Consider the following 57,671-nt stretch of genomic DNA (forward strand, 5'->3'; position numbering starts at 1 on the left):
TGATTTCCGGCTTGGCCGCTTCAACCGGTGCCGCAGCAACAGGCGCAACCGCCGTCGCCAGGCCAGGCTGCTGCATCATTGGTGCAGCGTAAGCCTGTTGCATCATCGGGTAGCCAACATTAGTCGGTGAACGGCTGATACGAACGGACTCTTCGCCCTCAGAGATTTCCAGCTCGGAGATGCCAGACTCTTCAACCAGTTCGATCAGTTTCTTAATTTTACGAATATCCATGACCCACTTTTCCTACGCGTTATCAACTCGCAGCAGTTATAGCAGAGGGGATTCTTGAGCAGGACATAGGGAGTTCAGTTGGGGTTATAAGGAAAAGGTGGCGGAGTGGATCGTTGGTCATCTGAATTTTATCCCCACCTGAGGATAATGGATGCTTTATCCCCAGAGGGGGATATTGTGGATAATATTGCAGTCATAGAGGTAAACGACATATTAGGGAGGCGTAATCTTATTACGCCTCTTATGAATAATCGCTACTTCTTCAGACTAATTTTCTGCAGGGCTTCCCACAGCCGCGTTTTATCACCCTGTTCCAGATTCGCTTGATCAAGCGCGTGCAGAAAGGCGGCTTTATCGATGAAGGGTTTTCCCTGGGCTAACTGCGCACGGATACCGCTTAGAATACTGGCGCTCAGCACATTAATTTTGCTTCTGACCTGATCCAGCGGCAAAGGCTGCCAACCTTGTTCAGGTGAGGAGAGCCAATCTGCGCGATAGCGATATTGAATCGCTTTGGCTGCATCCATCTGAGCCTGTACGAAGGGTTTCACGGACTCGCCTGCTAAGCCCAGCTTTTCGGCTTGTTGCACAGCACTGGCCAGCACTTTTTCTTCTTGCGGCAGATCTTCAATCGCAAGATGATTGGCGGCTTTGTAACCGGCCACATCCTTCATATAGGACAAACGTTGGTTGATCAGTGTTGCGACATCACTGTTTGTCACCGGCGCTGCCAATGCGGTAACCGAGCAAGATAATCCGATTAACAAAATGATTTTACTGAAATAATTCCGATTCATTTCTCTTTTCCTCTTTTTCCTTGAGTCACATTGCGCCGTTAATTTAACTTTTTTTGCCTGGCACCGAAACCTTTCCGCATCCTCCAGCGAACTGATGTATTGAGACACAAAAACCGGACCTCCCATACATCGCAGGAGCAGATAATGAAATCGTTCAAAACCCTCGTTTGTACTCTGAGCATCACCGCCGCACTGGGCCTCTCTGCCACCGCCTTCACCGCCAACGCCGCATTACCGGTGGGCGCGAAAGCACCTGATTTTGAACTGCAAGCCGCCCTCGCCGGTAAGCCGATGACCTTCTCACTGCAAAAAGCACTGCAGAAAGGGCCTGTCGTACTGTATTTCTTCCCGGCTGCGTTCAGCAAAGGCTGTACCCTGGAAGCCCATGATTTCGCTGAAGCTACCGATAACTTCACCAAAATGCACGCGACGGTGATTGGCGTTACCGCCGGTAATACCGAACAGGTTAGTGATTTCTCTAAACTGGAATGTCGTGACAAATTTGCCGTTGCTGCCGATCCGGGTGCCAAGATCGCTGAGCAGTATCAGACCACCATGCAGATGAAAGGCAAAACCCTCTCCGATCGTACTTCTTATGTGATTGCGCCGAATGGCAACATTCTGCTGAGTTACACTGATAGAAACCCGGATACGCATATTGAGAAAGCGCTCGCCGCCGTGAAACAGTACGACGCCGCACATCCGCAAACTAACTAAGCACAGAGGCCAGCGATGTTAACCGCCATGCTGGCCGCCTTTATTGGCGGCATCATTCTTAACTTAATGCCTTGCGTTTTTCCGGTGATTTCACTGAAAGCGCTCGGCCTGTTGCGCCACACCGACAATGCCGCCCACGCGCGACGTGAAGGTTTGGGATTCTTATTGGGTGTGATCGTCACCATGATGGCGCTGGCGGGCATTCTGCTGGCAGCACGCGCAGGCGGTGCTGCTGTAGGCTGGGGATTCCAGTTGCAATCACCGTTGGTCATCGCCCTGCTGTCGCTGGTTATCCTGGCGGCGGCGCTCAATTTACTCGGCGTATTTGAAGTCGGCCTGTCGGTGCAACGCGTCGGCTCGGTGGAAATCAATCGTGGTGCCTTTTTACGCTCTGCATTAACCGGTGTACTGGCGATTTTAGTGGCAACACCGTGTGCCGCGCCGTTTATGGCGAGTGCAATTGGATATGCGCTGGTGCAACCGCCGGCGGTAGCATTAGTGATCTTCTTTGCTTTGGCACTCGGCTTCGCCGCACCCTTTACGCTGATATCCTTGTTTCCGCGCCTGGCTGGGTTTTTGCCCCGTCCGGGAGCGTGGATGGATGTACTGAAACGCGGTTTGGCTTTCCCGATGTTTGGTGCTTATGCCTGGCTGGTGTGGGTATTGGCGCAGCAGGCAGGAAGTGCGGCGCTGGCCGCGCTATTAGCCGCATCGGTGGTGGTAGCCTTTGCTGGCTGGCTGTACGGGATGGCACAGCATCGTCGTTTTGCGGGTAAAGGACACAAAGTGTTGTTTGCCGTGACGGCAGTGTTAGTGATCGCCGTGCTTGCGCCGTTGCCACAGCTGGTTCAACCGGGTGCAGCGCTGGCGGGCGATCAGGTCGCTCAGCTCAGCAAAGAGAAATGGACGCCGCAAGCGGTTGCCGCTCAGCGCGGGCATGGCAAAGCCATCTTTGTCGATTTCACTGCCTCGTGGTGCATCACCTGCCAGGTGAATGAAAAACCTCACTCTCGACCCAGGCCGTTAAAGAGGCGTTGGCAAAACCGGTACGCTGTATATGGTGGCGGATTCAACCAAGTTTAACCCCGACGTCGATGACGCCATGAGCGAGTTTGGCCAAGGCGGATTGCCGATGTATCTGGTTTACCCCGCCGACGGCGGGCCACCCAAAGTGCTACCGCAGGTGCTGACGCCCAGCATTGTGGTGAATGCACTGCAAGCGGCCAGCAGCAAGGCGTAAACGTATCAAGGCGGATTATGCAATCAGACGATAGCGCGCGTGAAAGTTGGCCCGCGCTAATGCAGCAGGCGCAGGCAGGCGATCAGCTTGCCTATACCCGACTGCTGAAAGCACTGGTGCCGGTGATTCGTGGGCAAATACGCAAACAACTCACCGAAGAAGCATTAGTCGAAGATGTGATTCAGGATGTGCTGCTTACCGTACATCGGGTGCGTCACACCTATGATCCTGCCTATCCGTTTTTGCCGTGGCTGATGGCGATTATTTCGGCCCGTGCCATTGATGCACTGCGTCGACGTGGTCGCTATCAGCAATGGGAAGTCCACGAAGAGACACTCACCCAGTCAGCGGTCGCGCCCGATGTTCACCCGTTGGACAACCAGAATGAACTGGCGGGCTATTTGAACCAACTGCCGTCACGGCAACGCGAGATCGTTGAGCATGTTCATCTGCGTGAGATGAGCCTGACCGAAGCGGCCGCCCATAACAATCTGAGTGTGGCAGCGGTGAAGTCGCTACTGCACCGCGCGCTGAGCAATCTGCGACGCTTTGGAGCACACCATGAGTGATCACGAACTACTGATTGAGAAGCTTGGCCGCGAGATGCGGCCGGTCAAACCACCCCTTTCAACCCACTGGCGCGTGCTGATGTGGTTACTGCTGGCGCTGCCCTGTGGCATCGCGGCCAGTTTGCTGGTGCAGCGTACCCTGACCGACTGGGATCAGCCTGGCGCAACTCGCGCAGCAATACAGTTGATGTTGGCGTTCGTGCTCGGCCTGTTGGCCGTTCGTAGCGCGTTTAATATGAGCATCGCCGGACGCCGCAGCATCAGCTGGAAAGCCCTGTTACCCTTGGGTTTGCTGTGGCTAGGCCTGAGCCTGAGCAGCATTCCGCATGCGGTGACGGAAGCTCATGATAACGATAGCGCTCGCTGTTTTACTTTCCTGCTAGTGGTAAGCACACCGATGATGGTGCTGATGATCGCCAGTCTGCGACGGACTCGCGCCCTGCACCCGATACGCAGCCTTGCGATGGCCGGATTAGGCGTGGCCTGTATGGCCGTCACCCTGCTGGCGTTCTGCCATCCTGTGCATCTGCATCCCATGGATTTTGTCATGCACCTGGCGGGGATTGCCGTGATTGTGGTGATGACAGTCGTGTTAGGCCTGCGCTGGGTGAAGCTAAGTTGATTTCTATGATGATCACAATACACATCATCTGATTGATATTTAGCGTCATTAATTCGACGCTTAATAATCAAACTTCTGTCACCATTTTCTTATCTTCAGTCCGGGCAAGATCATATGCGGCCTGCGCCTGTTCCATCTCAGGACCATACTCCATTGCCCAATGTGCCAGCGCCACAAAGGGCTGCTGCAGCGATTGCGCCAGCGGCGTAATACTGTATTCCACACTTACCGGCGAAGTCGGTAACACTTTACGGTTCACCAGGCCATTGCGCTCCAACCGTTTTAGCGCATCCGCCAGCGCTTTATGAGTGATCCCATCGAGTCTTCGACGTATTTCATTGAACCGGGAAGGCTGGGTGCAAAGTACAGTGAGAATTAATATCGACCATTTGTTGGTGATATTTTCCAGTACAGGTCGAGTTTTACCGATATCAATCAGAGGCTTGTCATTAATTTTCGTCATGGCGATATACCCGTTTATATCTGATATAGAGTAAGTGCGTAATTGATATCAAGTATAGTTTTTATATCATCTGGGTTCCACTCTTATAGGAGCATGCAGATGAGCAGATTAGAAAACAAAGTTGCCTTGGTACTGGGCGGCGCAAAAGGTATCGGTTTGGCGATCAGTCAGCGTTTCGCCAGTGAAGGGGCTATCACCTGGTTTACTTCCCGGCGTGAGGAAGAATTAGCGAATGCCGTGCGGCAGATATCGGGCCGCGCTAAGCCATTGCAGGCTGATGTCAGCCAAACGGCCGAACTGGTCGGTATCATGGACACCTTAAAACAAGCTTCCGAACAGATCGATGTATTGGTCATCAATGCGGGCATGTCGGAGTACGCCAGATTAAACGAGATCACTGAATCTCATTACGAACAGATTTTCGGGCTTAACGTGCGCTCACCGATATTCGCCTTGCAAGCGGCATTGCCCCTGCTCAAACCTGGCGCAAGCGTGGTGTTGATTGGCTCGATTGCGGATGTGATTGGCACGGAAGGTTATGGTGTTTACTCTGCCAGCAAAGCCGCTCTGCGCTCCTTTGCCCGCACCTGGACCCGTGAACTCGCCGCTCGCGGTATTCGCGTCAATGTGGTCGCACCCGGCCCTGTGGATACTGAAATGATGGCAGCAGCTTCAGAGGATGTCAGGAAAGGTTTAACCAGCGCCATCCCACTCGGCAGAATGGCAAAACCAGAAGAAGTCGCGAATGCGGCGTTATTCCTCGCCAGCGATGAGAGCAGCTATATCGCCGGAGCAGAGATCTGTGTTGATGGTGGGTTAACGCAGGTTTAGGACGCTCAAAATCAGCCATCGCAGCACGAGGCAGGAGTTATTGGTTTGCACTCCTGGCTTGCTTTTCCACCCTAATGCTAAAGGAGCATTAGGGTGGTCCCACTTCAGAAATTATTAGCGAGAAATTACTGCGGAATGACTTTTTCGGCTTTCAACTTATCGAACAGCGTGGTGAAGGAATCCAGCGTTGAACGATAGCCGGTAAATCCTGCTTTACGGCTTTTGCTCATATCCGTGAACGCTTCCATTGGACGGCCCAAGTCTGCATCGGTATGCCACCACGAAGCCAGCTTATTGATATCCGCCTCGTGCAACTGGTCACGGGTCGCAATTTCGCGCCAGGCGTCAGCGGCTTCCTGCATGCGTCCTTCTAATGGCATCATTTGCGCCGGGAACGCGGCGGCTTCGATGCCGAAGTAAGCAGCCAGACGCGGCCACAGCCAGTTCCAGCGGAACACATCGCCGTTGACCGCGTTGAAATCCTGATTCGCCGCTTCATCCGCCGTGGCAGCCCACAATAACTGCTCCGCCAGCAAACCAGCTTCGGTTACATCCGCGATACCGTTCCACTGCTCAGGCGAGCCAGGGAAAATAAAAGGCCAGCCCTTTTCACGACACAGTGTGGCATAGACCGCCAGCGTCTGGCCCATATTCATGGCATTACCTACGGCATAACCGATGATGGTGTGCGGACGGTGCACACTCCAGCGATAGCCATACTGCTTGGCACCGGCAAACACCTCATCTTCTTGCGCATAGTAAAAATTATCGACCGGCTGGCGTCCCTGCTCCTCGCGGAATGGCGTCACCGGCACCGCACCTTTGCCATACGCCTCAAATGGACCCAGATAGTGTTTAAGCCCGGTTACCAGCGCCACATGCGCACCGTTCAGGCGCTCACCTAGTGCTTCGATCACATTGCGCACCATGCCGCCATTCACGCGGATATTCTCTTTTTCATTTTCCTGACGCGACCAGACGCTAAAGAACAGTGCATCTGGCTTCTCTTGTGACAATGCGTCACGTACAGCGTCAGCATCAGTGAGATCCGCCGTCAAACTGCGGCACCCTGCTGGCACCGCGCCGCGCCCACGGGAAAGCCCCGTGACCTGCCAACCTTCACGCTGCAATTTCTCCGCCAGTGCCCGTCCGATCACGCCGCTAATACCGACAATCAACGCCTGCTTTTGCATATCAATTCTCCTCGATTTCAGTAATGATTAGCCTAATAGAGAATTCAATTCCTATCTCTGGCATAAATTCACATCATTCCCAACCTGGATTCACGAATACATGCACGACCAGCGCCTGAAAGATATCGTCCCCTTTGTTGCCAGCGTTGAAAGCGGCAGTTTTGCTGCGGCGGCAGAGCGATTGCACCTGACCGGATCGGCAGTGAGCAAGAGTGTGACCCGGCTGGAAACGCGCCTCGGTTCACGTCTGCTGGAGCGAACAACCCGCAGCCTGAAATTAACTGATGCCGGTAACGCTTATTACCAAACCTGTCTGCGCATCATGGAGGAACTGGCCGAAGCCGAAGCGGTGCTGGCGGCACAGCGCAGTATCCCTTCGGGCCGACTGCGTGTGGCGGTGCCCAATACCTATGGCCGACTGGGCGTTATGCCGCTGCTGATTCCATTTTGTCAGCAGCACCCGGATCTGGAATTGAACATTACTTTCTCCGACCGTTTCATCGATCTTTTTGATGAGGGCATTGATGTGGCGGTGCGAATTGGCGGATCGCCGGATGTGCCCGCATCGCTCGGCTGCCGTCATATGGGACGCGAGCGCATGGTATTTTGCGCCGCGCCAGATTATCTGGCGCGCAATGGACGTCCTCGTAATGAAAGCGAACTGCTGCAACATCAGGCCATCATGTATGAACGGGTGGATGGCAGCACTAAACCCTGGTTGTTCACCACCGAGGATGGGCATCCGCATTGGCGCACCATGCCGCACCGGATGGCACTCGGCGACGTGGATGCGCAGGTGCAGGCGGTGTGTGGCGGATTGGGCGTGGCGCAGATGCCATCCTGGCTGGTGCGCGAGCCGCTCAAGCGCGGAGATTTGGAGATCATCTTGCCGGAGCAGCAACCAGATGGATTGGCTTTGACGCTGATCTGGCCGCGCCGCAAGCAGTTGTTGCCGAAAGTCGATGCGCTATTGACCGCGCTGGCAGAATTACAGATTCGCTGATGTGGGCGTCCTGAAGGTCGCCCATACCGCGAGGGTCTGCAAATCATTACTACATGCACGTTTTGCAGCGCGGCCATCGCTAAGTGCCCGTTTCGCATCCGCGCGAGAACCACGGGCAAGTTATGCAGCAGCGACGATGTTGGTCTGTATGATTTGTAGCGTCGCTACCGTTGTGGAAATATTTAGCGCGACGCAATATGCTGTCCCTCGTTCTTAGATGAGCTGAGATTCAACGGCTCAGCGGTGGTTTAACCGCCGCGACAACCGGTCGCCACAGAACTGCAGTACTGTGACCAACGCCACCAGCACCACAATCACCGTCACCATCACCTGCATATCAAAGCGCTGATAACCGTAGCGATAGGCGAGATCGCCCAACCCTCCGGCACCGATGGCGCCCGCCATGGCGGAAGCGTTAATCATCGTCACCAGCGTAATGGTAAACCCACTGACAATGCCGGGACGCGCTTCCGGTAACAGCACATGCCAGACAATGTGCCAGCGGTGAAATCCCATCGCCTGTGCCGCTTCCGTTAACCCTTTATCGACTTCACGCAGGCTCACTTCAGCAATGCGGGCAAAAAACGGCGTGGCCGCCAGCGTCAAGGGCACCACAGCCGCCCACACGCCATAAGTGGTGCCGACAATCCAGCGGGTAAACGGGATCAGCGCCACCATCAGAATCAAAAACGGAATTGAGCGGAACAGGTTTACCACCCAGCCCAGCACACGATTAAGCAAAGGGCTGGGGAACAGATCGCCACGCCCGGTGACCACTAAAATCACCGCCATCGGCAAGCCAATCGCCAGTGCTAATATTGATGAAACACCGACCATCAGCAATGTATCCAGCAGGCCGGTCCATAAACGATCAATAGCCAGTGACATAACCTGAAACCTCCAGTTGATCGGCCAGTTTTGCCAGCAGGTCATGTGCCTGCGATGCATCGTGTTGCGCATCCAGCAACAACAGTAATTGTCCGGTGGGCTTACGCTCCACCCACTCCACCGCACTGTAGATCAGCGTCAGTTCGCCCGGCGCACGCGCACTGATTGCCGCCAGATCCGGCTGCGCACCCTGCCCGCTGTAACGAAGCCGCACTAACAAGCGCGAATCGGTGTGCTGACGCGTGGCGGTGAGCAGGGGCTGCAGCGCCTCCGGCAGCGTACTAAACTGCGGGTTCAGTAGTTGACGCGTGGTCTCCTGTTGCGGATCGCTGTACACCTGCCACACCGGACCGCGCTCAATAATTTCCCCCTGATCGATCACCGCTACCTGATGGCAGAGATCGTGCACCACATCCATTTCATGGGTGATCAGCACAATGGTGATGCGGCGCTGCTGGTTGATTTTCTTCAACAGCGCCAGAATCGAACGGGTGGTTTCTGGATCGAGCGCCGATGTCGCTTCATCACATAGCAACAGCTCTGGATCATGTACCAGCGCGCGGGCAATACCTACCCGCTGCTTTTGCCCACCCGAAAGTTGTGCCGGCCACGCATGCTGGCGCGCTTCCAGCCCCACCAGCGCCAACAGTTCATCCACTTTTTGCCGCCGCTGCTGCGCGGGCACGCCCGCCACTTTCAACGGCAGCTCAATGTTTTCTCTTACCGTTTTAGCCGACAGCAAATTGAAGTGCTGAAAAATCATCCCGGTGCGGCGACGCCACTCCACCAGTTGGCGATCCTTTAAGGTACCGAGATCCACACCATCGATCACCACCTGTCCCTCGGTGGGATTTTCCAGACGATTGAGGCAGCGGATCAGGGTGGATTTACCCGCACCGCTGCGGCCAATAATGCCAAAGATCTCACCGCGCTTAACCTGCAAATCGATGCCCTTCAGCGCCTCCTGCGTCTGTCCGGGATAACGTTTGCTCAGTGCGCGAATCTGTACGTGCACCTTGCCGTGCGTTTCTGCCGTGGGCGTCAGCAGCGCCTCGCGCTCGCCGGGGATCGTCAGGCTTGCCATGGTTACTGACTCCAGCCCGGCTGATACAGCTTGCCGTAGAACGCATCCAATTTGGCACGCACCACCGGCGAATGCTGGTAAATATCGACAAACTTCTTCAGGCGCGGATCGTCCTGATGTCCTTCGCGCACCACAAACTGAATCACATACTCGGGATGTTCGAGGCCATCAAACAGCAGCGCATTGTTCGGATCGATGGTTTTGACAACCGCAGATAGTGCGGATAACCCTGTGCCAAATCGACTTCATCCAGCGAACGCGACAGCTGTACCGCTTCCACTTCGATAATCTTCAAATGTTTGGGGTTGCTGGCGATATCATCCACGGTAGATTTGAGGCCCGCGCCCGGTTTTAAGGTGATTAATTTCGCTTTCTGCAGCAGCAACAAACCGCGAGCACCGTTTATAGGATCGTTAGCGATCGCCACCGTACCGCCATCGGGAATCTGGTCAATGGCAGTGTGCTTTTTCGAATACAACCCAACGTTATTGATGATCGCTGGCGCATACGGCACCAGATGGAAACCGCCCTGCTGATTGGCGTTTTCCAGGAAAGGCTTGTGCTGGAACAGATTGACATCAATGTCACCGTTCTCAACGCTGACATTGGGCGCGGTCCAGTCGGTGAACTCCACCAGCTGCACTTCAAGCCCCTGTTTTTCGCTTCGGCCACGGCGGTTTCCAGCGGTGGTGCGAAGGCAGCAGTGGTGCCGACTTTGAGCGGGCCGCTGTAATCAGCGGCGGCAAAGGCGCTGAAGGTCAAAATGGATGCGCTGAGCGCCAGTACATGTGCAATCTTCATGTCAGATCCCTGAGGTTAAATTATCGAAGGTGATGAGCCGACCGCCAGCGTGCCGCCGGGTGGCGGTCAGGCAAACGGTCCTGCTGTTGAAAGAGTTTTTGTCGCAAGCTGCCGGGCTGATAAGCGGTTTTATAGCGGCCGCGCTGTTGTAATTCCGGCACCACCAGATCGATAAAATCTTGGTAGCTCTGCGGATTAAGAATGCGCGTCAGGTTGAAGCCGTCGATGCCGCCTTCGTCGATCCATTCAATCAACGCGTCTGCCACCTGCGACGGATTGCCAACTATCAGCGGATAACGGCTGCCCATCGCGTGCTGCTCCAGCAGGCGACGTCTTGTCCAGCCACTGAACGCCTTGCTCACCGATTCGATGGCGCGGGTATCGCCGCTTTGAATCGGTTCGTCGAGGCCAAAAGCTGCAAGGTCGAGGCCAATCGAACTGGAGAAGTGTGCAATACCGGCTTCTGGACTGGCGTATTCAAGGTAGCTGCAGTGTTTTTCCTGCGCTTCACGTTCGCCGGGTGCCACAATCACGCTGACCCCCATGAAAATGCGCAAATCGTCAGCCTGGCGCCCGGCCGCGACCGCCGCCTGGCGCAATCGAGTTGACTGCTCACGCATCGCGGCCGGTGAGGCCGCATTAACGAACGAGCATTCGGCATGGCGCGCAGCAAACTGCACGCCTCGGGCCGACGATCCGGCCTGGAATAGCAGTGGCGTGCGTTGCGGTGAAGGGCTACTCAGGTGATAGCCTTGCACCTGATAGAACTCGCCCTGATGGTTAATCGCATGGATCTTGCTGGCATCGGCGTAAATACGCTGGGTTTTATCGGCGCGTAACGCGTCATCCTGCCAACTGCCTTCCCACAGTTGATATGCCACGTCGAGAAACTCATCCGCCTGATCGTAACGACGGTCGTGGGCCAGTAACTGCTGTTGCCCCATGGCGCGCGCGGCGCTGTCGAGATACCCGGTGACAATATTCCAGCCGATACGCCCTTGCGTAAGATGATCGAGGGTGGAAAAGCGACGGGCAAACGGATACGGCGCTTCATAGCTGAGGTTGGCGGTGACGCCGAAACCGAGATGCTGCGTCACACTCGCCATACCGGAAATCAGCATCAGCGGATCGTTCACCGGTAGCTGAATCGACTCACTCGCCGTCAGGCCAATCCCCTGCTGATACACATCGTAAACCCCGAGAATGTCAGCAATAAACAGGCCGTCAAACAGACCGCGTTCCAGCAGACGCGCCAGATCCAGCCAGTAGCTCAGAGAGTTAAAATCCACCGAACGATCCTGCGGGTGTGTCCACATACCGTGATGAATGTGCCCAACGCAATTCATGTTGAAAGCATTGAGTAAAATCTGTTTCTGACTCATATCGTCCCCCGGCGTGGTGGAAGTACATCGTTAAGCAGGAAGTTCCCAATCGCCGGGTATTTCCAGCGCACCGGATCGTGCAACGTGTGGGTGCGCGCATTGCGCCAGTGGCGATCGAAATGATGTTCACGCAGGCTGGCGCGCGATCCGCCCAGCTCGAACAGCAGATTGCTGGCTTCCAGCGACACTTCCGTGGTCCAGGCACGCGCTTTCGCCACTTCGATTGAAGCACGGGCAACGTTTTCCGCGCTCGTTTCACGCTGCGCGATATCTACCGCCTCTCCAGCCACTGCGAGCAACGCATCCCCGGCGCTGAGCCTTGCCGCCAATCGGCCAATGCGATCCAGCGTGAGCGGATCTTCGCTGGCCTTTGTCACGCCGCTGTCAGGCCACGGCCGTGCACGCTCACGCACAAAGTTCAGCAGGTCGTTAAACGCCTCACGCGCGATCCCCTGATCCACTGCGGCATGCATAATCTGCGCAAAGGGGCCAACGGTAGTGGGTCGTTCAAACGCGGTCTGGAAGGGCACCACATCTTCTGCGGCAATCGCCACGTCTCGGAACTGCACGCTGCCGCTGCCGGTGGTGCGCTGTCCAAAACCGCTCCAGTCGTCAATCACCGTCACGCCCGCTTGATGGCGCGGCACAAACACCAACTGTTCCTTGCCGTCATCCGCCAGCGCCAAAGTGGGAATACGGTCGGCGAACAGCGCACCGGTGGCATAAAACTTGTCGCCCGTCAGGCGCAGTCCCTCCAGTTGTTGCGTGATGGCCGTGGACCGCTGATGCGCGGCGGGCGAACTGAACTCTGCTAACGCATTGCCCAGATGCACCCCGGCGAGTACTTCAGCGTACAGTCGCTGCTGCTGCGCCTCGCTCCCATTAATCCGCAGCACTTCCAAGGCATAAAAATGGTTCTGCGGCACCTGACCCACCGATCCGTCAGCGGCACTCAGTATCACAAAAATCTCAGCCAGCTCGGCGGAGGAGATAGCGATCCCGCCATGGGCACGCGGCACCGTAATGCCACCGAGCCCAGACTGGAAATAGAGCTGCAACTCTGCAAACGGCAATTCGCGCGCGTGGTCACGCTGGGCTGAACCACTGCGAAAACGCGTAGCCAGATCCTGGGCAACGTCCAGCGCCTGTGCGGCACTGCTGATACGCAGCGCGGGCTGTTTTGGGGAAACCTGCGTCATGGCGACTCCTTAAATCCAGGCATGACGCGCAGGCAGCACGTCGTTGAGGTAGTAATTGCCGATGGCATGATTTTTCCAGCGAACAGGATCGTGCAGCGTATGGGTGCGGGCGTTGCGCCAGTGGCGATCCAGCCCGTGACGCAGCAGCGTGGCGCGACTGCCGCCCCACTCCAGCAATTTTTCACTGGCGCGCAGCGCAATCTCGGTGGTCAGCACTTTAGCTTCTGCCACCGCAATCGAGGCGCGAGCGCAGTTTTCTGCGGTTAACGATTGAGGATCAATGTTGTCGAGCACGCGAGCGGCGCGTGCCAGCAGCGCATTCGCCGCGCTCAGCTCGGTGCTGATGCGACCGACATCCGCCAAAATATAAGGGTCGTCTGCATTGCGACTGACCCCGGCATCGACCCACGGGCGAGAGCTGCTGCGCACGAAGACCAGCGCTTCATCCAGCGCGCCTTGTGCAATGCCCGCATCAATCGCAGCCTGAATCAGTTGAGACACCGCGCCGCGCAACGTGGGTTTATCGGCTGCGGGTAACGGCATGGTGAGGTCAGCAGGCACGATAACCTGCTGCAATTTCACCGTGCCGCTGGCGGTGGTGCGTTGTCCGATGCCTGACCAGTCATCCACAATTTCCACGCCATCGGCAGGCAAGGGAATAAACGCCATCACTGGCTGTTCAGCGTGAAACGCTGTAGTGGCGAGGATGTCCGCAAACAGCGCGCCGGTGGAGTAGAACTTTTCGCCCGTCAGTTGCAAACCCTGTGACGTTGTCACCAGTTGTGCCTGTACATCCCGCGTGTGTTGGGTGTTTTTTTCCGGCCCGCCATTACCCAGACGTTGACCTTTTACTACTTCGCTCAATAAAAACTGCTGCTGTTCAGCGCTGCCTTCGCCCAAAATAAATTGGATCAACCCAAAATGATTTTGCGGAATTTGTCCCAGCGAAGGATCGCTGGCCGAGATCACACGAAAGACTTCCGCCACAGTCTGGAATGACAATCCGCCACCGCCAAACTCTCGCGGCACACTAATACTGCCGAGCCCCAGCAGGGTGAACTGATTGAGCAGTTCTCGCGGATAAATACGCTGCTGGTCGCGTTCTACCGCGCCCGCTAACGCCTGTTCTGCCAGATGGCGTGCGGCGGCGAGGGCTTCTGCATCCGTGGTTATCACCGCAGCGCGTGGCGTTAATGAATAACTGTTTTGCGTCATGATTGATTTCACTTTTTTATCGCGCAGTGAACAACAGTCCCGCATTTGAGTAAGCACGGGCCGTAGAATAAATAACGAATTGATTGGGATAATAATCAGCGGGAATAAAACAAGTAAATAGCGAGGTTATGCTATATCCGGCAATCAGTTTTCACTAATCAGATATACGATGAAGAAGCCTTGTGAGAATAAGAAAGACGCGGAGAGCGGCAGGCATGCCGCATAAAAATACCGAGGTAATTCTTAATAGCAATTAACACTCATTATAGTTAAAAAACGCATTAACCAATAAATGCCCGGTACCGAATTCACGGTACCAGGCATCGTGTTTAATTTTCGGGGTCAAACAGTGCGCGAGCGTAGTTCTGTGCAGAGACTTTATTCTCGCTGTGCGGGATCTCCACGCTATCGATGAGCTTTGCCTGCTGATAGCTTTTCACCGTCTCATGCTGAGTGAGTTGCTGCGTGGTCTGCGCGGCCAGCTCACCTTTTTTGTTCTGCGAAACCACGGTCTGGCTACGATCTTCATCATCAATCAGATGATAGCGGTAATTTTGAGATGACTTGAGTGCCGTCAGTTTCGCTGCCCCATCAGAATCCAACGCGGTGTGGAAACTGGCTTTAAGTTTAAACAGCGTATCCTGGGTCAAATCCTGGGTATCAGTGTGCTGCTGCGAGCGAGTTTGCTGCGCGACGTCTAACGAGAAAGTGTCCTGTTCCTCCGGTTTATAAGGATTATCAGAACGTGGCGTCTGCTGATAGCTGGCGGAGAAATCGGCCAGGCCGCTAATGGCACCGTTTTTAGCGGCGTTAGCATCAATGGAGATGACTCGCTGCGTGTTCACGCTGTGACTTGCCTGTCCTTGCGTAGTGTTCAGCGCCCGGAAGCTGGCTTTGAATAGGTTCAGCATGTCGCGATCGCCGTGCCCCCGCGCTGCAGCCTGATCAAATTTGGCAGACCACTGATCGAGTGCAGTGGCCTGCTGTTCGGCGCTGCCTGCCTGAGTCAGCTTTGACACATCAGTATCGAGCTTGATACTGACATCCCCGTTGTGAAAACCGAGCCAGCGCTCTTTATCATCCGCGTGAAGGTTGAGGGACTGTGTCACATTGTTGCCATTGCGCAGATCGGTCTTCAAATCGACGCTTTTCAACTGTGCACTATCAAACTTCATCAGGTCGCTGATATCCAGTTGGGTCGTGCCTGCATCCAAACCGTCCAGCGTTTTTTGCAAGCCATCGGAGAGCTGACTGATGGCTGTGGCCTCATCACTGTTGAGTTGACCCCCACTGGTCTTCAGCTCCACCACCAGCCCGCCCTGTTGGCGCGTCATTTGCAGATTCACCTCAATCCCAGATTGGGTGGTTACGGTGAGTGCCACCGCACTTTGGCTGCTGCTGGTGCCGTTGGCTGCAGTCGTTGCAGGCACGCTTAGCGTGACGTTGTCACCACCTTGCATTAGGCCCTTAAGCAAACTGCTGCCGACACCGCTCATGCCAACGCCGCCCGATTGTGCCGCTGCGTTGAGTTGAGCCTGTAAATTGCGGCTGATCGTGCCGCTGCTCTGAACCTGTGCTGGCACAATTTTATAGATGGCCGCAATGGCCTCGCTTGCTTCACTGAAGGTCACTTTAGTGGACGCTTCAGCCTGTAAGTGACTTTGTGCAGCCTTGCTGTTTATGGTGGTATTTACGCTTGAACCCGCAGAAATCAGGTTACGTAACACACTGTTGCCAATCCCATTTAGCATCAAAATAATCCTTCTTGTGAACTATTCCTGAAGGTTATCGGCATTATGTCGCCATGCTTTAATGCTGCCCCTCCGGTTAAAGCCTGCGCCTGAATAGGCCAATGACATTTCTGGCACAGTATCTGTCTGCTTAAACACAGCCGAGGTGGCGCGTCTGATTTAGGTTGGTGATCAACAGATTGTCTGCTCATTCAGCAGCACTCATTTCCCCCCGGAGGAAGGTCGCGATGAACAACCTGCATTATAAGAGCTTGCTGGAAATTGGACGCCTGATTCAGTCTGGCGAGATGACCTCAGTGGCGGTCACCGAAGCGATGTTGACGCGCATCGACAAGCTCGACAGCGACCTGCACAGTTTTTTCTATGTGATGCGTGACAGCGCATTAAAACAAGCGGCAGAGGCGGATCAGGAGATTGCAGCAGGCAAATTGCGTGGTCCACTGCACGGGGTGCCGATTGCGTTAAAAGATCTGATCTGGACCAAAGACGCCCCCACCAGTCACGGCATGATTATCCATAAAGATCGCTATCCCGATGAAGACTCAACGGTGGTTGAGCGTTTCCGTGCGGCCGGTGCGGTGATCCTCGGTAAACTCACGCAAACTGAAAGTGCCTTTGCCGATCACCATCCTGAAATCGCTCGCCCAAATAATCCCTGGGGCAGCGCACTGTGGACCGGTGTCTCCTCCAGCGGTTCTGGCGTGGCGACTGCTGCGGGGCTGTGCTTTGGATCGATCGGCACTGATACCGGCGGTTCGATTCGTTTCCCGTCCAACGCCAATGGCCTTACCGGCATTAAACCGACCTGGGGACGCGTCACGCGTCACGGTGCCTGTGAACTGGCCGCATCCCTCGACCATATTGGACCGATGGCCCGTTCCGCCGCCGATGCCGCGGCCATGCTGCAAGCGATAGCCGGACGCGATGATAAAGATCCGACCTCCAGCAGCGAACCGGTGCCGGACTATCTGGCATTGATGACGCGCGGCATCAGCAAAATGCGCATCGGTGTAGATAAAAGCTGGGCACTGGAAAAAGTCGATGCTGAAACACGCGCTGCGCTGCAGTCTGCCCTCTCGACGTTAACCACTTTGGGGGCGACGCTGGTTGACATCACCGTACCCGATACCGAAAAAGCCGCAGCAGAATGGAGCGCGCTCTGTGCAGTGGAAACCGCTTTGGCGCACGAGGAAACCTACCCTGCACAGAAAGATCAATACGGTCCGGGATTGGCGGGTTTGCTGGATTTAGGACATCAGGTCACTGCATTGGAATATCAGCGCCTGCTACTGAGCCGAGCGGCTCTGAAAGGCGATATCGCCGCGTTATTTAGCCATGTTGACCTGATCCTCGCTCCCGCTACCGCCTACGCCGGATTAACCTGGGATACCATGACCCGTTTTGGTACCGATCAGGCACTGTTTAACGGCGTGTTGCGCTATACCAGTGCATTTGACGCCAGCGGACACCCTACTATCACCCTGCCATGTGGCATGACCGCTGCCGGGGCGCCCATTGGATTCCAGTTAGTGGCCGCGCATTTCGATGAGACCGCCATGATTCAGGGTGCATGGGCTTATCAGCAGGTGACTGATTGGCATAAAAAACATCCTGCTCTGTAACTCTCCCCCTCGCCAGCCGCGTGGGATCACCCGCGCGGCTTTTTTACGCCGTTATGGCCTGAAACTTGCTTAATTTGTTGTGATTTCGCCCTTTTTCGCCAGGTTAGGGGACGTTGCTATGAGAGAAACTTTCACCACGGATCACCTCGATAATCGTCATCGTTTTGATGCCTGGCGCGATGCAGTCTGTTCGCGCCTGATCAAAGCGGAAGCCCGCCAGGTCAATTCCGGCGCTTTTTCCGGCAGCTTCAGCTATTCGATGCTCGGCCATGTGGACATCGCCCATCATGTGTCTCACACCGCGCTAATGTGGCAACGCACACCAGAGTGCATTCGCCGTCATCCCAATCACGACTTCTATCTCGGCTATGTGCGGTCTGGCATTGGCACGCTGCGCCAGAACGACAACCAGTCTCGTGTGAGTGCCGGCGATGTGGTGATTTACGATGCCGCAACGCCGTTCGATTTTGCCATGGACAATGTGGCGATCAATATTGTTCATCTGCCCCGTCAGATGATCGAAAAAGAGGCCCCGGCGATCGCCCGACTGGCGGGTAAAACGCTGGATCTGAGCCGTCCCGGCATGACCTCACTGAAGCAGCTATTACAGGAAGCATTTAGCTTCAACGCCGAGTGTGAGAACGGTTATCTCGCCGAACAGTTCGCTAATACGCTAATTAATATGATTTCAGTAAGCGTTAATTTGCAAAAAGGTGAGGATGCGCTGAAGCCGGATTTATACTCACGCGTGGTGAGCTATCTGCGGCAGAACCTGCAGGAAGCGGATTTATCGATGGCGCAGATTGCCAATGCGCACCATGTTTCCCCGCGCACCATTAGCCGGGTATTTGCTGCGCACGGCACTACGCCGATGAATTTTGTCTGGCATGAACGTTTGCTGGCCTGTCGCAAAGCGCTCGCAGAGGGTAAAGCGCGCAATATTACCCAGGTCGCGCTCGATCATGGTTTTAGTGATATGTCGCACTTCAGCCTGGCGTTCCGCAAAGCCTTTGGATATACCCCCAGCAGCTTGCTGCGCCAAACCGAAGATTCACGCTAGTCTTCAGGCCGCCCTACAATTTCTGCAGCTGGTTAATCACCCGCTCAGCCGTAAACTCCAGGCTGCTGCGGGTATTCATCGCCTCGGTGCGCATAAAACGATACGCGCCCGACTCATCCAGGCCAAAGGTCTGCATCAGCACCCCTTTCGCCTGCGCCAGTTGTTCATTTTTCGCTTTGCGCTGCTGACGCGCCTGCAGTTCAGCACGCAAACGCGTACGCTGCTGCGCGGACTGCCACGTGCCGATAATCTGCACAATCAAGGCAAACGGGTTGAGTTCGCGTTCGGCAATCGCCGTGGGTTGCAGCTTCAATAACAGCGGGAACAACCGTGCATCATGGCAGTTCGCCAGTGCAATCATTGGCGTATCAGAGTCTTGCAGGCGGCTAAACAGGCGCGACAGCAGCGCCTCATGATGATTTTCAATCGCCACCAGCAGCAGTTGGGTATCTGATGGCAATTCTGCCACCGGCGGCCAACTGTGCTGCGCATGGCAACCGAGTTGCGTCAGCGAAGCGCAAAACGCCCGCACGCTCTGGGAATCAGGATGGAAAATATGCAGCCGAACGCCCGCAAGCGTGTTTAGCAGTGATGGCTCGTTCATGTTTTACCTGTATGCATCCTGAAGAGGGAAGCATCACGTTAGATGAGTCGGGCAATCTACGCTGTGTTGTTGCTGCCGGGTGCTGTGTCAGGCGAGACAAGGCGTTTGCCCTGTCCCGCGACCGCTGCTTTGAATTAAGCGTGGAACCCTAAAAACTGCTCCGCTACGCTGGCACTGGGCTGCGTGCGCGGATCGATGCGCTGCACAATCTGCCCCTTTTCAATTACGTGAATCTGATCGGAAAGCGCATACAGAAACTCAATATCCTGCTCCACCAGGATGATGGAGATATCCATTTCGTGGCGCAGTCGTTGCAGCGTCTCAATGATCTCCTCGCAAATATTGGGCTGAATGCCTTCAGTCGGCTCATCCAGCAACACCAACTGCGGCTGCCCGCATAAACAGCGCGCCAGTGCCAGCAACTGCTGTTCACCCCCAGAAAGCGAACCCCCGGGTTGTGCCAGCAAGCGTTTCAGACGCGGGAAAATCTCCAGCATCTGCTCAATGATCTGCCCGGCCTTAGAGAAGTGTTTCACGCAGCCCATGCGCAGATTCTCCTCGACCGTCAGTAAGGGGAAAATCTGCCGTCCCTGCGGTACAAAACCAATCCCAGCTGCTGCCCGCTGGTGAGCCTGATAGCGCGTAATATCAATGCCGTTTAGTGCAATGGTACCTTGCCACGCCGGCAGTTCTCCCATGATGGTACGCAGCAACGTGGTTTTGCCCATGCCGTTACGGCCCAGCACGCCCGTAAACGATTTCGCCCCAACGAACAGTTCAGACAGGTTCAACACCGGGACTTTGTTGTAGCCTGAGACCATCTCTTTTATTTCAAGCATGTTTAATCTCCAGATTGCCGAGATACGCCTCTTTCACCAACGGATTCTGCGTCACCTCACGGAAGCTGCCTTCCGCCAGCACCGCACCCTGATTAAACACCGTGACCTGCTGCGCGATCATGCTGATGAATTCCATGTCATGTTCCACCACCACCACCGTGCTTTGCTGGTTGATGGCTTTAATCAACTGCGCTGTTTTACGCACTTCCTGATGGGTCATCCCCGCAGCAGGTTCGTCCAGCAGTACCAATTGAGGGCGTGAAATCAGAATCATTCCCAGTTCAACCCACTGACGCTGCCCATGTGCCAGTTCGGAGAGCACGGCATCCTGATGGTCCGCCAGCCCAATATTTTGCAGCACCTGATCAATAGCGGTGGGCAGTGTGGCTTTTGCCAGCTTGTTCGCCGCCGCCTGCCAGAGATTTTCACGGACGCTCAAGCCTTCAAACACGCTCGGCACCTGGGTTTTGATACCAATACCCAGCCGCGCGATATCCCAGGGTCGTTTACCGGAAATCACCTGATTACGGTAGCGGCACTCCCCGCGCGTGGGTGAGACCTGGCCACTGAGCATTTTAAAAAAGGTACTTTTGCCCGCGCCGTTGGGGCCGATCAAACAGCGCAACTCGCCTTCATGCAGGGTAAAATCCACTTCTTTCACCGCATGCACTCCGCCAAAGCTGACGCCCATTTTGCGCGTTTCCAATAGGATGGTGGCTGTCATTGCTTCACCTCACTCACCTGTGCACGACGCGTTGCAGCCGTTGACGGACGCTTACGCCGCCACAGACGCTGCAATGTTGGCAGAATGCCGCCGGGGATCAGCAGCACAAACACCGCCAGAATCACACCGAGCACCAAATTAACGTCAACGGTTTGCTGCGCGCCCAGCCGGGTCACCATCCATTGCAACAGCACACAGCTGATCACCGGCCCGACCAACGTGCCGCGCCCGCCAACGATGACCCAGATAATAATCTGTGCCGACTGGCTGATACTGAATACGCCGGGGCTGACAAAGGCTCCCCAGTTGACGTAAAGGCAACCGGCCAATCCGGCAATCGCCGCGCCTATCGCAAAGGTCGCCAGCTTATGCGCCGGCACGTTATAGCCCAGCAGGCCTGCACGCTGTTCGTTTTCCCGAATCGCCACCACCGTTTTGCCAAAGCGGCTGAGCAGCACGAACTTCAGCAGGGCATAGCACAGGGCTAGCGCGCCTGCGGTCACGATAAAGATCGCTTCCGGAGACAGAATGGCATCGGGTTGGAACGGCATATTCAGCGTCGGCACCGACGGTATGCCATTGAACCCGCCCAGCAGCGCCTGGCCGATGTGGTATTCACTGCCCGAGGTGGAATTGACCCAGTTAAACAGCACCAAACTGACCGCTAAAGTGATCGCGCCGAGATAGACATCGCTGACGCCGCCGTAAAAGATGACGTAGCCGAGTAACAGCGAGAACAGCGTCGGCAGAATAATCGCCATCACCAGCGCCCAGGTTGAATCGCCCCAGTTGATGGCACAGATCGCATAGGTGTAGGCACCCAAACCGAAAAACGCCGCCTGACCAAAACACAGAATGCCGCCGTAGCCCCAGATGAACGCCAGACTGAGTGACAGCAATCCCATCACCAGAAACACAGTGATGGAGAGCAAGGTATAGAGTTCGATAGCGCCAGAGAGCCAGCACGCTAGCAAAATCATCACCAGCGCACTGAGCACAATGCGCACCTTTTCCGAGAACAGTTTCATTACAACGATCTCCTGAAGAAGCGCCCGGTAATGCCCTGCGGCAGCAGACGCAGCAGCACAATCGCACTGAGCAGCAGCGCGACGGCGCCAAACACTGGCGTGGAGAGATAGGTGACCAGCTGTGAGATAGTGCCAAACAGCGCAGAAGATGAGAGCGTCCCCGCGATGATCGCGCTGCCACCGCCAATCACCGTGATAAACGCTTTGGCGATAAAGCTCACACCAATCGTCGGGATCACCCCGGTGATCGGGGCCAGCAACGCACCGCCCAGCCCAGAAAGCGCCGCGCCCAGGCCAAACGTCAGGCTGTAGATCTTTCCGGGATTGCTCCCCAGTGCCGCCGCCATGCGCGCATTTTGCATGGTCGCTCGGGCACACAATCCTAGCGTGGTGAAACGCAGCAGCAGCCACAGTGCCGTGACCAGGCACATTGCGAACACGATCAAAAATAATGAGTAGCCGCTGGTGCTGTAGCTGCCGACATTGACGCTGGGCAGCGGTGAACTGATGCCCAGCGTGGTGTTGCCAAACAGCATGGTGGCCGCACCAATCAACGCCAGACTCAATCCCCAGGTCGCCAGCATGGTGTCGATCATCCGGCCGTAAAGATGGCGAATGATCACGCGTTCAATCACCATGCCAAATACGCCGACGCACAGCGGTGCCACCACCAGCATCGAAATCCAGATGGGCACGCCAAAGTGATTGGTGGCCATGATCGCGCTATAGCCGCCCAGCATCATAAACTCGCCGTGCGCCATATTGACGATCTTCATCATGCCGAACACCACCGCGAGGCCCAGGCTCATGATCACCAGCACCGCAATGGCATTGAGCACTTCAATACCGTAGATTATCGACAGATCCATGCAGCGCTCCCGTTACAGCTCAATCTGATACTGTTTGGTATCACGAGGGTTTTTCTTCAGATCGCACACCATCGCAGTATCGACTGGCGCCTGGTTGGAGAAGGTTTCCAGAATCTTCATCTGGTGGTTCTCCACTTCGGCAATGTGCACATCCAGCGAACAGTGATGTGTGGTTGGGTCTACGGTGAGCTGGCCGCTGGGCGACGTCAGCGTGACGCCCGATTCCAGCGCTTCGATCACTTTCATACGATCGATATCCCCTGCCTTTCGTACCCCCTCCGCCCAGATCAGCATGCCCTGATAAGCACCCATCGCCAGATCGCTGATGTACATGTCGCCATAGCGCGCGTGGAATTTATCGACAAACGCTTTGTTCTCCGCTGAGGGGATCTCTTGCATATAGTTCGCGGCGACCAGAATGCCGTTGCTCTCTTCCGGTGACAGAATGATGTGCTCATTGCCGCCACCAAACACCGTGGAGGCGATGGGGATCTTGCCGCTCATGCCGGCAGCATGCCACTGTCGATAGAAGGAGATATGCGCCCCACCGACCAGTGCCGACCACACCATGTCTGGTTTGGCGCTCTGGATTTTCGAGATTGCGGCACCAAAATCGGTGACATCCAGCGGGAAGAACTCCACCGTGATCACTTCACCGCCATTGTCGCGCACCGATTTCTTCACCCATGACGAGACGATCTGGCCGTAGTTATAATCAGCCGCCAGCACGTAGATTTTTTTGCCCCACTTCTTCATCGCATAGGGCACCAGTTTTTCCACGGTTTGCGCCGGGGTGGAGCCAGAGGAGAAGTAGTTGCGGTCACAGACGCCGCCTTCATACTGCGCAGGATAGAAATAGAGGGAGCGGAAACGATCCAATACCGGCCGGATCACCTCACGCGAGGCAGACGTGATACCCCCGTGCACCACCGCCACTTTGTCTTTGAGCGCAGCCTGCTGCGCATATTGCGCGTAAAGCTGCATGTTGGATTGCGCATCGTAATTGATGATTTGCAGCGGTCGGCCTAACAATCCCCCGCGGCATTAATCTCATCCGCAGCCAAATTAATGGCGTTGGACATCGGCTTGCCGTAAATATCCAGGCCGCCCGACAGATCAAGAATACTCGCCACTTTGATGGCGTCTTTGCTGTCTGCGGCGAAGGTGAATTTCGGTGCCACGCCCGCTGCCAGACCTAATGCCGAGACGGCCGATCCCTGAATAAATGAACGACGACTAATAGCCATAGCACCCTCGCAATGATGTGAGTGAAATTTATAGAATGGGTATGTTCCGGGAGTCGGAAAGAATTAAACATGAGCGGCAGACTGCACTGTCCACCTGAATGCGAGAAAAGGGCCACAACGTTGGGCGCGTATTTTAGATTAGCAATAAGTGGGCCAGAATTTGAATTCTGCCACGCATAACGCTTAATTGAGCAGATTGACAGGGACGACGCGGCCTGTAGGCGTGCGCGCTGGGCAGCTAAGGGGATATATTCCTTCTTCGACCTGATTAACTGCACTTAAACAAAGCAAGAGGCACCCATTTAGTGCAGACGCGTCATTCGAACCTGATTATCGGTTAACACTCTCGTTTTAGGCTTGCCCTGCACGTCGCTGCAAATTAGGCGTTAAGATCTAAAGAAATAAACTAACGCTGTAATAACAACGCACACAGCACAAATAACCGCAGTGCCAGAAAACTCGCTTAATGCATCTAAATAGCTGGCATTGGCGGCATTAAAATTAATAATCGCCTGGCTCTCATTTTCAGCTTCAACCTCTGCATGATGTTTTCGATAACCCTGCTTCTTCATCTCACGAGAAACCGCTTGGGTGACGCTGTCCTTTGCGATGACTTTAGAGTGACCGCGTTTAAGGTAAATAACATATTTAGGCATCATGCCTCCCTATTTTAATCAATGATGACGTCCCATGTTCATCCTGAATAATAAAGTAACCCCCGGTGATTAACCAAATACCGGTTATGGAATCTCGCACCGTTTCGCTAATATTTTGTCATCATGTAACAAAGATCACAGGATCTGCTGACAGAATAATCACATTGCAGACAAGAATGTGCTGCTGAGCGAGGTATTTCCCAAAGATGCTGCCAAAAGCCAACATCATCATTGAAATTAAGAATCATTCTCACTAAGGTGTTTCCACTTTTTTTTCTCTACAAGGAAGTGGTTGAATACCATGGTAAAGCATCACTGTGCGCGCTCACTGCTGAGCGTACTTATTGCAGCAGCCTTACATGTTCAGGCCGTTCAGGCCGATGACAGCGCAATCAATAACGCCCCAGACGGCAAAACCGAGCAGCAGAAACCCCTGTCAATTTCCGATAAGAAAAGCCATGCGGATAACACGCTGGTAGTGACAGCCCGAGAACAAACGCTCCAGGCGCCGGGCGTCTCCACGATTGACATTGACGCTATAAAAAAACACCCGATTCAACGTGATGTAGCTGAAATTATTCGCACGCAGCCGGGCGTTAATCTCACCGGCAACTCCAACAGCGGTCAACGCGGCAATAACCGCCAAATTGATATTCGCGGTATGGGCCCGGAAAATACATTGATCATGATTGATGGTATGCCGGTGAGCAGTCGAAATTCCGTGCGCTATGGCTGGAGCGATGAGCGTGACACACGCGGCGATACCAATTGGGTGCCGCCAGAAATGATCGATCGCATCGAAGTCATTCGTGGTCCAGCCGCCGCTTTATACGGCAACGGAGCCATGGGCGGCGTGGTGAATATTATTACCAAACCCGCCACGAATGAATGGCACGGTGACTTCAATACTTATTACAACGTGCCTGAACATAAAGCAGAAGGCGCGACCAAGCGTTATAACGCCAGCCTAAGCGGCGCATTGGCTGATAACCTCACGCTGCGTTTATACGGCAACTGGAATAAAACACAGGCCGATGCGCAGGATATCAACGAAAGCCACACCACCACGCGCATTGGCTCTTATGCCGGAAGTTACCCTTCTGGTCGTGAAGGCTTTATTAATAAGGATATCCATTCTGCCCTGCGCTGGGAATTTATGCCACGCCAGGCATTGGAATTGGACACCCGCTTTAGTCGCCAGGGCAATCTGTATGCTGGCGATACGCAAAATACCAATACCAACGCGCTCGTCCAAAAGTATTATGGTAAAGAAACTAACGTGCTTTATCGCCAGTCTTTAAGCCTGAAATATACTGGCGCGTGGGATAACGGTGTCACCACCAATAACTACGTGCAGTTTGAGAAAACCCGTAATACCCGTCTCAATGAAGGTTTATCCGGTGGCATCGCGGGTATCTTCAGCCCGACGAATGAAGGTTTCTCGACCATCACCCTGTATGACACCAACCTGCATTCCGAGGTCAATATCCCGCTGGATGCTTGGGTAAGCCAGACACTGACGCTCGGTGCCGAATTTAATCATCAGGCGATGAAGGATCCGGCATCCAATACCGAAACCACCACGGCAGGTGGCACCGTCAGTGGCATCTCCAGCGATGGGCGCAATCTGTACAGCTCGGCTGATATTTATGGGCTGTACGCCGAAGACAACATAGAACTCACCGATTCAACCCGTCTGACACCGGGCATTCGCTTTAATCATCAAAGCATCAGCGGCAGTAACTGGAGCCCAGCACTGAATCTTTCACAAGATCTCGGCGATGACTTCACGCTGAAGTTAGGTATTGCGCGTGCCTGGAAAGCACCGAACCTGTATCAAACTAACCCGAATTACCTGCTGTTCAGCAAAGGTCAGGGCTGCTACGCCAGTGCCGGTTACTGTTATTTGCAGGGTAACAGCGATTTGAAAGCGGAAACCAGCGTCAATAAGGAGATCGGCATTGAGTATCACCACGAGGATATTCAAGCGGGACTGACCTGGTATCGCAATGATTATCACGACAAAATCGAAGGCGGATATAACCCGGAGTACAACAACGGCACTTCCGATGTGTACAAGTGGGAAAACGTGCCGAAAGCGGTGGTACAGGGGCTGGAAGGAACGTTGAACTTCCCGATCAGCACATCATTGATGATGAAGAACAACTTCACCTACATCATCGATAATGAAAACAAATCCACCGGCGACTACTTGTCGGTTATTCCAAAATACACCATTAACTCTACGTTGGATTGGCAGGCCACCAACGATCTCTCCGTACAAGGCACGCTGACCTGGTACGGCCGTCAGAAACCCAAGAAGCTGAACTATAAAGGTGAGGCGACATCGGGAAGTGAAACGCGTCAGGTATCCCCCTATGTGTTGGTTGGCATGAGCGCCACCTACACCGTGACAAAATATATGGATGTCACCACCGGGATTGATAACCTGTTCGACAAACGCCACTTCCGCGAGGGCAACGCCCAGAGTACCGGCAATGCCACCACCGGCGCGTATTTGTGGGGCGCAGGTGCCAACACCTATAACGAGCCAGGACGCACTTACTATATGGAGTTGGGTCTGCATTTCTGAGAATAAACCTGTCGGGCGGCCCAGGTCGCCCGAACCCATCGATACAGTTAGTGAGAGTTAAATGATTTGTAGGTTACCCAACATTCAACGTTCACCAGCCTTGTTGCTGTTGTTGCTCATTGGCGTGAGCGGCAGTGTTTTCGCGCGCCCCAATATGACGCCACTCGGACCCAATATCGCGGATAAAGGCTCGGCGTTTTACCACTTTACCCTTAATGAATTCGATTCTGCGGATGGTCAGCGGCACTACAAAGTGTGGACTGGCGTACCTGATAAAGCACCGCCGTCCTCGGGTTATCGCGTGGTGTACCTGCTGGATGGCAATGCGGTGATGGATAAACTTGAGGAACCGCTGCTGCAAAAATATCGGCGGTCAATCCACCTGTGCTAGTCGTCGTGGGTTATCAAACGGCATTACCGTTCGACGTTAATGCCCGCACTTATGATTACACCCCGCCTGATGCAGAACATGGTGAGGCGGGTTACACCTTCAGCCGTGGCAGAAAAGGGGGCGGTAGCACCGCGTTTCGCTCGTTGCTAGAGCAGCGTATTGCGCCTGTGGCGGAAAAAGGCCTGCACATCAATCGTCAACAACGTGCGTTGTGGGGCCACTCCTACGGCGGATTGTTTGTGCTCGACAGTTATCTGCACTCCGCGTTTTTCACTCGCTATTACGCCACCAGCCTTCGATCGGTCAGGGATTTTTTTCACTGCTTAACGAGATGAAGGTGCAGGAATCACGTCATGGCGGTGGAATCCAGCTTACGCTGATGGAAGGCAATGGCGATCGACGTAGCGATCGTAATACCGCTGAACCAGAGGTGTTAAGCGCCGTGCACAGCACGGTCAATACCATGGCTGAACATGGGCTTGATGCGCGTTATCAACTTTTCCCCGGTCTGACACACGGGCAAATGTTTGGCGCATCATTAGCCGACGCATTAACCCAAATTTCCATTACTCCGTAGGATGCGGGCGTGCTAAGTGAAGCACGCCCCTGTAGCGGCTTAATTGAAAAATTTTATATCGGTGGGTGTGGCGATTTTCGCCGCATCACCGGCAGCTTTCAACATGCCGTGACTTTCATCAAAATGGAACAGGGAAATATTATTAGTGAACACGTTGGCCACATAAAGGAACTTGCCGCTGGCATCAAATGAGAATGCACGCGGTTCAATTCCGCCCGCGCTAACGCTCGTCGGTTTTCCTAAGCTGCCGTCTGACGCAATTTTGAACACCAGCAGTTTATTATCTGAACCGCGGTTAGCTGCAATAATATATTTACCGTTTGGACTGAGAATTATTCCCCCGCCGCTGCGATATTCCGCGCTGCTATTTTCACTATTCAGCTTGATGCTCGCCGCAGGTTCCAGTCGATCGTCTTTAACCGAGAAGACTTTAATTTCACCGGCCATCTCAGTAATGACATAGGCATGTTTGCCATCGGGTGAGAACACCATATGGCGCGGTCCGGTGCCGTCGGTGAAGGTTACATCACGCGTGGTGTCGGCTGCTAACGGCTGTGCTTTCCCGGCATGATAGCGGTAAGCGTGAAGTTTATCGCCGCCGAGGTCAGCCGCGAACAGGTATTTGCCATCGTGGGTGAACGTCGTGGAGTGCGCATGCCCACCATCCTGACGATCCTTCACTGCGCCCGTGCCGTGATCAAACGGGAAGTGCTGAACCTGCTCGCCCAGCGTGCCGTCAGAGTGAATCGGGAATACTGAGACCCCCGCTCCGCCTTTGGCCACGGAATAGTTAGCCACAAACAAGAACTTACCGTCTGGGCTGAGGGTCGCGTGGGTCGGCTGTTCACCGTGACTGTCCACCACATTTAACACCCGGACTTTACCGCTGTGGTCGATGGCCAACGCTGTCACTGCACCGGCATTTTCTTCATTAGTGGTGTAGGCAAAACGTCCATCACGGGATTTAGCAATCCACGACGGACTCTTCATCTTAATCACGTCGAGTGGCGTTAGCGTACCATCGCTGTTCACCTGCAAGCGATATAACCCTTCACTGGGATGTGAGGGTTTTTGTTCTAATGGTGCATCTGGAATTGACGTCCAGGTCCCCACTAATGCGATTTGATGATGTTCCGTGGCATTAGCCATAACGCTCCCCGCCAGTGAAAAAACAGCCAACGATAATGCCACGGTTAAGTTTGTTGCTAAACCGTTGAACACGGCTTTTTTATTGCTATTCATTTTTGTACCCCACCATAATCGGAATGTTTAACGACTATAGTGGGATTAAATTAGAGAGCGTCCGGACGGGGTGATCGGGTTCACAATACGGTCGATAAGTTTTTAGGAAATCGTGCCATACACTTCCGGCTCATTCCGATTCAGTCCAAAAACCTGCCAATTAACCTGTGTGGCGCTCAGGCTAAATATCGCGGTCGCCAGGGTATTTTCCTCATCAGGATCGTGCGGCGAGAGACGGTATATCGGCAACGCAGCGTCGTGCTGATCCGAAAGAATATGTTTGGCCGCAACGCTATCGCAGGGGGATGACGTTTCCAGCCACACATTTAACCGCTGCTGGCGTGAGTCTGAGCTGTCAGTCATGACCTGCTCCACCGAGGCCAATCGGGGATGGATAAGATGATTGGCATGGCCAAACCGCGTTGTCAGCGGCATGACGGAACAACCTGAACCCGTGGCTTCCACACTGACCACACGGCTATCGCCCATTTGCCCCAGCGTATGATGGAAAGCGCCTGCTCGCGGTGTCGTGGTCAAAATCTCTATGGCCTCATCCAGCGTGGCCGCGTTGAGCGCCGCGCGTGCCAGAATCTGGCGCGGCAGGCCTGAAGGACGGTGCAGCGCGCGAATATTATTCACCGTATTGACCACGCCCTTCTCGTTTACGGCAAAAGTGTGCCCACAGATCGATCCCGGATAGGCGAAGCTGGTGAAGGCCAGGCCATGATCCGGGCTGATGTTCACGATGGCACAATCCTCACGCAGCTGCGGGAATCCATCCTCATTGTGCGCGATGACCCATTCACCCTCAGCGTTTTGCCCCGCCACCGTGGTACAGCCATCCGATGTTGAACGCACCAGGTCGCCACGACAGTTCCACGCAAACACTTCGTCAACGGATGCATTAAGCCCCAACGCCAGCCCTTCCAGTTCCTGCCAAATCTGCGGAAACTGTTGCTCAACTAAGTGGCGCATGGCCTGTGTTTGTTCTGCCTGCTTCAGAGCCGTCACCGTTTGCCACAGCGTCGTTTGCACGAGCTTTTGATGCCAGGCATCGCGGCCAAACGCACCCAGTTGCTGGCCCACGGCAAATGCGGAACCCCTGATTTGGTATTTTTTCATATTGTTATCATTCACTTCTGGTCAGGATACGTGCTGCAAAAATTCGTTTAGACGCGGATTGCGACTGGCGGTAAGCAGCATATCAGGTGGACCATCTTCGGCAATGGTACCGCCATCAATAAAGATAAGACGTGAAGCCACATCGCGAGCAAAACCGATTTCATGTGTCACGATGACCATCGTCATGCCTTCTTCGGCTAACGAGCGCATCACCTTCAACACCTCATGACGCAGTTCCGGATCCAGGGCTGATGTCGGTTCATCAAACAGCATCATTTTCGGCTTAACCGCCAGCGCGCGCGCAATCGCCACACGTTGCTGCTGACCCCCTGAAAGTTCAGCAGGATAATGGTGAGCGCGTTCGCTAAGGCCGACACGATCCAACAGCGCCAATGCCTGTTCGCGTGCCTTTGCTTTGCTTTGCTTGCGCACGCGCACCGGCCCGAACATCACGTTCTCCAATGCAGTCAGGTGCGGGAATAAATGAAACTGTTGAAACACCATGCCTGCTTCACGGCGAATATCACATTCATTGGCGTGAGGATCGGTAATGTGCATGCCTGCCACCAGCAATGTACCCGAAGAGATCTCCTCAAGTTTGTTAATGCAGCGCAGTAGCGTTGATTTACCGGAACCCGATGGGCCGATAATCACCACCACTTCGCCCGTTTCAATTTTTAAATTGATGTCATGCAGTACCTGAGTGGTGCCGAAACTTTTCGACACGGCGCTAAATTCAACCATGCTCATAAAATATGGATCCTCTTCTCCAGTTGCTTCAGCAGGAAGCTCAGGCACAACGTCACCAGCAGATAAATCAACGCGACTGCTGTCCACACTTCAAGCGCACGGAAATTGCCGGCAATAATCTCCTGCCCTTGACGAGTGAGTTCCGCTACGCCAATAACAATAAACAGTGATGTATCTTTAATACTGATAATCCACTGATTGCCTAAGGCGGGGATCATACGTCGTAATGCCAGCGGCAGAATAACGTGCCACACGGTGCTGCGTTGCGATAAACCCATCGCCAGACTGGCTTCTTTAAACCCTTTGTTGATTGAAAGAATCGCACCACGGGTTATCTCTGCAATATAAGCACCCGAGTTGATCACAATTGTCACAATCGCGGCGGTAACCGGATCAATACGGATCGGCATCACCATAGGAAGTGCAAAGTAAATAAACATCACCTGCACCATAATCGGTGTTCCGCGGATTAATTCGACAAACACCAGTGAAAGGGTTCTGGATATCCCCCACCTAATGCACGACAAATCCCCGCCAACAGCCCGATAATAAAGCCACCCAGCAAACCTGATAATGAAATAATCAGCGTTAGCTGCAGTCCCTGTAACAGCAGTGGCAGGGACTCCCATATATATTTACTTTCAAAATTCATTATTTGACCCGGTGAAATAAACGAGGTCGGATGACTCCGACCTGGCGGGATTATTTTGGTTGCTTGGCAAACCACTTCACATAAATTTTGCTATAGGTACCGTCAGCACGCAGGGCTTGCAGCGCCGCGTTGATTTTTGGCGTCAGGCTGCTATTTTTCTGCATCGCAAAGCCATACTGCTGCGGCAGGATGCTGTCGGTTTCGCCTGTGGCCTTCACTTTGCCATCACCCGCTGTTTTAACGTAATAGAGGACGTTGGGTGAGTCATGCACCACGGCATCGAGATTACCTGCTTGCAGATCCAGGTAAGCGTTGTCGATATTAGGAAACTCAACGTAGTCTGCTTTATATTTGCTTTTCATAAAGCTCGCCGCCGCTGTGCCCTGCTTCAGGCCCACTTTCTTTCCGGCCAGGTCGCTGAATTTAGTTATCGAATTGTCGCTGCCTTTCACCGCCATCAACAAATCCGCATCGTAATAGCCTTCGCTGAAATCGACGACCTGCTTACGGGCATCAGTGATCGTGATTCCCGCCATGGCAACATCCAGATTACGTGATTGTAAGCCTGGAATTAAACCGCCAAAATCCATCGGGCGTAATTCGTAGCTAACATTCATTTTTTTCGCGATGGCATCCCACAAATCAATATCGAAGCCAACGTATTTATCGCCCTGCTTAAATTCAAACGGAACAAATGCCGTATCAACGCCAACGGTTAATTTATCCTGGGCCGCAGCAATGAAACTGGCTGAACAGGCAACCAGCGCCAACGTAACTTTTAATTTGGAGAAAAATGCAGACATAATAATCCTCAGCGTCAGTGTAATAGCGTGCAGTAAAGGTCACCCAGCGAATAAAATCGGCGGGAGTGAGAAAATAATTTCTGAATATGCGGGTGAATCAGCATTCGCCCGCATGGAGACTACGACTTATGCAGGGATAATATGATCCCGTGAATCGGGTACTGGTGTCTGCGCACCGTTCATTATCATGGAAAGAAAACTGTAATAACCGTTAATACCTATCAAATCCACCACGCCTTTTTCGCCCCATAAATCGATGGCTTGTTGCCAGGTGGCATCACTCACTTTTTGCTGTTGATGCAGCTGTTGGCAGAAGTGGTAAATCACCCACTCATCCGGCTGTAAATCCTCTGGCAGCCGTTTTTCATTAATGGCCTGCACGGCGGCGGCCGCAATTCCCTTTTCACGGGCGATGGGCGCATGAATTGCCCATTCTACGGGTTGCGACCAGTGCCGGGCCGTCATCAAAATCGCCAGCTCTGATAAGCGCTGACCGAGCGCACTGCGGTAACGCAGATATTCACCCATGCGTTGCGCGTGTGCCATCAGTTCGGGGCTGCGCAGCAGAGGCTCAAAAGGTGGCAATAGCGCACCGCGTGGACCGTTAATGATCTCTTCAGCTAATGGACGCTGCTGTTCGTCCCACTCATGCTGCGCCAGCGGGGGTAAACGATTAATCATATTTTTCCGGTCTCTTCACGAATAACGGTTGCCAGCGTATCAACCACAAAATCGAGTTGGCTCGGTGTGATGATAAATGGCGGAGCAATGAGAATGTGATCGCCAAACTGCCCGTCAATCGTTCCACCCATTGGATAGACCATCAGGCCTCGCGCCATACAGTTGGCTTTGATGGCGGCATGCAGTTTGAGCGACGGATCGAACGGAGTTTTATGCTGTTTATCGCGCACCAGCTCAACCCCAGCGAATAAACCGCGTCCACGCGTGTCACCCACGTGCGGTAATTCGCCTAACACCTCGCGTAGTGCGTGATGCAGGTAAGCGCCCTGCTGTTTAACGGCCTCTAGCAAGTTGTCACGCTCAATCACCTTCTGAACCGCCAGTGCCGCTGAGGCGGCGGTGGCGTGGCAAATGTAAGTATGACCATGCTGGAACAGACCGCTGCCTGCTTGCAACGCGGTGACGATTTTTTCACTCGCCAGCACCGCACCAATAGGTTGATAACCGCCGCCCAAACCTTTGGCAATCGTCACCAGATCCGGCACCACGTCATCCTGTTCAAACGCATACAAAGTACCGGTGCGTCCCATGCCGCACATCACTTCATCGGCGATATACAGGATGCCGTATTTATCGCAAAGGGCGCGTACCCCTTTGAAATAACCCGGCGTCGGCGGTGTTGCGCCAGTGGTGGCACCGACCACGGTTTCCGCACAAAAACCAATGATGGTGGCAGGATCGGCATCCACGATCGCCTGCTCCAGTTCGTTGAGCAGACGCTGCGTATATTGCTGCTGCGTTTCGTCTGTACGGCGATCGCGGTATTCGTTGCAGGCGGAGACGCGAATAACGTCGATCAGCAACGGCGCGAACTGGCGGCGGCGCCATTCATTGCCGCCCACGGCCAATGCTCCCAGGGTGTTGCCGTGATAGCTCTGCTGGCGTGCAATGAATTTGGTGCGCTGTGGCTGACCGATTTCCACGCAGTACTGGCGTGCCAGTTTCAATGCGGTTTCCACCGCTTCAGAGCCGCCAGAAACAAAGTAGGCATAATTCAGGTCGCCCGGCGCAGTGCGCGCCAGCTGTTCGGCGAGTTGCTCAACGGTATCACTGGTGAAGAAACTGGTATGGGCGTAAGCAAGCTGATCGATCTGGCGATGCATAGCGGCCAGTACGTCAGGGTGAGCGTGACCTAAACAGGAAACGGCAGCGCCACCGCAGGCATCAAGATACTTTTTTCCCTGTGCATCGAAGATGTACGCCCCTTGTGCGCCGCTGGCCACGGCGGGCGTACTGCGCAAACTGCGGTGAATAATGTGGCTCATGTGCGATCCTGCTCCTGAATACGCTTGCTAAATTAAGCGCATCTTGCAGGATCCATTTGAATCACGTCAATGTAATTATGATTCATATGCATTCCATTTTCTTATGACAGATGCAAATGAATCATTTGTCAGAATTTGCCTGGCACCACATAGGCACCGGAATCGATCAGGTAGCGCTCAGCATTTTCAATCTTACTCACGGCGTCGCGGCCATGGCGCGCCACTAACATCGCCAGCAAACACTCAGCCAGCCCCATCCCGGAAACGACAGACGGGAAGAAGGAGGGGCTATCGGTTGAGAATAACAGCGTACAGTCAGCAGCCTGTGCCAGGGGTGAAACCGGCGAATCCGTCACCGCGATGATGCGTGCGCCCGCTCGCTGCGCGGCGTGCAGTACATCAAGTGATTCGCGTGAGTAAGGGGCAAAACTGGTGAGCAGCACGCAATCCTGCGCGGTGATTTCACGGGTAAACACTTCGATGTTGCTTGCCAGGCCATCAATAAGTGAGACCTGACGATGGAAAAGCCGATAAACATAAAACAGTGACCATGCGATCGGGAAACTGGCGCGGAAGCCACAGAGATAAACGTGTTCAGCGCCATCCAGCAGCGTTACTGCCCGTTCCATTGCCTGATAATTTTCGTTTTGTGTAAACGCAAGATTGGCCTGATGTGCCTGAAACACCTCTTCATACAGCAGCGGTTCGGTGCCTTTGGCTATCAGCTTTTCGGCTTTAGATACGTATGTATCATTGCGCAGACCGATATCATCAATAAAAGCATCCTTGAGTTCACCCCAGCCGTTATAGCCCAGCCGTTGCGCCAGACGCAGCAGCGTAGCGGCTTGACGCCGGCTTCAGCAGCAAAGGTACGCATGGATTGCACCACTAGCTGATTGGCATTTTGCAGTGAGAATTCGGCGGCACGTTGCAGTTCAGGTGACAGTAAACTGAACTGGCTAACAATTTTTTCCCGAAGATTCATGGCGTTTGGTCGTGAGTTGCAGATGGATGCATATAAACATAATTGTGACGACGAGGAAATGCTCGCAAGGTTGATGGCGCAAACTACTCACCTTCCAGTCATGGCGCAATTATTTCCAATACAGTGAACGCGAGCCGTGTTCTACTGCCGCCAGGATAAGAAATGTATCGACGGGATAGTGGTTATGTTGCAGTTTTCAAATGGTTTTCTTTTAAGTCTCTCGCTGTGTCTCGATATCGGGCTGGCCAACATCGCCATGATCACCCTGGCCATGCAGCGCGGTTACTTTCACGGCTTTTGGTTAGGGATTGGCACCTGTATTGGCGATCTGATTTATGCGCTGCTGGCACTGGCGGGCATGGCCGTGATATTGCAGTTCACTGCGGTTCGCTGGGTGCTGTGGATTGGGGGTGGATTACTGCTGCTGTGGTTCGCGGGTAAAATGCTGATTGCTGCACTGCGCAAAGACGCATCACTGCCTCAAACGTCTCAACAGCCCTACCGCTCGTTGATGAAAGAGTTCCGGCGTGGCGTGGTGCTGGCGATGTCATCCCCAACCGCTATCCTGTGGTTCGCCAGCGTGGGCGGTGCATTGATTGCCCGCATGGGCCACGGCAGCGTCACTGCCACCTCTGCTTTTCTCAGTGGATTCTTTATCGCTGGCGTCATCTGGACCTGTGTCTTGTGCCTGGTCGGCAGCATGGGCGGTAAGCTGTTGGGGCAACGGCTGCTGAAGTATTCCTACCTCGCCTCGGCGCTGATCTTCTGCTATTTCGCCGTTTATGTCATGGTTTCAGGCTATCGGGAATTTGTGCTGAGCTGAGGCGATTTGCTGTGCGTAGTGATGGGGTGTCGTGCCCATCACTTTGCGAAACGCATTGATGAAGTGACTTTGATCGTAGAAGCCCAGCTGTAATGCCGCTTCATGGGGATGCACCTGCTGACGCAGCAGATCGCGGGCCTGATGCAGCCGCAACTGCATGTGATATTGCAACGGCGGTAATCCGGTAAGTTGCGTAAAGCGACGTACCAGATGGTATTTACTCAACCCAGCCCACTGCGCCAATACCTCCAGTTGCGGTTTCTCATGCAGATGCTCACGCAGATACTGTTTCACCTGCTGGATAATCTGCGCCTCACCTTGCTGCACGCTGGCTTCATCGGCCAGCAGTTCGCCGCACAGCCACAATAACTGCTGCTCCAGCAACGCTTCATCTTCGGTGCGCGCGGCTTCATCAAAGCGGCAAATCGCCTCGAATAACCGAGCATCATTGATCACGCCTTCACGCAGTACCGGAGCATGTGCGCTGCCGAGCAGGGCTTTTAAGGTCGATTGTGGCAAATGGATGCTGACAAAACTCACCGCCTGTTCGCTAAACAACGAAGACTGAATCGAACTGGGGTTATACAGGGTGACCTGCCCGGCAAACGCATCGGTGACTTTGCCATCAAGCCAAATCTCTTCCCGTCCGCTGAGGTTGGCGCATATCACGTATTCATCATGCAGATGACGCGGAAAGCGGCTGCCACTCGCACTCACGCGCGAGCATTCAATACCGTTACGGCTAAACCAGTCAGAAGCAGACAGCGACACGTTATTACCCATGGCAGGACGAAGAGCGGTTATATCAGCATCAGTTTTAATGATTTGCAATCACCCTTGAGGGCGATCGCTGCGCGCCCTATTGCCACGCGCGGAGATGTGCGGCCTCATGGCCGCACACTTCGTTGATAGCTACGGATTGATCGAACAGCGTTAAATCCCGGCAATGCGCTTCAAATCGGCTTCTGCCCCGGGTGCCACGGCCAATACCTGCGCGCCTTTCAACAGGCGCTCGCCTTCGGTGTTGAACGGGTGATACCAGCCGCCCGCTTCTTTCACCAGGCAATATCCGGCCAGACAATCCCAAGCGTGCATATAGGGTTCGTAATAGCCGACCACGCGGCCAGCAGCGACCCACGCCAGCATCAGTGCGCCCGAACCGATGCGGATAAAGTTTCCGCCCGCCGCCAGCAGTGAAGCCAGAATCTTACCCACTTCATCGGGGCTGACGTGACTGTTGGCACCGAAGCCGGTGACATGGTTTTGCAGCGTGCGCGCCGGGTCCACCTGTAAACGACGCCCGTTCAGGGTCGCGCCCTGACCCAGGGCCGCCACGTAACACTCCTGATAGGTCGGCGCGTATATCACACCAATGACCGGCACGCCGTCATGCAAAACCGCCACGGAGACACACCAGTTCGGCATGCCATTCAGGAACGGGCTGGTGCCGTCAATGGGATCGACCACCCAGGTGTAGCCGGATGTACCGGTTTGCAAACCATATTCTTCGCCGAGAAAACCGTCGTCGGCAAACTGCGCGCGAATTTGCTGATCGATCATCTGTTCGACTTCCCGGTCAGCGCGCGACACCACGTCCTGCAGGTCATATTTGGTTTCCACCACCAGCGTGTCACGGTGATGGAAATACTCCAGCGCTTTTTCTCCGCCGGCACGTGCCACTTTCTCTGCCAGAATCAATCGTGATAGCAGTGCTTCATTTACGGTGTCACTCATCATCCATCCTTAATTTATCCGGCAATCAGGGCTAATCCCTGAGGTTTAAAATCAATCGCCACCGCTGAAGCCAGCGGCAGAGCCTGTTCCATTTGCGCATCGATGATGAACAGCGAGCCAAGCTCGGTCGCAACTTCATACTCAATATGGTCGCCCAGCCAGGTGCTATGAGTCACTTCACCCTGCAGCGCGCCCACACCCTCGCCGCGTAGCGTAATAAACTGCGGCCGCACCGACAGCTGCGCCGTGCCGGTTTGCACGCCGTTGCCACGCACGCGATAACGCTGGTTACCCAGTCGCACCAGTGCCTCATTGCCGTCCAGCTGTTCCACTTCGCAGGTCAGGATATTGGCTTCGCCCATGAAATCGGCGATGAACACCGAATTCGGCGCGTGATACAGGCTTTCCGGCGCGCCCTGCTGGGCAATATCCCCCTCTTTCATGACAATAATTTTATCAGACACCGCCAATGCTTCTTCCTGATCGTGGGTAACATACACCGCCGTGAACCCAAGTCTTTGTTGTAACTCGCGAATATCAGTGCGCACGCGACGGCGCAGACGCTCATCCAGATTGGATAAAGGCTCATCCAGCAGCAGCACCTGCGGTTCCAACACCAGCGCGCGCGCCACCGCAATGCGCTGCTGTTGGCCGCCGGAAAGCTCTGAAGGCAAACGCTGCCCCTGGTTTTCGAGGCCAACCAGCTTTAATCCTTCACGCGCGCGGTCCTGCGCCTCGCGCTTCTTCATGCCCGATGACTGGAGGCCATACATGATGTTGTCGAGTGCGTTCATGTGGGGAAACAGCGCATAGGACTGGAACACCATTGCGACATCGCGCTCATTCGCGGGCAAATGGGTGACATCTTTGCCACCAATCATAATCCGTCCCGAGGTGGGATGTTCGAGCCCCGCCAACAAACGCAGCGTGGTGGTTTTGCCACAGCCCGAAGGCCCCAGCAGCGTAACCAGCGTGCCGGGCTCGACCGTTAGCGACAGGTCTGGCAGGGCGTTGAATCCAGCAAAACGTTTGGTGACATGCTCAAACACCACAGAACCCGCATTGATACTGGTCATACGGCACTCTCCTGGGTTAACGAAGGGGAAGTGGGTGGCACAGTGACTTCCACTGGACCGGCGGCACGGCGCAATCGGCGTTCGCCCACTAGCCATTGAAATACGCCAATAATCAGTAACATCACCACAATCAGAACCGTGGAATAGGCAATGGCTACGCCGTATTCGCCGTTCTCCACCAGCCCGACAATGTAGGATGTCGCCATGTTGTACTGCGCGCTGACGAGGAAAATCACCGCACTAATGGAGGTAATGGCACGCACGAAGGCATACACCAGCGCGGCGCTGATCGCCGGTTTGAGCAGCGGAAGCACCACTTTACGCAGCGTGCGGAAGCTGTTGGCACCCAGCGTTAAAGAAGCTTCATCCAGACTTTTATCTAACTGGCTCATCGCCGCGATACCCCCGCGCACCCCCACCGGCATGTTGCGGAACACAAAACAGGCGATCAAAATTAATGCCGTGCCGGTAATCTCCAACGGTGGCAGGTTGTAAGCCATGACATAGCTCACGCCGATCACCGTGCCGGGAATAGCAAAGCTCAGCATCAGTAGAAATTCGAAGGTCTGACGTCCGGCAAACTTCTGCCGCACGATCAGCCACGCGGTGAGAAGACCGACAATGGCAGTGAGCGGTGCGGCAATCAGCGCAATCTCCAGCGTGGTCCAGAAGGAGTTCCACGCCACCCCGCTCCACAGCAGATGTCCTTCACTGAAGCTGATGCGGAAAGCGCGCACGTAATGTTCCAGCGTCAGCGCATTGTTCAGCCCCCACGATTGCACGAAGCCGCCGACAACGATCATGCCGTAGATCACCAGCGTGAACAGGCCCCACGGAATCACCATGCCGTAGACGCCATAGCGCATCGCACGCGGCAGCTGGCTGTGTTTACCGCCGTCACCTTTGCCGGTCACGGTGGCAAAGTTTTTGCCCCCCAGCCACCAGCGCTGCAGTACAAATGCAGCCAACGTAAAGCTCAGCAAAATCATTGCCAGCACCGCTGCACGGCTGGGATCGTTCTGTGCACCTACCACCGAGAAGAAGATTTCGGTAGAGAGCACGCCGTGACTGCCGCCTAAAACCATCGGATTACCAAAATCGGCCATGCTTTCAATAAAGCTAATAAGAAATGCGTTGGCCAGGCCGGGTGCCATCAGGGGTAGCGAAATACGGCTAAAGGTGCGCCAGCGATTGGCTCGCAGCGTTTGTGAAGCCTCTTCCAGCGATGGACTGACGCCTTCGACCACACCAATCAACACTAAAAAAGCGATGGGTGTGAATGACAGCACCTGGGCAATCCAGATACCGGTCATCCCATACAGCCAGCGGCCGGGTTCAATGCCAAACAGCGTTGCCAGCGACTCGGTGACCACACCAGAACGGCCAAACAGCAGGATCAGCGCCAGACCAATGACAAACGGCGGTGTGATAATGGGCAGAATGGTGAGCATGCGCAGTGCTTTTTTGTACGGCAGCGGCGTGCGCGTTGCGGCGAGGGCAAAAGCCAGGCCGAGCAGCGTCGATCCAGAGGCCGTCATCAGCGCCAGCCACAACGTGCGCCACGCAGTGCCGCAACTGCCGCCGTCAAGACAGGCCAGGCTCCAGATAGCAGGATCCTGGAGATTGCCGATCAGCCCATCGGGTTTAAAGCTGCCGTCCACGTCCTGCACTGATACCACAAACATGCTCAGCACTGGATAAAGCACGAAAATCGTGACTAAAGCGGTGAGCAATACCAGTGAGGCCACCACAAAAGCATCGCCTTTAAGTACTCCACGCTCGGCCAGTGCAAACGAGAACAGCAACAGAAATGCCGTCAGCAGCAACAGCGCGCCCGCCCCCATTGCCGGTTGCCCTTGCTCCAGCGCACCAAAGCGGTTTTCCAGCCATAGCCAACTCCAGCCGCTGTAGCCGATCGCATGGCCTTCAATCACCAGGAAAATCACGCCGAGCGCGCTGAACAACAGTAAACCACGGCTACGCATATTGGCGGGTAACAGCCCACTCACGGCGCAGAGCGCGAACAGCGCTATAGCAATGCACAGCCAGGGATGTTGGCCGACTTGCCACAAAGCCGGTGCATTAGCGGCATCGCCCCACAGGTTTAACAACCACCCGCCATCAAAAAACCGGCTTCGAGGCTGTACCACGGCAGGAGGAGTAACGCTCCTAAGCCGATAAGCAGTGCGCCGCTGAGACGACGATTATTTGCATTCATGAAACACCTCAATAAGGAGACTGTTCAGCGCCCACGCACACTGTTGGCGAGTTTTGGGCGGCCCAGGGACCGCGCTCTGCATCGTGGGCATTTCCTGGGTCAGCACCTTACTGTGCGCTGGCGCCAATCTCTTTATCCCAGCGGCTCAGCAGCGCTTTGCGCTTAGCGGAATCACCGTAGGTTTTGAAGTCGTAATCGATCAACTTAATGTTCTCGAAGCGCGGTGCATACGGCGAGATTTCTGCGTTGCGGTTTGACGGCAGCTGGAACGATTTCGCCTCTTTCATGTGCGACTGCGCTTCGGCGCTCAACGCCCAGTCGTACCAGACTTTGGCATTCGCCAGGTTACGCGCGCCCTTCACAATCGACATGGAGCCGATTTCATAGCCCGTGCCTTCACAAGGCGCAACGGTCTTGATGGGGAATCCATCGACTTCCATCGCCACTGCGTCATGCATAAAGACAATACCCACCGTGGCCTCACCACGCGCCGCCGCTTTGACCGGTGCAGAACCGGACTTGGTGTATTGCGAAATATTGGCATTGAGTTTTTTCAGGTAATCGAACGCCTGATCCTCACCCATAATTTGCACCAGCGTTGCCAGCGTGTTGTAAGCGGTACCGGAAGAGTTAGGATTGGCAATCTGGATTTCGCCTTTAAAACCCGCATCCAACAAATCTTTCCAGCAGGTGGGCTCTTTCAACTTTTTACTGGCCAACAGTTTGGTGTTGTAACCCCAGCCGAGCGCACCGGCATAGATACCCACCGTGCGATAGCCCGAGTTTTCCGCCTGCTTTTGTGCCCAGTCCTGCTGCTGATCAAGCAGCGGCGATTTATACACCTGCGTTAATCCCTCGTCTGCGGCCTGCATATGTGGATCGCCGGTACCGGCCCACCAGATATCGGTACGCGGATTGCGTGCTTCGCTGCGCAAGCGGGCATAAGCCTCACCTGCCGACAGACGTACCATGCTGACTTTGATATCGGGATGGCTCTGGCTGAAGATGCGCGTCATGTGTTCGCACACCACAACGTCAGCGGAACAAACCATATTGAGATTGCCTGCGGCAGAAGCGGCAAACGGCAAAGCAGTACAACAAAGGGATAGCGCTACAGCGATAGAGGTGGCTCGCATGGTGTTCTCCTTGGGGTGTAGGGTCGATGCTTCATTGGCACCGTATTTTGCACGTGTGTGCAAAGTAGTAATGAACAATAAATCGCCTGTCAAATGGCTTGCTGCGCAATTGATAGCCTATGTCACAAATTTGCAACAAATTAGATCCTGGACGGTTTGCACAGCTTTGCAATTTAGGGCAGACTCTTTTTCAAGCGAAGTTTGCACAGGAGTTGAGCATGCAAGGTGAGAAAACCGTGGTGAGTGCGCAGGATGTGGCAGAGCGCGCGGGTGTATCGCGTTCAGCAGTGTCACGCGTGTTCACGCCAGGGGCTAGCGTGTCATCTGCCATGCGCATCCGCGTGATGAAGGCGGCGGAAGAACTCGGGTATCACGTCAATCATCTGGCGCGCGGACTGGTACGAAATCGCAGTGGGATCGTGTGTTTAATTGTCTCAGAGATCGCCACCCCCTACCGCGCCAGCCTGGTGCGTTGGCTGACACAATCGCTGCAGGAAGCGGGCAAGATTGCCATGCTAATTAACACCGATCGTTCTGACAACAGCGTCTCAGCCGCTTTACAGCAGGCCATCAACTTCCGTGCGGATGCCTCGATCATCCTTTCCGGCATGCCGGATCGCACCATCACTCGCCAGTGTTATCAGCATGGACAGCGCATCATTTTGATCAACCGTGATGAAGCGCTGCCCGGCTCGCTCAGCATTAATCTCGATGCGCAACGCGCCGCCGAGACGGCGGTGATGGCGTTTCAGCGCGCGGGTTGTCGACATCTGGTTTTCGCCAATTCTCTGGCGGGCACGCCCAGCCTGATGAAACGTGAAACGGCCTTTGTGGCTGAAGCGGCGCGTGTGGGCTTAACGGTGACGGTTGAACGCTTTGGTTCGACTTCCTATGAAAGCGGCCAGATTCTGGCGCATCGGCTACTGACTCAACCCCAGCGCCCGGACGCAATATTTTGCGTGACCGATTTGGTCGCCTGCGGATTGATGGACGAAGCCCGCCACCGCTTTGCGCTGCGAGTCCCTGAAGATCTCTGTTTGATCGGCTATGACAGCATTCCTCAAGCTGGCTGGTCTTCCTACAATCTGACCACCTTTGCCCAACCGGTAGAACAGTTTGCGCGTGACGCCGTGGACTGGCTGATGCAAACCGAAGCGGATGAAACCGGCTTTACCCCGCAAAACGAACAGCAGCACGACAGTTTGCTGTATCAGGCTGATGTGGTGTGGCGCGGTTCGGTACGCGGCGGTTAAGCAAACCAGACACCACGATAAGCCGTAAACCTACCAATAAGGAATGTGATGAACCCACGCAGAAACCAGATCGCTGCTCGCCTGTTTATCGCTGGCGCCCTGTGGCTTAGCACTTCGCCGGTACAGGCAGAAGCCCAGTATCAGCTGGAAAAAGTGGTAGAACTGAGCCGCCACGGCATTCGCCCGCCGACGCCGGGCAACCGCAAAGAGATGGAAGCCGCAACCCAGCGTCCATGGACGACCTGGACCACTCATGATGGTGAGCTAACCGGACACGGGTATAGCGCCGTAGTGAATAAAGGCCGCTGGGAAGGTGAACATTATCGTCAGCTAGGATTACTCACTTCAGGCTGCCCACTCGCGCAGGATGTGTATGTGCGCGCCAGCCCGTTGCAGCGCACCCGTGCCACCGCGCAGGCGCTGGTGGATAGTGCGTTTCCGGGCTGTGGCGTTACGGTACATCGCGTTGAGGGAGAAAACGATCCCCTGTTCCAGACCGACGCGTTTCCCGCCACGGATACCGATCCCGCTCAACAGCTGGCGGCGGTAACCGCCGCAACCGGCGATTTGGCCGCACGTCAGCAGGCGTTACAACCCGCCGTTCAGGCGTTGAAAAGCGCCGTGTGTCGGCCTGATAGCGACTGCGCGTTTTTTGAAAAGACGTGGCAGATCAAGCAGAGCAAAAGCGGTAAAAGCTATGTGCAAGGCCTGAGCGTATTAGCCAATATGGTGGAAACGCTGCGCCTCGGCTGGAATGAAAACTTGCCGGCGGATCAATTGGCCTGGGGTAACATCACCCACGCCGCTCAAATCACCGCTGTGCTTCCCCTGTTAACCGCCAATTACGATCTCAGTAATGACGTGCTCTATACCGCGCAAAAACGCGGATCGATTCTGTTAAATCAGATGATTGAGGGCGTTGAGCAAGGTGTTAGCCGCACCTCGGACCGTTTGCCTGATACGCGCTGGCTGCTGTTCGTCGCGCATGACACTAACATCGCGATGGTGCGGACCTTAATGGATTTCACCTGGACGTTACCCGGCTATACTCGCGGCAACATTCCGCCGGGCAGCAGCCTGGTGTTTGAACGCTGGCGCGATAAGAAAACCGGCGAGCGCTTGCTGCATATCTATTTCCAGGCGCAAAGCCTGGACGACCTGCGCAACCTGCAATCGGTTGATCAATCGCACCCTCTGCTTCGTGAAGAGTGGCACGCGTCTGATTGTCGAGTAACGGAAGTGGGTACGCTATGTCCGATGGCCGCGACGCTCGCGGCGTTGGGTAAGCAGCTAGATCACACGGCGATTACTCCGGTGAGTTACGCGCAATAACGCAGACTTCTTTCACCACGCCGCGCAGCCAGCGATGCGCGGCGTCATTCTCCAGACGCGGGTGCCACAATTGTGACACTGTCATATCTGGCGTGGTGAACGGCAGCTCAAACATCGCCAGCGCCTTATTGTCCTTGATCAGCGGATGATGCAGCACCAACGAGTGCGGGACTAATGCTACCCAATCTGACTTCACCACCATCGCGACTGCGGCAGAAAAAGCGGGCACCACCGCCACCACCTTGCGCTGTAATCCGGCTTGCTCAATGGCCTCGTGAACCGGCCCGCCCATTTCTGCGCGGCGAGACGCCACGATATGGCCGAAGGCGGCCAGTTGCGTAATATCCAGCCGCTGCGTCAACGGATGACCCGTGCGCACCACACCCACAAAGCGATCGCGAAACAGCGCTTGCAGGCGGATCTCCGGCCCCATGTTGCCCAACACACCAATCTCTAAATCAATGCTGCCATCACGCAGTTCGCGGTCACTTTTTTCAGGTTTACCCACGAAAATCAGCTGTACATTGGCGGCCTGCGCAGTCACAGCGTCGATTAACGTGCTACCAAACGTTTCGACAAATCCCTCATTGGTCCGCAGGGTAAAACGGCGGTCCAGCTGTGCCAAATCGAGCAACTCCGCATCCGGACTTAACACTGCCCGTGCGTCACGCAGCGTGCGATGGGTGCGTTCACGCATCGCTTCGGCGAAAGGCGTCAGCACCATATTGCGCCCGGCACGCACCAGCAGCGCATCACCCGTGACGGTGCGTAAACGACCCAGCGTGCGGCTCATCGCCGATTCACTCAGGTTCAACCTGCGTGCCGCGCCGATCACGCTGCCGGTCGTCAGCAGTGCATCAAGTGCGATAAGTAAATTCAGATCGGTATCATTCATGTTCGCTATCCTGCTGGATGGCGCGCATCAAGACAAGGCGTTTTATGCAGGTTATCACTGCAAATGCTGCGTGCTCCGCCTGCCCTCAATGCGCGCTAGACTTTTTCTACTGACCAACGTGAAGGAAAAGACAATGAAGACATTACTCATCGGCGCATCGCGAGGACTAGGGTTCGCACTGGCAGAAAATATGCTGCAGCGTGGCTATCAGGTCGTTGCTACCGGCCGCGCACATTCAACGGACAAGCTGACGCAACTGGCCACGCGTTATCCGCAGCAGCTGACCGTGGAAACGGTGGATATCACTGAGCCGGAACAGGTTAGCGCGCTTTATCAGCGCCTCGCGGATACGCAATTTGATATGCTGTTCGTCAATGCCGGAGTGAAAAATGATGACCGGGAAACCATTGCCGATGTTTCAACAGAAGAGTTTACCCGCGTGATGGTGACCAACGCGCTGAGCCCGTTACGCGTCATCGAGACCTTTAAAGATCGCGTGAGCGCCACAGGCACGATTGCTGTGATGTCATCTGGCCAGGGCAGTCTGACGAACAACACCAATGGCCATTACGAGGTTTATCGCGGCAGCAAAGCCGCATTGAATATGTTTATGCGCAGTTTCGCCGCTCGTCATGCAGATGCGCGCACATTGCTGTTAATGGCGCCGGGCTGGGTACGCACCGATATGGGCGGTTCGGCAGCACGTTTGACCATCGACGAGAGCATTCCCAATCTACTGAACACCATGGAAGCCTATGACGGTCGCAGCGGGTTGCATTATCTCGATTATTTGGGTCGGGTGGTGCCCTGGTAATGCCTGGCTTACGCCTGCGTCATCTTTCGCTGTAGCAGACTGCGCAGCGTGTCGCGCAGCCAGCGGTTAGCGGGATCCTCGGTTTGCGCGTTATGCCACAGCAGTGATAGCTCGTAATCGGGCATCTCCACCGGCACCGGCGCGGCCTTCAGACCGTACAGCGCGCACCACGCGGGCGCCAGGCCTTGCGGCACCGTGGCAAACAACGGCAGTTGCTGTAGCAGCAGCGGCAAGCTGGAGAAATGCGGGGTGACATAGCGCACGCGCCTGGCCAGCCCAACACGTTGCAAAGCGAGGTCCAGCGCGCTTTCACTGGCACCGCGATAAGACACCAGCACGTGCTGATAGCGCACAAACTGCGCGGGCGTCAGAGTATCCAGCGCAATGTGCTGGCGGCTCCATAAGGTGCGGAAACCGGCAGGACCCAGTTTCTCCCGGGTCAAATCGCGACTGGCTTCATTCCCCACCGCAATCACCACATCCGCCTGCTGCTGCTCCATCAATGGGATCGCTTGCCAGGGATCCGCGGCCACCACTTTGATGTCCACGCCCGGTGCGCTGATTGCCAACGCCGAGAGCAAATCCGGTATCAGCCACTGTTCCAGCCAGTCACTCATGCCGATACGAAAGCTGCGGCAATCCTGCTCGGGATCAAAAGCCTGCGGCGTGAAGATCACCCGATGCAAATCACCCATCAGCGGGCAGAACTGCTGCACCAACTGTTCGGCGCGCGGCGTCGGTGTCATACCATGTGAGGTGCGAATAAACAGCACATCGCCAAACATCTCACGCAACCTTTTCAGCGCAGCACTCACCGCCGGTTGGCCGAGATAAAGCCGGTTGGCGGCTTGGGTCACGCTGCGCACGTCATACATCACCAGCAGCACAACCAGTAAATTCAGGTCGATACGGGCGAAATCATTTTCATTGATGGATTGCATGATTTTAATCGATTTAAATAATCATTAGCGCATCAGTATAGTGACTTTCATTCGACTGTCACGGGCGCACTGGCGCGCCCCATCCCGTTTGGAGCCAAAATGACGATACGCGTTGGTGATTGCCTGATTGAGAAAATCGTTGAGCAAAGTGCCACCTTCCCTTACGGCACGCTGTTTAAAGCGCATCGTGCAGAAATGAGCGATGCGGTTGCCGCGCAACCGGCAGAGATCTCGATTCATAGCTGGGTGGTTCGCACTGCCGAGCACACCATCCTGATTGATACGGCCACCGGCAACGGCCGCGATCGGGATAACAAGCCGTTGTTCCATCAGCTGAATACGCCGTATGCCGAGCGTCTGGCGCAGGCAGGCGTTGATCCCGCTGCGGTAACGCTGGTGCTGATGACGCATATTCATACCGATCACGTTGGCTGGAACACCCATTTCGTTGATGGTCAGTGGCAACCGATGTTTCCCAACGCGCGTTACGTTTGTTCAGCGCTGGAACTACAACGCTGTCAGAACGATGCCGCCAACGAGGCGTTATATCGCGACAGTATTCTTCCGCTGATGGTGAGTGGCCAGTTGGAGACCGTTAACCCGAAGGATTCGCCGTTGTATGCCGGTGTGCTGCGCTATCTCTCCACGCCAGGCCACAGTAGCGATCATGCGTCGATCGTGCTGGAGAGCCAGGGTGAATGTGCCATCTTTGCCGGGGATGTGATGCACCATCCCATCCAATTTCAGCATCCGCTATGGAACTCGCTGTTTTGTGAGGATTTGCCGCTCGCCATTGCATCACGTCAACGGGTTATAGACTGGTGCAGACAACATCAGGCAATCTGGTTCAGTAGCCATTTTCATCACAGCTCATGCGGCCGGGTGGCGCGCGACGGGCAGTGGATCCCACTTGAGGAGTAACCTGATGCAACACGCTGATTATCTGACCGCGACGCTGGATGATTTACAACGCGCCCTGCAGCTGGGTGATGTCACGTCACGGCAGCTAACTGAATGGACGCTGCAACGCATCGCGCAGTTGGATCAGCCCCGCTATAACGCTATGACCTGGTTATTTGCTGATGAAGCACGTGCGGCAGCAGACGCCAGCGATGGACGACGTCAGCAAAGCGAAGCGCTGGGTCGGCTTGAAGGCATTCCCGTGCTGATCAAAGACAACATCGAGGTCGCTGGCTGGCCCACCAGCGCTGGCTCGGTGATGCTGCGTGACGTAGTGGCCGAACAAGACGCGCCACTGGTCACCGTCCTGCGCCATCAGGGGGCGATACTGCTGGGTAAAACCGCTATGCATGAACTGGCCGCGGGTATTACCGGCGCATCGTCGCTGAGTGGTTTTACCCACAATGCCTGGTGCGAGGGCCGCTCACCGGGCGGTTCGAGCAGCGGCTCGGCAGTCGCGGTGGCGGCGGGCTATGTACCGCTCGCGATGGGCAGTGATACCGCCGGTTCGGTGCGCATTCCCGCCGCGTTTAATGGCCTATTTGGTTTACGCATGTCGCGTGGCGCACTCAGTACCGCCGGCATTGTGCCGCTCTCTCCGACCCAGGACATTCCGGGCCCCTTAGTGCGAAGCGCAACCGATTTGCGCATCGCCACCGAGATTCTCAGTGCCCAGACTTTTGCCGTCGAGGGTGACACGCTGCGCGTCGGCATCTGGCGAGAGGGCTTTGCAGCAGAAGAAACCGAGATTAACCAGGCGGTTCGGGCCGCAGTGTCAGGATTTGATCCGTTGGAAGTGAGCTGGCCGCAGCTTGAAGCATTGGCAGCGCAGGCCAATATTATTGGTTATGAATTTGCTGAAGCGCTGGCGGCGTATTTGGCAGATAAACCTCAGGCACTGTTTCTCACTTTGCCAGAAATTGCTGCATCCGGGCTTTATCATCCGCAGTTGGAGAATGTATTCAAAACTCGCGCGGTACATCCGGGCACGGACAGTGAGGGTTACGCCACCGTGCAGCAACATCAGCGCGATCTTTATCAACGGCTGGAGGCGTTTTTCGCTGAGCATGATATTAATCTGTTGGCCTATCCGGTGGTGCGACACGCACCGGTGAAACACGGTGAATTGCAGGAAGGAAGTAATGCGTTGCTATCGGCCGTGACAGGTGCGCCTGCCGTGAGCATACCGGCCGGATTGAGTGAGGAAGGGCTGCCGATCGGTCTGGAACTGCTGGCACTGCGCGGGCGTGAGGATTTATTATTGCGCGCCGCAGAAATAATTTCACAGCAGCAATAAAGACGACGGAGGCACCCTGTGCCTCTATTTTGTGCAAAACCCCTTTTCTAATCCTTGATAATGGCATAGCCCAAATAACCCTTTCGCTGTTCACGCCATTTGCACTCTTCTTATATAAGAAATAAGCAATTACTTTTAAATAATGAGCTTATGAAAGCCCGCGTAATATTGATATTACCACAAGGTCTTTGTGCGCATTTTATATTCGTTCTTATGATGATTCCTCAGATAAATACAAAGGAAAACAATCATGACCACGAATCGTTCACGGGCATCATCTGATTTCCCTTTTCTCCATCACGACCTATTTATCGGGTAAAACCCTTTCTGATCCTGAAACGGCACCAAGCAGGTTGCCGGATCATTCTGTCAGCAGTGTAACGTTAAAAGGAAGTTGTGAATGGAACGTCGTGATCTAATAAAAGCGATGGCTGCAGTAGGTGCTTATAGCCTGATACCCGGGTTGGCTCGCGCGGCGAGCGGTGCACGTAAATATGAAGGCGTCACGCTTAATGTATCCACCTTCAGCGCAGCCTGGCCCAGCTTAGTCCGCCAGTGGTTACCGGAGTTTGAAGCGTTAACGGGTGCGCGTGTCAATCTCGATACCCCTTCCTTTCCGGTCTACAACCAGCGAGCAGATTTAGAGCTTTCGACCAAAGGATCGGCCTATGACGTGGTTAACGTCACTTTTATCTACACCAGCCGCTGGATCAACGCCGGATGGCTGACCCCTTTGGATGATTACATCGCCAATCCGAACCTGACGGCTGAAGACTGGAATGTAAAAGATTTTCTGCCCGCGACGCTGCAAGCTGAAACAGGCCGTGATGGCAAACTCTATGGTGTGCCTTACGTCGTAGAGGGAATGTTATCGGGCGCCACTCGCTATGACCTCATTCAACAAGCAGGATTGGCGTATCCCGATACCACGGACGATTTGCTAAAAGTGTTGAGGGCAGTGAATAAGAAGGAGCGCGTAGCCGGTTACATCACTGATAATCATTATGGCTGGACGTTTATCCCTTATCTGCAAGCCTTTGGCGGCAATGTATTCCGAAATGCTCCGAACGATTTATATCCCACGCTTGATAGCCCTGAAGCCGTCGCGGCGGCTGACTTCTTTGCCAATCTGATTCGCGAATTCGGACCGAACGGCGGTATTACTTACAGCGCCGATCAGGCTTTGCAGTCGTTAAAACAAGGTCGCGTTAATTTTACCGATTCCAGCCAAACCTATCTGGCGCAGCTGGGCGATGCCAGGACTTCACGCATTGTTCAAAGTACGCACGTTGGACCCATGGTGAAAGGGCCCGCGGGACGCTTTCCTGGCATGGCGGTGCATGCTTTAGGTATTCCGGTGGGTTCGAAAAACAAAGAGGCAGCCTGGGCATTCATTCAATGGTCGCTGTCGAAACAAAACGGTACGCGGGCAATTACGGCAGGATATGGATCGCCAACCCGTCGAAGTGACATAGATTCCAGCGCGTTTCGTGCCAAACAGCAAATCAACGGTATCGATCTCGCTCAACTCTCCATTGATGCCATCGACCAGGCTGGTAAAGGGGGTTATATGGCTTATCGCACCGTGGATGTCTATCCGCAGGTCGATCAACAAATCAATAAAGCCATTTCACTGATTGCATCAGGCCAGCTCTCGGCAAAACAGGCAATGTCTCAGGCGCAGGCCGGCGCCGTTGCCGACATACGTCGCTCTGGTCTGAAGATTTGACAGGAGAGCCAATGTCACAATCCCTTATCAGCTGGCGTGTGCGCCAGCGTAATGCCTGGCTGCTGGGTCTGGCACCGTCACTGTTCGTCTTGACGGTGCTGACATTAGTCCCTGCACTGGCGCTGGTGGTCACCAGCTTTACGCCCTTTAGCCTGACTCATCCCGAGTCAACGTTTACCTTTACCCATCCTTTAGTCAACTACCAGCAGCTGCTTCACGATAGCCGCTTTCTGGATTCCATCGGGACGCAGTTGAAGCTGTCCTGTGTCAGCGTGTTTTTCAGGTAGTCATCGGGTTGCTGTTAGCGCTGCTGCTCAATGGCACTTCTCGTATATTGAACACTGCCCGTACCTTGCTGTTAATCCCTATGGTGTTACCGCCGATTATCGTGGCATTGATTTGGAAAATTATTTATACCCCGGATATTAGCCCCCTCCATCAATTACTCGATCGCGCAGGCTATCCTCTCGATTCTTTGATTGCCAATCCAAATACCGCGTTATGGGCGATCGCGGTGGCCGACATTTGGCAATGGTTCCCCTTCACGTTGCTAATGGTATTAGCCGCGTTGCAGATGATCCCTAATGATCCCCAGGAAGCGGCAAAACTTGACGGCGCCCATCGTTTTAATATTTTTCGCTTCATCATTTTGCCGCATCTCAAACCGGTGCTGGCAGTCTGCGTCTTGTTCCGTCTTATCGATAGCTTCAAGGCCTTTCCTTTGATTTACGTCCTCACCGACGGAGGACCGGGATCGATTACGGAGGTCACTAACTATTACGGATTTATCCAGGCCTTTAATTTCTCTTATTGGGGTTATGGCAGTGCCATCGCTGTCGTGATTCTGGTTGGGGTGTTTATTTTAAGCTGGCTGATTGGCCGCATGGGGTGGAATGATGACCGTACAACACACTGAGGCGATCGCTAAACCGTTTCAACACGCGGCTCGCCGCTGGCGATGGAAAGGCATTCGCACCAGCAGTGCTATTTTGCTCACATTTCTATTGCTTTCACCGTTTCTGTGGATGGTGGTGATGGCCTTCCGCCCAGCCGCAGAAGTGTTTGACCTCACTCTGTGGTTCACACCCACGCTGGATGCCTTTCGCGCATTGATTGCCGGTCACTTTCTTGATTCTTTCAGCCATAGCTTATGGGTCAGTATTCTCTCGACTCTGTTCTCCCTGTTACTCGGGGTGCCCGCCGCATGGGTGTTGACGCGCTGGCGTTTTCGTTTGCGTCATTCGGTGGCACTGTGGATTTTAGTCACGCGCATGGCACCGCCTATCGCCTTCACCATTCCATTCTTTCTGGCATGGCGCTGGTTAGGCTTGCAGGACACCATAATTGGACTGGCAATTGTTTATCTGACGTTCAATCTCGCCATCGTCATCTGGTTGATGCAGACCTTTTTTGCGGCAGTGCCCGTCACACTAGAGGAAGCGGCCTGGCTAGATGGCTGTTCACTGTGGCGCAGTTTCTGGCATATCTCATTGCCCCTGGTTAAACCTGGACTCGCGGCGACTGCCATCCTCTGCTTCATCTTTTCCTGGAATGATTTCTTTTACGCGCTGATTTTGACGCGGACCAACGCCATCACCGCCCCGGTGGCTATTGTGAATTTCCTGCAATACGAAGGCTGGGAGTGGAGCAAGATCGCGGCTAGCGGCACGCTGGTCATGTTGCCCGTGGTGGCATTTACGCTATTGGTGCGCCGTTATTTGGTGCATGGCCTGACTGCAGGCGGACTAAAGGATTAAGACTATGGCAACGCTGACGTTAAAAAATCTGCATAAAAGCTATGAACAGCACGACATCATCCGCGGCATTGATTTGGAGATTCATCACGGAGAATTTGTGGCATTGGTTGGGCCTTCGGGTTGCGGCAAATCCACCCTGCTGCGAATGATCGCGGGGCTGGAGAGTGTCACAGGCGGTGAATTAGCGCTGGATGGCGAGGTGATCAATGACCTCTCGCCACAAGAACGCAATATGGCAATGGTATTCCAGAATTACGCTCTGTATCCCCACATGACCGTCGCGGAGAACCTTGGATTCTCTCTCAAGATGCAAGGTCAGAGCAAAACGGCCATTCAACCGCAGGTTGAGCAGGTTGCTGCTACGCTGGGTTTAACCCCACTGCTCACACGTAAACCGGCGCAATTATCCGGAGGACAGCGCCAGCGTGTGGCAATGGGCCGAGCCATCTTGCGCCACCCTCGGCTGTTCTTGTTTGATGAACCGCTGTCCAACCTCGATGCCAAGCTGCGCGTTGAAGTGCGTACTGAAATTAAGGCACTCCACCAGCGGCTAAACACCACCATGATTTATGTCACGCACGATCAGGTCGAAGCCATGACCATGGCAGACCGTATTGTGGTGCTGCGTGATGGGAAGATCGAACAAGTGGGTACGCCGCTCGAACTGTACGATCATCCCGCCAATGCCTTTGTCGCATCGTTTATTGGTTCGCCCTCCATGAACCTGTTCGCTGGTCAGATTCAAGCTGATGGTACGGTGGTGACCGACGATGGAATTCCGTTACCCGCCCCCGACAACAGTGGCTTAGCGCAGGGCCGCCGCGTGCTTTACGGTATTCGTCCACAGCACTTCGTCTTACAACCGCACAACAGCGTGGCTGCACAGGTCAGCGTGGTTGAGCCAACCGGTGCTGAGACCCAAATCATGTTGAACATCGGACAACAAAAAGCCACGGCACTGTTTCATCAGCGTATTGATGCCGTGCCGGGGCAAACGCTGCATCTCGCACCGGACGCACACCATGCGCACCTGTTTGATGCTGAAAATGGCCTACGTCTTAACTAAGGATTGATGTTGATGAGTCGGAAAGTGATTGTATTTGGTGTAGACGGGCTGATGATGCCGTTGATCAAAAAATTTGTCGCTGAGGGCGCTTTGCCCCATATCAAACGCATGTTAGACGGGGGCGCAGCAGGTGAACTGTTGCCCAATATCTCCGCATGGGGTGACGTTAATTGGGTGGCATTTCTGTCTGGGCAAAGCCCGGGGACATCCTGGTTAGGCCAATCACAGCCTACCGCCTATAAGGACTCCGGCAACCTGCTGGAGAAACTTGAGCAACAAGGATTACGTGCGGCGTTGGTGCATTTTCCTGAAAGTATCTCTGCTCCTGCGCCTCATTTCACCCTGGCACCGTATTGGGCAAGCGCCGCGCCTTGCCCGTTCACCTTTGCGACGCCGGCCATTTTCACCACACGCTATGGCGAACGCAACGCACCCAGGGATCCCCCCCAACAAACACTGGGCTGGCCCCCGTCATCGCCGCTGGCATATCACGAGAAAGGATTGTGGCAGCCAATAGAAAATCACCAGCTGCATATTCAATCTGCGCGTACCGATGCTATCCCCCTTTCACTCCAACACAGCGCCGGGCAGCTATACATTCATTATCAACAGCGCGCTGTAGAGCTGAAGCGTGATGAATGGAGTGATTGGTTACCGCTGGGCGATGTCGCGGAAGGCGGCGCCGTACGCTTTTGGCTGGCCGCATGGCAGCCAGAAACGTCGCTTATTGAGGTGATTCAAAGCGAAATTACCTACCCACAACGCCTCGGTTCTGATGCACTGGTCACCCAAGCGTTGATCGATAATTTTGGCCCTTTCTTCAGTCAGTGGGCAATTAAAGCCTCACCCAAAGAAGCCTATCGCGCATCGACCTTGCAGGATGCTGAGCACCAGTCACTGTGGATGGCAAATAGTGCGCTGCATTTAACACATGATCACGGCTATGCTCTGTGGATCGGCGTACATCATCTGGTAGATGAATCTCACCATTTGTGCCTTGGGCAATATGATCCGCAATCGCCTTTTTTCCGTGCCGATGAAGCTGACGCTTACGTCGCCGTGATGCGGGAATGTTATCAGGTACTGGATAGATCAATCGGACACATCCTCGACCACATGGATGAGCAGACAACGTTGTTACTGGCTTCCGATCATGGCGATGTGCCTAACGAATATATGTGCGATATCAATCGCTATTTGGCGCAACTGGGGCTGGTCACTTATGACGCCGCGGATAAACCCCTTCCCCAGCAAAGCCAGGTCTATTTGAAAGATGCTCGGGGAGGCCTGGAGATCTTTATTAATCTCAAGGGGCGTGAAAGCCAGGGCGTTGTTGCGCCAGCAGAATTTGAGCAGGTGCGGAACAAGGTTATTGATGCCCTCAATCGCTGGCAAATTGATCAGCGGGCGGCAGTTGCCTGGGTGTTGCGCAAAGAGGATGCCGCCAGTATTGGCTATTGGGGGATGAAGCCGGTGATGTGCTGTTTACCTACAATACTGGATTTGTCTGGGGCACCAGCCGTGAGGGTTCGGCAATCTGCCCGGTAAGTGCACCTGGAGCGAACCATGGCCCACAGAAGCCCAGCGCCGAAACCGAGCATAGCGCTAACTATGGCGTACTACTCGCTTACGGCGCGGGTATTCGCCAAAACTATTATCGCGACCGTCAGCGATTTGGGCCCTACCGCATGATCGATCCCGCCGCAACCATCGCCACCTTGTTAGGGGTTGCCACTGAGCGGTTAGATGGGACGGTAATGCACGACTTTTTGGCACCGCTCTGAGGAGGTGAATTTTGCCACATGTTTACACCCGCTATGCCAGCTTGCAGGGTAAAACCGTCATCGTGACGGGAGGTGCAAGTGGCATTGGCTCGGATTTGGTTGAAGCATTTTGTCAGCAAGGGAGCCACGTCCATTTCCTCGATATTGATCAGGAAGCGGGCGCCGCTTTGACCGCTCAGCAACCTGCTCGTTTTTATCCTTGTGACTTACGCGACATCGCCACGTTACGCCACACCATTCAACACATTGCCGTGCAGGAAGGCGGTATCGACGTGCTGATTAACAATGCGGCCAATGATGAGCGTCATGATTTTTTTAGCGTCGAGCCCGATTACTGGCAGCAGCGTATGGCGTTGAATCTGGATCATCAACTGTTCGCTAGTCAGGCGGCAGCGGCGGTGATGCGCGAACAGCAATCAGGCGTGATTTTGCTTACCAGCTCAACCTCCGTGATGAAGGGCCGCCCCGGTATGGTGGGCTACACCACAGCGAAAGCTGCCATCCTCGGTCTCAACCAAACCTTAGCGCGCGAGTTAGGTGGATATGGTATTCGCGTGAACTGTCTGGTTCCGGGCGCCATTAACACCCCACGCCAGCAAGCCCTGTGGCGTTCGCCGCAGGCTAATGAAGAGATCGCCCGTATGCAGGCCATTAACATCGATTTACAAGGCCGGGATGTTGCCGCCATGGCCCTGTTCGTCGCCTCAGATGATGCGCGAGGATGTACCGCCGCTCAATTTATTGTCGATGCCGGCATTCGATTTAACTGAGCTAAGCGACCGCCGCGTAACCATTATGTAATTTACGGAATTCAATAGCGTTTATTATCAGTTTTCTGTGCGGCCACAGATTCGTAGGGTGAACCCGATGTCTGGGAAACTTTTACGTAATCTGAGGATCGAGCATGCAAATCAGTAAAAAAACAAAAATAATCGCGGCGCCTTTATTGGCAGGGGTGCTGTTCTCGCAGGTGGCGACGGCAGAGGAGAAGCCGGTTGCCGGGGGGACGCTAAATGTGGCGTTAGGCAGCGATACCCCAATCATCGATCCTTCCATTACGGGCTATTCCGTCACGGCTTTAGTCACGCGCAACGTGGTG

General features: G+C 54.6%; 52 protein-coding genes and 6 pseudogenes (1 of these 58 running past the window's edge). 24 read left to right on the forward strand and 34 right to left on the reverse strand.

From position 1 onward, the window contains the following. On the reverse strand, window positions 1-232 hold a 232-nt coding region (locus HA45_RS13060; protein WP_495524936.1), incomplete at its 3' end, for a DUF8684 domain-containing protein. A gap of 254 nt (window positions 233-486) precedes the next feature. Next, window positions 487-1,029: a chorismate mutase gene (locus tag HA45_RS13065; RefSeq protein WP_100703233.1), complete on the reverse strand. Its 543-nt coding sequence runs from the start codon at window positions 1,027-1,029 to the stop codon at window positions 487-489. A 144-nt stretch (window positions 1,030-1,173) separates the two neighbouring features. Here HA45_RS13065 and HA45_RS13070 point away from each other — a divergent pair, with 144 nt between their 5' ends. The 4 genes and pseudogenes from HA45_RS13070 (at window position 1,174) to HA45_RS13085 (ending at window position 4,177) form a co-directional block, all read left to right on the forward strand. Then, entirely contained in the window at window positions 1,174-1,746 is a 573-nt protein-coding gene (locus HA45_RS13070) for a peroxiredoxin (RefSeq protein WP_100703232.1), read from the forward strand. Between the two features lie 15 nt (window positions 1,747-1,761). Next, window positions 1,762-2,986: pseudogene (locus tag HA45_RS13075) on the forward strand (protein-disulfide reductase DsbD family protein). 17 nt (window positions 2,987-3,003) lie between these two features. Next, window positions 3,004-3,555 carry a sigma-70 family RNA polymerase sigma factor gene (locus HA45_RS13080; RefSeq protein WP_100703230.1) on the forward strand — a complete coding sequence of 184 codons (552 nt, stop codon included), beginning with the start codon at window positions 3,004-3,006 and terminating at the stop codon, window positions 3,553-3,555. Then, complete coding sequence (locus HA45_RS13085) at window positions 3,548-4,177, forward strand: NrsF family protein (protein WP_100703229.1); 630 nt, start codon at window positions 3,548-3,550, stop codon at window positions 4,175-4,177. The genes HA45_RS13080 and HA45_RS13085 overlap by 8 nt, the downstream gene beginning before the upstream one ends. Before the next feature lie 67 nt (window positions 4,178-4,244). On the opposite strand, the gene HA45_RS13090 is transcribed toward HA45_RS13085, so the two are convergent. Then, window positions 4,245-4,640 (reverse strand): winged helix-turn-helix transcriptional regulator, encoded by a 396-nt coding sequence (locus HA45_RS13090; RefSeq protein ID WP_100703228.1) that lies wholly within the window; start codon window positions 4,638-4,640, stop codon window positions 4,245-4,247. A 99-nt stretch (window positions 4,641-4,739) separates the two neighbouring features. Between HA45_RS13090 and HA45_RS13095 the strand changes: the two genes are divergently transcribed. Then, window positions 4,740-5,471 (forward strand): SDR family NAD(P)-dependent oxidoreductase, encoded by a 732-nt coding sequence (locus HA45_RS13095; protein WP_100703227.1) that lies wholly within the window; start codon window positions 4,740-4,742, stop codon window positions 5,469-5,471. A gap of 125 nt (window positions 5,472-5,596) precedes the next feature. Here the strand turns inward: HA45_RS13095 and HA45_RS13100 are convergent, their stop codons facing one another. Continuing rightward, the gene (locus tag HA45_RS13100; RefSeq protein ID WP_100703226.1) at window positions 5,597-6,664 is read right to left on the reverse strand and encodes an SDR family oxidoreductase; all 1,068 of its coding nucleotides are present in this window, start codon (window positions 6,662-6,664) and stop codon (window positions 5,597-5,599) included. Between the two features lie 100 nt (window positions 6,665-6,764). On the opposite strand from HA45_RS13100, the gene HA45_RS13105 reads away from it, so the two are divergent. Continuing rightward, a complete protein-coding gene (locus tag HA45_RS13105) occupies window positions 6,765-7,667 on the forward strand; it encodes a LysR family transcriptional regulator (protein WP_100703225.1) in 903 nt (300 codons plus the stop codon). 237 nt (window positions 7,668-7,904) lie between these two features. On the opposite strand, the gene HA45_RS13110 is transcribed toward HA45_RS13105, so the two are convergent. From HA45_RS13110 to HA45_RS13140, 7 genes and pseudogenes are all read right to left on the reverse strand, one after another. Next, window positions 7,905-8,555, reverse strand: coding sequence for a methionine ABC transporter permease (locus HA45_RS13110; protein WP_100703224.1), 651 nt, complete (start codon window positions 8,553-8,555; stop codon window positions 7,905-7,907). Next, window positions 8,539-9,639: a methionine ABC transporter ATP-binding protein gene (locus HA45_RS13115; protein WP_100703223.1), complete on the reverse strand. Its 1,101-nt coding sequence runs from the start codon at window positions 9,637-9,639 to the stop codon at window positions 8,539-8,541. Before HA45_RS13115 ends, HA45_RS13110 begins: the two co-directional genes overlap by 17 nt. Window positions 9,640-9,641: 2 nt before the next feature. Continuing rightward, window positions 9,642-10,440 (reverse strand): annotated as a pseudogene (locus HA45_RS13120) (MetQ/NlpA family ABC transporter substrate-binding protein). Between the two features lie 20 nt (window positions 10,441-10,460). Continuing rightward, entirely contained in the window at window positions 10,461-11,822 is a 1,362-nt protein-coding gene (locus HA45_RS13125; protein ID WP_100703221.1) for an LLM class flavin-dependent oxidoreductase, read from the reverse strand. Next, the gene (locus HA45_RS13130; protein WP_100703220.1) at window positions 11,819-13,021 is read right to left on the reverse strand and encodes an SfnB family sulfur acquisition oxidoreductase; all 1,203 of its coding nucleotides are present in this window, start codon (window positions 13,019-13,021) and stop codon (window positions 11,819-11,821) included. Before HA45_RS13130 ends, HA45_RS13125 begins: the two co-directional genes overlap by 4 nt. A 9-nt stretch (window positions 13,022-13,030) precedes the next feature. Then, entirely contained in the window at window positions 13,031-14,236 is a 1,206-nt protein-coding gene (locus HA45_RS13135; RefSeq protein ID WP_100703219.1) for an SfnB family sulfur acquisition oxidoreductase, read from the reverse strand. 329 nt (window positions 14,237-14,565) lie between these two features. Continuing rightward, window positions 14,566-15,987, reverse strand: coding sequence for a hypothetical protein (locus HA45_RS13140; protein WP_100703218.1), 1,422 nt, complete (start codon window positions 15,985-15,987; stop codon window positions 14,566-14,568). A 227-nt stretch (window positions 15,988-16,214) separates the two neighbouring features. On the opposite strand from HA45_RS13140, the gene HA45_RS13145 reads away from it, so the two are divergent. Both HA45_RS13145 and HA45_RS13150 read left to right on the forward strand, forming a co-directional pair. Then, on the forward strand, window positions 16,215-17,609 hold the full coding sequence (locus tag HA45_RS13145; RefSeq protein WP_100703217.1) for an amidase: 1,395 nt from the start codon (window positions 16,215-16,217) through the stop codon (window positions 17,607-17,609). Between the two features lie 118 nt (window positions 17,610-17,727). Next, window positions 17,728-18,669, forward strand: coding sequence for a helix-turn-helix domain-containing protein (locus HA45_RS13150; RefSeq protein ID WP_100703216.1), 942 nt, complete (start codon window positions 17,728-17,730; stop codon window positions 18,667-18,669). A gap of 13 nt (window positions 18,670-18,682) precedes the next feature. Here HA45_RS13150 and HA45_RS13155 read toward each other — a convergent pair whose 3' ends face one another. From HA45_RS13155 to HA45_RS13185, 8 genes are all read right to left on the reverse strand, one after another. Continuing rightward, the gene (locus HA45_RS13155; protein ID WP_100703215.1) at window positions 18,683-19,273 is read right to left on the reverse strand and encodes an ANTAR domain-containing response regulator; all 591 of its coding nucleotides are present in this window, start codon (window positions 19,271-19,273) and stop codon (window positions 18,683-18,685) included. Between the two features lie 134 nt (window positions 19,274-19,407). Continuing rightward, the gene (locus HA45_RS13160) at window positions 19,408-20,112 is read right to left on the reverse strand and encodes an ABC transporter ATP-binding protein (protein WP_100703214.1); all 705 of its coding nucleotides are present in this window, start codon (window positions 20,110-20,112) and stop codon (window positions 19,408-19,410) included. After that, window positions 20,105-20,836: an ATP-binding cassette domain-containing protein gene (locus tag HA45_RS13165; protein WP_100703213.1), complete on the reverse strand. Its 732-nt coding sequence runs from the start codon at window positions 20,834-20,836 to the stop codon at window positions 20,105-20,107. Before HA45_RS13165 ends, HA45_RS13160 begins: the two co-directional genes overlap by 8 nt. Beyond that, window positions 20,833-21,864: a branched-chain amino acid ABC transporter permease gene (locus HA45_RS13170; RefSeq protein ID WP_100703212.1), complete on the reverse strand. Its 1,032-nt coding sequence runs from the start codon at window positions 21,862-21,864 to the stop codon at window positions 20,833-20,835. The genes HA45_RS13165 and HA45_RS13170 overlap by 4 nt, the downstream gene beginning before the upstream one ends. Then, complete coding sequence (locus HA45_RS13175; protein WP_100703211.1) at window positions 21,864-22,733, reverse strand: branched-chain amino acid ABC transporter permease; 870 nt, start codon at window positions 22,731-22,733, stop codon at window positions 21,864-21,866. The genes HA45_RS13170 and HA45_RS13175 overlap by 1 nt, the downstream gene beginning before the upstream one ends. 12 nt (window positions 22,734-22,745) lie before the next feature. Further along, a complete protein-coding gene (locus HA45_RS13180) occupies window positions 22,746-23,765 on the reverse strand; it encodes an urea ABC transporter substrate-binding protein (protein ID WP_244563448.1) in 1,020 nt (339 codons plus the stop codon). After that, on the reverse strand, window positions 23,759-23,980 hold the full coding sequence (locus HA45_RS28215; RefSeq protein WP_244563449.1) for a twin-arginine translocation signal domain-containing protein: 222 nt from the start codon (window positions 23,978-23,980) through the stop codon (window positions 23,759-23,761). The genes HA45_RS13180 and HA45_RS28215 overlap by 7 nt, the downstream gene beginning before the upstream one ends. Before the next feature lie 386 nt (window positions 23,981-24,366). Then, entirely contained in the window at window positions 24,367-24,639 is a 273-nt protein-coding gene (locus tag HA45_RS13185; RefSeq protein WP_366557340.1) for a hypothetical protein, read from the reverse strand. A gap of 298 nt (window positions 24,640-24,937) precedes the next feature. On the opposite strand from HA45_RS13185, the gene HA45_RS13190 reads away from it, so the two are divergent. Both HA45_RS13190 and HA45_RS29340 read left to right on the forward strand, forming a co-directional pair. Further along, on the forward strand, window positions 24,938-27,229 hold the full coding sequence (locus HA45_RS13190; RefSeq protein WP_100703208.1) for a TonB-dependent siderophore receptor: 2,292 nt from the start codon (window positions 24,938-24,940) through the stop codon (window positions 27,227-27,229). A 61-nt stretch (window positions 27,230-27,290) separates the two neighbouring features. Further along, a pseudogene (locus HA45_RS29340) lies at window positions 27,291-28,197 on the forward strand (alpha/beta hydrolase). A gap of 39 nt (window positions 28,198-28,236) precedes the next feature. Here the strand turns inward: HA45_RS29340 and HA45_RS13200 are convergent. The 8 genes and pseudogenes from HA45_RS13200 to HA45_RS13235 all read right to left on the reverse strand — a co-directional run bounded on the left by HA45_RS13200 (window position 28,237) and on the right by HA45_RS13235 (window position 35,757). Beyond that, the gene (locus HA45_RS13200; RefSeq protein WP_100703243.1) at window positions 28,237-29,346 is read right to left on the reverse strand and encodes a lactonase family protein; all 1,110 of its coding nucleotides are present in this window, start codon (window positions 29,344-29,346) and stop codon (window positions 28,237-28,239) included. A gap of 195 nt (window positions 29,347-29,541) precedes the next feature. After that, complete coding sequence (locus HA45_RS13205; RefSeq protein ID WP_100703206.1) at window positions 29,542-30,561, reverse strand: C45 family autoproteolytic acyltransferase/hydrolase; 1,020 nt, start codon at window positions 30,559-30,561, stop codon at window positions 29,542-29,544. Window positions 30,562-30,582: 21 nt separating this feature from the next. Continuing rightward, window positions 30,583-31,305, reverse strand: coding sequence for a glutamine ABC transporter ATP-binding protein GlnQ (glnQ, locus tag HA45_RS13210; RefSeq protein WP_100703242.1), 723 nt, complete (start codon window positions 31,303-31,305; stop codon window positions 30,583-30,585). A 2-nt stretch (window positions 31,306-31,307) separates the two neighbouring features. Then, window positions 31,308-31,963: pseudogene (gene glnP, locus HA45_RS13215) on the reverse strand (glutamine ABC transporter permease GlnP). 50 nt (window positions 31,964-32,013) lie between these two features. Next, on the reverse strand, window positions 32,014-32,766 hold the full coding sequence (glnH, locus tag HA45_RS13220) for a glutamine ABC transporter substrate-binding protein GlnH (RefSeq protein WP_100703204.1): 753 nt from the start codon (window positions 32,764-32,766) through the stop codon (window positions 32,014-32,016). A gap of 126 nt (window positions 32,767-32,892) precedes the next feature. After that, window positions 32,893-33,447: a carboxymuconolactone decarboxylase family protein gene (locus HA45_RS13225; protein WP_205960970.1), complete on the reverse strand. Its 555-nt coding sequence runs from the start codon at window positions 33,445-33,447 to the stop codon at window positions 32,893-32,895. Continuing rightward, window positions 33,444-34,772, reverse strand: coding sequence for an aspartate aminotransferase family protein (locus HA45_RS13230; RefSeq protein WP_100703203.1), 1,329 nt, complete (start codon window positions 34,770-34,772; stop codon window positions 33,444-33,446). The genes HA45_RS13225 and HA45_RS13230 overlap by 4 nt, the downstream gene beginning before the upstream one ends. A 128-nt stretch (window positions 34,773-34,900) precedes the next feature. Continuing rightward, window positions 34,901-35,757: pseudogene (locus HA45_RS13235) on the reverse strand (MurR/RpiR family transcriptional regulator). 184 nt (window positions 35,758-35,941) lie between these two features. On the opposite strand from HA45_RS13235, the gene HA45_RS13240 reads away from it, so the two are divergent. Next, window positions 35,942-36,580, forward strand: a complete 639-nt coding sequence (locus tag HA45_RS13240; protein WP_100703201.1) for a LysE family transporter — start codon at window positions 35,942-35,944, stop codon at window positions 36,578-36,580. Here the strand turns inward: HA45_RS13240 and HA45_RS13245 are convergent. The 5 genes and pseudogenes from HA45_RS13245 to HA45_RS13265 all read right to left on the reverse strand — a co-directional run bounded on the left by HA45_RS13245 (window position 36,551) and on the right by HA45_RS13265 (window position 42,744). After that, window positions 36,551-37,351: a helix-turn-helix transcriptional regulator gene (locus HA45_RS13245; RefSeq protein WP_100703240.1), complete on the reverse strand. Its 801-nt coding sequence runs from the start codon at window positions 37,349-37,351 to the stop codon at window positions 36,551-36,553. The genes HA45_RS13240 and HA45_RS13245 overlap by 30 nt on opposite strands. Before the next feature lie 162 nt (window positions 37,352-37,513). Continuing rightward, on the reverse strand, window positions 37,514-38,314 hold the full coding sequence (locus HA45_RS13250; RefSeq protein ID WP_100703200.1) for an inositol monophosphatase family protein: 801 nt from the start codon (window positions 38,312-38,314) through the stop codon (window positions 37,514-37,516). A 14-nt stretch (window positions 38,315-38,328) separates the two neighbouring features. Then, window positions 38,329-39,390, reverse strand: coding sequence for an ABC transporter ATP-binding protein (locus HA45_RS13255; RefSeq protein WP_100703199.1), 1,062 nt, complete (start codon window positions 39,388-39,390; stop codon window positions 38,329-38,331). Further along, a pseudogene (locus HA45_RS13260) lies at window positions 39,387-41,608 on the reverse strand (ABC transporter permease). Before HA45_RS13260 ends, HA45_RS13255 begins: the two are co-directional and overlap by 4 nt. Window positions 41,609-41,715: 107 nt before the next feature. Further along, on the reverse strand, window positions 41,716-42,744 hold the full coding sequence (locus HA45_RS13265) for an ABC transporter substrate-binding protein (RefSeq protein ID WP_100703197.1): 1,029 nt from the start codon (window positions 42,742-42,744) through the stop codon (window positions 41,716-41,718). Window positions 42,745-42,962: 218 nt separating this feature from the next. Here HA45_RS13265 and HA45_RS13270 point away from each other — a divergent pair, with 218 nt between their 5' ends. Together HA45_RS13270 and HA45_RS13275 are read left to right on the forward strand one after the other, a co-directional pair. Then, on the forward strand, window positions 42,963-43,997 hold the full coding sequence (locus HA45_RS13270) for a LacI family DNA-binding transcriptional regulator (RefSeq protein WP_100703196.1): 1,035 nt from the start codon (window positions 42,963-42,965) through the stop codon (window positions 43,995-43,997). A gap of 48 nt (window positions 43,998-44,045) precedes the next feature. Further along, entirely contained in the window at window positions 44,046-45,329 is a 1,284-nt protein-coding gene (locus tag HA45_RS13275; protein ID WP_100703195.1) for a histidine-type phosphatase, read from the forward strand. Here the strand turns inward: HA45_RS13275 and HA45_RS13280 are convergent. Then, on the reverse strand, window positions 45,304-46,224 hold the full coding sequence (locus HA45_RS13280; RefSeq protein ID WP_100703194.1) for a LysR family transcriptional regulator: 921 nt from the start codon (window positions 46,222-46,224) through the stop codon (window positions 45,304-45,306). The two genes, HA45_RS13275 and HA45_RS13280, sit on opposite strands and share 26 nt — an antisense overlap. 133 nt (window positions 46,225-46,357) lie before the next feature. On the opposite strand from HA45_RS13280, the gene HA45_RS13285 reads away from it, so the two are divergent. Beyond that, window positions 46,358-47,038 carry an SDR family NAD(P)-dependent oxidoreductase gene (locus HA45_RS13285; RefSeq protein WP_100703193.1) on the forward strand — a complete coding sequence of 227 codons (681 nt, stop codon included), beginning with the start codon at window positions 46,358-46,360 and terminating at the stop codon, window positions 47,036-47,038. 8 nt (window positions 47,039-47,046) lie between these two features. Here HA45_RS13285 and HA45_RS13290 read toward each other — a convergent pair whose 3' ends face one another. Then, window positions 47,047-47,979 (reverse strand): LysR family transcriptional regulator, encoded by a 933-nt coding sequence (locus HA45_RS13290; protein ID WP_100703192.1) that lies wholly within the window; start codon window positions 47,977-47,979, stop codon window positions 47,047-47,049. Between the two features lie 99 nt (window positions 47,980-48,078). On the opposite strand from HA45_RS13290, the gene HA45_RS13295 reads away from it, so the two are divergent. The 10 genes from HA45_RS13295 to HA45_RS13335 all read left to right on the forward strand — a co-directional run. Next, window positions 48,079-48,900: an MBL fold metallo-hydrolase gene (locus HA45_RS13295; RefSeq protein ID WP_100703191.1), complete on the forward strand. Its 822-nt coding sequence runs from the start codon at window positions 48,079-48,081 to the stop codon at window positions 48,898-48,900. Between the two features lie 4 nt (window positions 48,901-48,904). Continuing rightward, a complete protein-coding gene (locus HA45_RS13300; RefSeq protein WP_100703190.1) occupies window positions 48,905-50,236 on the forward strand; it encodes an amidase in 1,332 nt (443 codons plus the stop codon). A 400-nt stretch (window positions 50,237-50,636) separates the two neighbouring features. Then, on the forward strand, window positions 50,637-51,965 hold the full coding sequence (locus tag HA45_RS13305; RefSeq protein WP_100703189.1) for an ABC transporter substrate-binding protein: 1,329 nt from the start codon (window positions 50,637-50,639) through the stop codon (window positions 51,963-51,965). A gap of 11 nt (window positions 51,966-51,976) precedes the next feature. Then, entirely contained in the window at window positions 51,977-52,252 is a 276-nt protein-coding gene (locus HA45_RS27640; RefSeq protein ID WP_211280907.1) for a sugar ABC transporter permease, read from the forward strand. An 8-nt stretch (window positions 52,253-52,260) separates the two neighbouring features. Further along, on the forward strand, window positions 52,261-52,881 hold the full coding sequence (locus tag HA45_RS13310) for a carbohydrate ABC transporter permease (protein WP_211280908.1): 621 nt from the start codon (window positions 52,261-52,263) through the stop codon (window positions 52,879-52,881). After that, window positions 52,862-53,722: a carbohydrate ABC transporter permease gene (locus HA45_RS13315; protein WP_205960969.1), complete on the forward strand. Its 861-nt coding sequence runs from the start codon at window positions 52,862-52,864 to the stop codon at window positions 53,720-53,722. The genes HA45_RS13310 and HA45_RS13315 overlap by 20 nt, the downstream gene beginning before the upstream one ends. Before the next feature lie 4 nt (window positions 53,723-53,726). Beyond that, window positions 53,727-54,788, forward strand: coding sequence for an ABC transporter ATP-binding protein (locus HA45_RS13320; protein WP_100703186.1), 1,062 nt, complete (start codon window positions 53,727-53,729; stop codon window positions 54,786-54,788). Between the two features lie 12 nt (window positions 54,789-54,800). Beyond that, window positions 54,801-56,336, forward strand: a complete 1,536-nt coding sequence (locus HA45_RS13325; RefSeq protein ID WP_158087319.1) for an alkaline phosphatase family protein — start codon at window positions 54,801-54,803, stop codon at window positions 56,334-56,336. 247 nt (window positions 56,337-56,583) lie between these two features. Beyond that, window positions 56,584-57,342, forward strand: coding sequence for an SDR family NAD(P)-dependent oxidoreductase (locus HA45_RS13330; RefSeq protein ID WP_205960968.1), 759 nt, complete (start codon window positions 56,584-56,586; stop codon window positions 57,340-57,342). Window positions 57,343-57,476: 134 nt separating this feature from the next. Continuing rightward, window positions 57,477-57,671: the 5' end (the start) of an ABC transporter substrate-binding protein gene (locus HA45_RS13335; RefSeq protein ID WP_100703183.1), read on the forward strand. Its footprint extends 1,395 nt past the window's final position; only the first 195 of its 1,590 coding nucleotides appear in the window; its start codon is at window positions 57,477-57,479; the stop codon falls past the right edge of the window.

The organism is Pantoea rodasii (genome assembly GCF_002095465.1).
Classification (GTDB): Bacteria; Pseudomonadota; Gammaproteobacteria; order Enterobacterales; family Enterobacteriaceae; genus Pantoea; species Pantoea rodasii.

Coding starts and splice junctions, on each gene's coding strand:
- HA45_RS13065 (WP_100703233.1), bottom strand. CDS start 1,029: ATGAATCGGAATTATTTCAGTAAAATCATTTTGTTAATCGGATTATCT.
- HA45_RS13070 (WP_100703232.1), top strand. CDS start 1,174: ATGAAATCGTTCAAAACCCTCGTTTGTACTCTGAGCATCACCGCCGCA.
- HA45_RS13080 (WP_100703230.1), top strand. CDS start 3,004: ATGCAATCAGACGATAGCGCGCGTGAAAGTTGGCCCGCGCTAATGCAG.
- HA45_RS13085 (WP_100703229.1), top strand. CDS start 3,548: ATGAGTGATCACGAACTACTGATTGAGAAGCTTGGCCGCGAGATGCGG.
- HA45_RS13090 (WP_100703228.1), bottom strand. CDS start 4,640: ATGACGAAAATTAATGACAAGCCTCTGATTGATATCGGTAAAACTCGA.
- HA45_RS13095 (WP_100703227.1), top strand. CDS start 4,740: ATGAGCAGATTAGAAAACAAAGTTGCCTTGGTACTGGGCGGCGCAAAA.
- HA45_RS13100 (WP_100703226.1), bottom strand. CDS start 6,664: ATGCAAAAGCAGGCGTTGATTGTCGGTATTAGCGGCGTGATCGGACGG.
- HA45_RS13105 (WP_100703225.1), top strand. CDS start 6,765: ATGCACGACCAGCGCCTGAAAGATATCGTCCCCTTTGTTGCCAGCGTT.
- HA45_RS13110 (WP_100703224.1), bottom strand. CDS start 8,555: ATGTCACTGGCTATTGATCGTTTATGGACCGGCCTGCTGGATACATTG.
- HA45_RS13115 (WP_100703223.1), bottom strand. CDS start 9,639: ATGGCAAGCCTGACGATCCCCGGCGAGCGCGAGGCGCTGCTGACGCCC.
- HA45_RS13125 (WP_100703221.1), bottom strand. CDS start 11,822: ATGAGTCAGAAACAGATTTTACTCAATGCTTTCAACATGAATTGCGTT.
- HA45_RS13130 (WP_100703220.1), bottom strand. CDS start 13,021: ATGACGCAGGTTTCCCCAAAACAGCCCGCGCTGCGTATCAGCAGTGCC.
- HA45_RS13135 (WP_100703219.1), bottom strand. CDS start 14,236: ATGACGCAAAACAGTTATTCATTAACGCCACGCGCTGCGGTGATAACC.
- HA45_RS13140 (WP_100703218.1), bottom strand. CDS start 15,987: ATGCTAAATGGGATTGGCAACAGTGTGTTACGTAACCTGATTTCTGCG.
- HA45_RS13145 (WP_100703217.1), top strand. CDS start 16,215: ATGAACAACCTGCATTATAAGAGCTTGCTGGAAATTGGACGCCTGATT.
- HA45_RS13150 (WP_100703216.1), top strand. CDS start 17,728: ATGAGAGAAACTTTCACCACGGATCACCTCGATAATCGTCATCGTTTT.
- HA45_RS13155 (WP_100703215.1), bottom strand. CDS start 19,273: ATGAACGAGCCATCACTGCTAAACACGCTTGCGGGCGTTCGGCTGCAT.
- HA45_RS13160 (WP_100703214.1), bottom strand. CDS start 20,112: ATGCTTGAAATAAAAGAGATGGTCTCAGGCTACAACAAAGTCCCGGTG.
- HA45_RS13165 (WP_100703213.1), bottom strand. CDS start 20,836: ATGACAGCCACCATCCTATTGGAAACGCGCAAAATGGGCGTCAGCTTT.
- HA45_RS13170 (WP_100703212.1), bottom strand. CDS start 21,864: ATGAAACTGTTCTCGGAAAAGGTGCGCATTGTGCTCAGTGCGCTGGTG.
- HA45_RS13175 (WP_100703211.1), bottom strand. CDS start 22,733: ATGGATCTGTCGATAATCTACGGTATTGAAGTGCTCAATGCCATTGCG.
- HA45_RS28215 (WP_244563449.1), bottom strand. CDS start 23,980: ATGGCTATTAGTCGTCGTTCATTTATTCAGGGATCGGCCGTCTCGGCA.
- HA45_RS13185 (WP_366557340.1), bottom strand. CDS start 24,639: ATGATGCCTAAATATGTTATTTACCTTAAACGCGGTCACTCTAAAGTC.
- HA45_RS13190 (WP_100703208.1), top strand. CDS start 24,938: ATGGTAAAGCATCACTGTGCGCGCTCACTGCTGAGCGTACTTATTGCA.
- HA45_RS13200 (WP_100703243.1), bottom strand. CDS start 29,346: ATGGCTAATGCCACGGAACATCATCAAATCGCATTAGTGGGGACCTGG.
- HA45_RS13205 (WP_100703206.1), bottom strand. CDS start 30,561: ATGAAAAAATACCAAATCAGGGGTTCCGCATTTGCCGTGGGCCAGCAA.
- glnQ (WP_100703242.1), bottom strand. CDS start 31,305: ATGGTTGAATTTAGCGCCGTGTCGAAAAGTTTCGGCACCACTCAGGTA.
- glnH (WP_100703204.1), bottom strand. CDS start 32,766: ATGTCTGCATTTTTCTCCAAATTAAAAGTTACGTTGGCGCTGGTTGCC.
- HA45_RS13225 (WP_205960970.1), bottom strand. CDS start 33,447: ATGATTAATCGTTTACCCCCGCTGGCGCAGCATGAGTGGGACGAACAG.
- HA45_RS13230 (WP_100703203.1), bottom strand. CDS start 34,772: ATGAGCCACATTATTCACCGCAGTTTGCGCAGTACGCCCGCCGTGGCC.
- HA45_RS13240 (WP_100703201.1), top strand. CDS start 35,942: ATGTTGCAGTTTTCAAATGGTTTTCTTTTAAGTCTCTCGCTGTGTCTC.
- HA45_RS13250 (WP_100703200.1), bottom strand. CDS start 38,314: ATGAGTGACACCGTAAATGAAGCACTGCTATCACGATTGATTCTGGCA.
- HA45_RS13255 (WP_100703199.1), bottom strand. CDS start 39,390: ATGACCAGTATCAATGCGGGTTCTGTGGTGTTTGAGCATGTCACCAAA.
- HA45_RS13265 (WP_100703197.1), bottom strand. CDS start 42,744: ATGCGAGCCACCTCTATCGCTGTAGCGCTATCCCTTTGTTGTACTGCT.
- HA45_RS13270 (WP_100703196.1), top strand. CDS start 42,963: ATGCAAGGTGAGAAAACCGTGGTGAGTGCGCAGGATGTGGCAGAGCGC.
- HA45_RS13275 (WP_100703195.1), top strand. CDS start 44,046: ATGAACCCACGCAGAAACCAGATCGCTGCTCGCCTGTTTATCGCTGGC.
- HA45_RS13280 (WP_100703194.1), bottom strand. CDS start 46,224: ATGAATGATACCGATCTGAATTTACTTATCGCACTTGATGCACTGCTG.
- HA45_RS13285 (WP_100703193.1), top strand. CDS start 46,358: ATGAAGACATTACTCATCGGCGCATCGCGAGGACTAGGGTTCGCACTG.
- HA45_RS13290 (WP_100703192.1), bottom strand. CDS start 47,979: ATGCAATCCATCAATGAAAATGATTTCGCCCGTATCGACCTGAATTTA.
- HA45_RS13295 (WP_100703191.1), top strand. CDS start 48,079: ATGACGATACGCGTTGGTGATTGCCTGATTGAGAAAATCGTTGAGCAA.
- HA45_RS13300 (WP_100703190.1), top strand. CDS start 48,905: ATGCAACACGCTGATTATCTGACCGCGACGCTGGATGATTTACAACGC.
- HA45_RS13305 (WP_100703189.1), top strand. CDS start 50,637: ATGGAACGTCGTGATCTAATAAAAGCGATGGCTGCAGTAGGTGCTTAT.
- HA45_RS27640 (WP_211280907.1), top strand. CDS start 51,977: ATGTCACAATCCCTTATCAGCTGGCGTGTGCGCCAGCGTAATGCCTGG.
- HA45_RS13315 (WP_205960969.1), top strand. CDS start 52,862: ATGACCGTACAACACACTGAGGCGATCGCTAAACCGTTTCAACACGCG.
- HA45_RS13320 (WP_100703186.1), top strand. CDS start 53,727: ATGGCAACGCTGACGTTAAAAAATCTGCATAAAAGCTATGAACAGCAC.
- HA45_RS13325 (WP_158087319.1), top strand. CDS start 54,801: ATGAGTCGGAAAGTGATTGTATTTGGTGTAGACGGGCTGATGATGCCG.